The sequence below is a fragment of the Halorubrum salinum genome (assembly GCF_024494575.1).
Lineage (GTDB): Archaea > Halobacteriota > Halobacteria > Halobacteriales > Haloferacaceae > Halorubrum > Halorubrum salinum.
Window position 1 is genome coordinate 1 of sequence record NZ_JANHDO010000004.1, and the last position, 57,671, is coordinate 57,671.

A 57,671-nucleotide genomic window follows, 5' to 3' on the forward strand; every position below is an offset into this window, starting at 1 on the left:
TCCTCGATTACGTGCCCAACCTGCCGATCGGGAAGGCGTTCTCGGTGATGGACCAGATCATCGCCGAGACCGTGAAGGGGATCTCGGAGACGATCACCCAGCCCTCGCTCATCAACCTCGACTACGCTGATGTATCTACGATCATGAACCAGGGTGGCATCGCCGTGATGTTAGTCGGCGAGACACAGGGCAAAAACAAGACCCAAGAGGTGGTCAACGACGCGATGAACCACCCGCTCTTGGACGTCGACTACCGCGGCGCGAGCGGCGGGCTCATCCACATCACGGGCGGCCCAGACCTGACGCTGAAGGAGACAGAGGGAATCGCGAATAATATCACCGAGCGGCTAGAGGCGGACGCCAACGTCATCTGGGGCGCGCGTATCCGGGACGAGTATAAGGGGAAGGTCCGTGTCATGGCGATCATGACGGGCGTTCAGAGCGCGCAGGTGCTCGGCCCCTCCACGCAGAAGCAGGCCGACAAATCACGAGCAGCAACAAAGAGAGAAACAGATGTTGAAACTCGGATGGATACAGCGGTAGATGGCGGAGAAGACGATGATAGTGATGACGGAGTTGACGTAGTTTGATAAGCTATTCAGGATACTATTTATCAAACCAAATCACATACATAATTAAAACCACATAATTATTTGGTTGAGAGTGAAAAAACAAGTAATTATTTAGACTAATTAAACTGAATCTCAGGGATATATCAGAGGACAACTGTTTTGTAACGTGTCAAGAAAGACATTGAGTATGGGTGAGGATGCGGCTGAGGATCCGGATGTTCATTTTGGCGCGACTGATGATCATCCAGCTGAGGTTGACCAACTTGGATTTCAGCCATATGTGACTGCGGTCAAATATTTCCTCACAAATGATGAAACGGAACCACCACTTACACTTTCTGTAGAGGGCGAATGGGGGAGTGGAAAATCATCTTTCATGAGTCAACTTCGACGAGAGTTGGAAGAAGAGGGAGAAACAACTATTGAATTCAACCCATGGAAGCATGAGCAGCAAGAGGCACTATGGGCATCTTTTGCACTAACATTTGTAGAGTCTCTCAAAAGTAGTGTTCCATGGTACAAGAGACCAGGGAAGTTTGCGATGATCAGTTGGCGCCGGCTTCTCTCTGAAACTAGCAACGGAGCACTAGCGAAGTTCGCAGCCATTCTTGCAATTTCAGTCGTTGTGGTTCTGAGTGGGCTTTGGTTTTGGTTAAACATCGGTATCGAATGGGTTAGCGCGAGTTCGGCAACGACAGGGTTAAACCTGCGATTCTGGCTAGGAACTAGTGGCGTTGTCGTCAGTATTCTTGCAACTGTAGATCTCAGCCGACGTGCGTACGGGGTATGGGCAACGTCTATAAATAGATCTTTTAAAAAACATTTAAACGACCCTTCCTATCGGGAACGGACGGAGTTTCTACAAGCGTTTCAGTCCGATCTTGAACGCATACTGGACACATATGCTGGTAATGATCCAGTTTACGTTTTTATGGACGATGTAGATCGATGTACCGTTCCAAAGGCAGCTGATTTGATGCGATCGATTAATCTAATGGTATCAAGCAATTCAGATCTCATCTTTATTATTGGATTAGATCGAGAGCGTGTTGCCGCCGGAATTGCTGCAAAGCACGAAACATTACTTAATCATATTAATGATGAGACAGAAGATGAGGCGATCGATTTCGGGTATCAGTATCTTGAAAAATTTATCCAAATACCATTTGTAGTCCCGGAGCCAAAAAAAGAAGACATCCAGAAACTTGTGCGGAGAGATGTGCTTAATAAGGAAATAACAAAGCACAATACAGGTGGAGATAATATCGAGTCAATCTGGCAAACAGAACTCTCACCGAGGTTTAAATCATCACTTGATGACGTGGTAAAGATGGCGGCACCGGCTCTTGAAAATAATCCGCGACAAATAAAAAGATTCATTAATTTATATCGTCTTAGGGCGGTTCTTGCGGAATCAGAGGGACTACTTGCAGGAAAAAATGAAGAACCAGCAGGGGATATGATAACACTCTTTCAACTTGCGAAGTTTGTCGTAATAAGTATTCAATATCCTACGTTTGTAACCGTCGTGGCAAACGATCAAACTGCTCTTAAACGGATGTCTAAGTTTGCTAATGACAACGAAGGAGATGTTTCTGAACATGAAGTACTGCAAGATTGGGGGAGTGTAGACCCACTTCTTGACCTACTGACGTACGGGGAAGGTGATCAATATCGAATGGATCAAGTTTCAGTTGTAGATCTCCAAAAGATCTCACCACGTGTTGATCGACCAATAGATACTGATCAGGAAGAGTCAGAGAAAACTGTCCAGATTGCATTCTTTGATAGCGCAGAATATGATCCTGATAAAATTCAATCGCAATTGCGGTCCGTCTCAGAAACGTTAGAGTTGGATCTACAACTAACTGTTTTTGAAAATGCGAAAGAGAAGCCGATTGCAGAGGTTGACGAGCTCTATTATTGTTTTATATGGATTGTTGATCCATCGCTTCTTGCAAAAACTTGGTTCCAGCGTCTTCGTGAAAATGCGCCAGAACAACTACAGGTTATCTCTCTAAGCCCTAACACGGAATTTATTGATTCACCGACCCCTCAAGATTTCTGGTCTGTTGATGGGCTTGACGAATTAACAGATGTTCTCAAACAGCGATTACAAACAATTGACGCTACTGATATGAGTGGGGGTTCCCGTTGGGAAGAATGGCAACGTTCCCTTTCGGGTCTTCAGAGTACTGACGACACTGAAATTATCGAATAAAAACCTCTATTGAGTTACTCGGAGAATTACAAATCGGGCTTTCGATCTAACATCTTGACAGGAAGACGTAATAGCACGATGGCGAGAAGCAGGCCCTTCTCGCCCCACTGGCGAGTAGACCTCATTTTTAATAGAACTAGGTGTGCCGGCGTCGATATGGGAAGCTCAACTGCCACCAATAGTATCGGACAGGACACTTTACGGCGGTAGCCTTTTCTCTCTTGTTTGTTCAGTCGTATAACAAATGAGCGGAGATAATCAACAAGAGAATGATGATCGTGAGAAGGGCTCAGTATCTGAAGAGGCGCTAAGACTAGAGTACGAAAACGCCAAACAGCGCCTAAGTACTCAGAAAGAGAGTATCAAGTCCTTTTCTAAGGAGGGAACGCGCTATTTTCAACTCGTTTTGATTCTTGTTGGAGTACCTGTTACATTACTGAGCGCCTTTGAGCCGACATCTCTTACCAGACTTGGAAGTTTGGTTCTGTCAGACAGATGTATATTTGATAGCGGGGGTTGTATTCCAATAAGATACCTTACAATAAGTGGATTCACATGCTTACTGATAACTGGTCTCGTTAATATAGGAGCAGGCGGGTATGAGGCATACAATACGCGTAGTATTTCCAACCCAAGCGACATACATGACCTAACTTCATTTGAAGATTCAACTCAAGAATATCTAAAGTCTCGACTTGAGGATTATAGAGATCGAATCGAACACAACGATCGACTAATCTTCTCTCTGGATCGGTGGCTAATGATTGGCAAGTTAGGACTTACTCTTTCAATGATGATCCTATCGGTGGTGGCATATACTCTCGCAGCAGGAGATACGGCCTCACCAATTGAGTTATTGGGTATCTTCTTTGGCATTGGAATGGTGTACCGGTTGTTGCTTCTTATTTTGCCTGAGAGCGTTTCTAACAGGGGCTCTATGCTAAGATTTGATCCGCCATACAGCCTTGAGTACATGAAAGAAATAGAGAAAAGAGATAAGGACACATCCAACAGTTCAGCAGTAGACGAAGAGGGTGAGTAGATATATCGCAACAACGCGATCCAATAGAATAATATTGGTTATCCATCATCAAGCACTAACTCCTACAAATGGCCGAGGTAACATCCGCGGGAAAGATTTTACTCATCACCGCTTTTGCGGCGGGGGCGAGCATCGTACCGGCCTTCGCGATTATGAACCGCTTCATACGCGAAAAAGAATCCAACTGGAGTACAAACCGTGGAATCGGTGTCATGATCATTGCCGGTCTACTATTCTCTGGAATGCTCACGGTCAATGGAATTGCTAATACATCGTACGCTCTTCTATCAACTGAAGCATTAGTTAGCCTCCTGATGATGCTCGTCGGCTCGTTCATCGGAATGGTAGTGATCGGAGCGTTCCTTGCGTACCCGCTCCATTGGTTCTTACAGTGGCAGGAACCGCCCGATGTGGTCAAAGAGTTTCAGCCATAATCACGCTGTATTCAAGAGAAGTGCTGAATCGCGCCGACAGGTGAGTGGTTCATCAGTACCTGTCCGGGAACTGGGAGAAGATCGGACGGCGTAGTTCGACATCAGGTGCGGATGAACTACTCTTTCAAATCCTCTGCCCAAAGCTCACTCAGACTAGCCTTCGGTGCTTCCTCGATGAGTCTCCGTTTCGCATCAACTGCGTTCGATATTGCGTTCAGCCGGTCAACATCAAGTTGTTCGTGCTCCTCATCGAATTCACCAGTCGCTATTCTCGCAGCCATCTCATTTATCGCTTTGTCGAGTGACTGGATCGTCTCTTCAATATTCAGATCATCTTTCACCGCTATGTCTGGATCTGCCATATTCTCTCAGATCATATCAAACGAATTAATATTTTGTGGCACGTCGATCATCAACAGCTGGACTCAGACATGGCGAGAAGCAGGTTCCTACCGCCCAAACAGCTCCCCCAAAATATTATACTGATAGTGAGGCAAACAAACAGCTATGAACGTCTCACTGACCGGTGCCAACTGCGGCTCCTGCGATGAACAGGGAACACTAGTTCCTGTGAATATTAGTGATCTAAGTAATGATGCGAACAGTGAAGACTGGGTTATTTCATGGAAATGTTCTTCCTGTGGTTCTGAAACCTCGTAGAGTTTTATGCGAAGTGTCTGAGCTTGATGTCCGACAATACGGAGAGAGTCGGACAGTTACAGGTCTGATACGGAACAACACCTCCGGATATTTTCAGACAGCAAGGGGGCTCAAGAGAGCTGTCGAATCAAGATCATCATCTGCTCAACTGTTTTGAGACATGTGGTGTGGAGTGTATCTGAGACTGATATGCCACTACAGGAGGGTTTCATACGCCTGCTGGACCTCCTCAAATTCTTCTCGTGTCCCACCTTGATCTGGGTGTACATCTGTCATGAGACTGCGATAGGCATCTTTAATTTCCGCATCGGACGCTCCAGGCGACAGGTCAAGTACATCTAATGCGTCTGCGCGGTCATATTCATTCACGCCAGTCGCTTCGTTGATGAGCTGCTTACACCGTGGACAACACTGAACTGTCTCTCCAGTAGGTGTTTCGACGGTCTCTAACTCAACTTGGAAGTACTGTTCACACACCATGCAGTAGGAGCCCGTGTGGTGGTTGTGAGAAGACGAACTGGTTCCGTTTGATTGCGAGTGAGACCTTCCACGCTGAGTTCGCTGGTTCCGCTGGCTCGAACGCGCACCAGTCTGGGACTGAATTGGAGGCGCTAGCCGAGAGTGAGAGAGCATTTCACGAAGCGTCTGGCCGTCGATCAACTCCATCTGATCGCCGTAATCCTGACTTGCATCGCGAGCGGTCCCAGTGAAGTTACTCGAAGTAACAACGACAGCTTTGTCAGCACCGAATTGGTCTCGGACTCCTGCTGTCTGCTGAATTGTCGGGCGTCCGATCTTGTTACCTGGAGAGTACTGCTTGACCTGAATGATGAGTTTCTCGCCATCATCAGTAGCAACGACGTCGATCCCACCGTCGCTTCCTTCCTCTGTCACCTCCGTCGAGTAGCCTAGATCCGAATACAGATCAGCAATCAAATGCTCAAACTCGTACGGAGAGTACGCGTGTAGGTGTTCGGCTTTCCACACGCCGCGTTTGAGATTTTGAAGATTCGTTGCGATTGCCTGCATCTCATTGACATCGATAGTCGCGAGAGCCTGCCTGATTGAGGCAGTGACCTCATCTGCAGTAAATCCGGTGTGAGAATAGTCGATATCGGTACGCGCCTGCTCTGCCTCCGTGGCTGCCGTGAGGAGTGAATCGAGCGTTTCGAATAATGGGACTCCAGAATCTGTCTTCATCGGGTCTGACTGAAGTGCTTGATTCAGTTGATCTCGGATTGGCGAGAGGTCATATGTCTCTAAGTGACGGCGTGAATTCGCATAGGTGGTTAGAGACTCCAGCCCAGCCTGCACATAGGCATCGACAGTGGCCGGCGTTTCAGCCGTCGATTGAACAGTAGTTATTGAAGAGTCGAAGCGGCTGAGATCGATTTTGCCCATTGGAAGTGCATCTTTGACCTCTGTGTACTGTTGTGTTCTTGAAATGGCCTGTCGACAGCGCGTAAGTGTATTCTCTTCGACTGTACCATCGGTAGTCAGTTGTTCTTCAAACTCTTTCCGCCACTGTTGTGTGTTGAGTTCGCCGGCAACCGACTCGAGTTCCGACGAGATCGTCTTCAAGTCAGTATGGACGTTATGAAGGCTTTCAAGCGTCTGTATGAGCGAACTATAGTCATCCTGCTGTGTTGCAAGCATTCGGAGTGCAGGGCCGAAGCGTGACTGCTGGATACTCTCCTCGGCAACCTGTGCCTGATCGAGAACTGCGTTCGGTGAAAGGCCTGCAAGCGCGCCTGATTCAATGGGATACTCATCTTGGAGCTGATCGAGTGCTGACTCTAATCGGCGGGCTTGCACTCTCTTGCCAGTTGTCCGAGCGCCACCGTACACGGCACCACCCGTTAGGAGTGTTGCTGTGGCTTCAACAGCCCCCTTGCGTTGATTCGCACTGTCAACGGCTGTCATCGCCTCCTGATAACGATTGTTCTCAATAGCGGTCTCTGCCCGCGAAAGGGCATTTTTTCTCCCGAGTAGGTTTGCGACTGCTGCTGTAGCAGTTCCTAGGCCATCGGTGTCTCGGGCGCGTCCTAATGCTGTCAGTGCCTTCCCTCGTTGTCCGGTATATCTAGAGACCCAATTATGAGAGAACAAATACAGATCTTCGTCGCTATATCGGATGAAACCATCACCATGCGGATGAGAATCTTCCCAGACAATCTCACCTGTTCCCGGATCGAGCGCGTAAAAATTTCCACCGTACGCGCCGATGAACACGAGGCCACCTGTATGTGATATATCGTATGGTCGGATGGTGGTATTCGTCCACGCTACCTCGCCAGTGGCGTACTCGATCGCTTGGATCTGGTCACCCGTTCCTACGAAAAGATGTGTCGGTCCAGCGTCATAATCTTCTACCTTCGGACCGACGTTTACCGTCCATTCTTCCTCTCCAGTATTCGCGTTGATCCCTCGGATTGCGTCGTCTCGAGTGTGCGCTACAACGAGATCGAACGGTGTTGAACGGATATTCCACACCTTGATATCTGGTGTTTTCCATTCGACATTTCCAGTCTCGATATCTCGAGATACTACCCGTCCGCTGGTGACAGTATAGTCACCTCCCTCACGGTACTCACTCCCCGCAATGTGGATGATTGAATCACCTTCCACATACGGTGATCGAAAGGATTCACCATTGACAGCCCACTGCTGGTTCCCGTCTGAGTCTAATAGTGTGAGCCGTCCATCCTCATAGGTATAGTCGCTCGGTCCGCTATCTCGGGAGGTCGCATTATATTCGTGGATTAAGAACCCATCTCGAGCCCATGCTGGGTCGCCAACGATATCCATGTCTGTGGTGTACTCCCACAGTGTCTCTGTCGCCATTTCAGCTGCTGGGTAGGCCTTGATATCAGAGAGTACTGAGACAACGAGTGTATCGTCAGTGACGACTGGTGGGGAAACGTAATTCCTTGCTGTCAACTCCCAGCGCTTAGAGCGGTCTTTTATATCATACGCGACAATCTTCGCTGGGTCAAACTCGGTTTCTTCCAACTTGAGGTAGTACGTATCACCGACTTGTGATCCGGGGGAAACTCTCGGACCACCAACCGCCTGAGAATCAGCGAACCCAAAGGTCCACTGCTGTTCTAGTGGGAGTCCGATCTCGTATTCTGAAGCGGAGTCGTCAGACTGCGCGGTAGCTGTCGTCACATTACCGCCTGTAGCTGTGAGCGCAGCGGTAGCAGTCAATACGTCCCGGCGAGTTGGAGAAAAAAAGACAGCACCATCGTCGTCATTCATATGATATGTAGCGATTACGAATTGATTTAATCGTAACGTATTTTCTAAGCCATGAACAGCTTTGCTGATTAACTAGTGTCCGAGAGTGAGACGAGAGTCGGACGCGATCGTGCTCGAACCCGCCCCGATCACGCCGGGAACCCACCTCGACCCGCACCTTTATGTCCGGTTGACGCACCAGCCGGACGCGATGAACCTACGACCTCACGACGAGCAGGACGGGAAGAAGGTGTGGCTCTCCGAGAGCGAGGTCTCGAAACTCGAAGCCATCGCGAGCGACACCGAGCAGACGATCGCGTTCGGCCTCGGCGCGCGCTCCGGCTTGCGCTCGAAGGAAATCCTCGACGTCGCCCCGCAGGATGTCGTCGAGACGGACGCCGGCTGGGTGGTCCGGGTCTGGGAGGGGAAGGGCGACAAGTTCCGCGAGACGCCGATCCCGAGCGACCTCGCGATGCGGATCGAAACGATCGGCGACATGCGCGACGCCGCAGGCGACGAGCCGGTGCTCTCGATCTCGTCGACGCGCTCGCTCCGGCGCTGGCTCCAGGACGCCCGCGAGCAGCTCGCCGACCAGGAGGACGAACGCGGATGGCTGTTCCTCAGTACGCACGACCTCCGGCGAACGTGGGCGAGTGCGCTCGCGGATGCGGAGGTGGACCCGCTGCTCGTTCTCGACTGGGGCGGCTGGGAGGACCTAGAGACGTTTCTAGATCACTACAACGGGACCTATAGCCCGGCGGCACAGCGCCGAGCGCGGGAGAAGGTGGAATGGCTCTGATGGTGGCAAATTCTTTAATACGATACCGGTTCTATTCAGAATCGCCTACGGGTGGAGACGCCGGTTAAGGGCGTACTCCACTACCTCAACATCTCGACCAGCTTTGCTGCTGTTCTCATCGTTTCCAGCACGAGTTTTGCTTCTCGTACTCGGTCGAGATGGGTTTGTTCCTCGTCGTCTTTATCGGAGTCTTCCTCCGATTCGTTAGCGTTGTCACTCATTGGGAGCGAACGCGCAAAACCCGCCGATACCCTGCCTACGGGTGGAGACGCCGGGTTTCTACGCATCAACGCCTTCGACGCTATCACCTAAAAAGGCTCGTGCAAGGGGTGCAAAGGCAAAGTCTTGCTCAGTCCGCCTGCGGTACGAACCGCCTCGCATCGAGATCGAGGGCGCGCTGCGCGGCCAGCCGTTCGACGAAGTCACACCGGGTCAGCTCGGGAAGCGTGCCGTCATCTTCAGGGATACGAACCACGTATGTCCGGCGACCCATCCGTTCGACATCGAGGTGCTGTTCGTCCGGAATCTCGCCGTCGTCGAGAACGTCGTCTTTCTGGAGTTCGTCGCGCGGGAGGGTGACAACACCCGATCCACCGTGGTCTTGGAGCTTCTGCATGGGCTGGCCGACCTGTCTGGGTTACTTAAATCTATGCCTGACATGGCTTCGAGGTTACTCTGTTCCATTTCAGCGGTGGGTTAAACACGGGGGGACAGGTCGCGCGTCTATCGGCCGCTCCGGCCGATAGACAGAGATGACCGACAGAGACCGGGTGAAAGAGACCCCCGATCCCTCCGGTAACGCGGAGGCCGACCGCAGCGAAGTACAGCACTTCCGAGACTGGCGACACGTCAACACCACCGATGCCTGACGGCGAGGTCGCCGTCCGGCAGAACGGCCACGAACACGCAGTCGACGCGCCGGACCTCGACGGTCAGGTGCTCGTCTGCCTCGACCACGGCCACGTCGAGGTTCCGGCAGGGCTCGACGTTCGGTACCAGGAGGACGCCGATGACGATCTCGAAACGGATGGCGGGGTGACCGCCGACAGAACGTCCGTCGAGATGCGCGGTGCTGGTATCGGTGGCGAACTGGCGATGTGGGCGCTCGTCGCGTCTGGGCTTCTGCTTATTTCGTCTGGTTACCTCTTCGGTGTCGACTCCACTGGGTCCGGACTGATCGCTGGAGCCGGCGGGATACTGCTCGCGTTCATCGCGGGTCCGGGATACTGGAGTGATCTCTCGTGAGCCCGCGAGCCGACCCGGACGGCATCCACCTGAGCGACGCCGCTCTCGATTACCTGACCGCGTTTCGGCTTCGGTTCCCACGAGATAACGCTGAAAACCACGGACTGGCCGCCGGAAACGGCCGTTTTCAACCGACGATGACAGACACGATCGACACTGACAGCGACGCACAGACCTATCAAGACGCGCACCTCGAAGCCGCCTCCTATGCAGCACCAGACGCGTTCCAGTGGCAATACGAGGCAAGCGATGCCACCGTCCCCCGGAACGTCGGTCGGCGGGCGTTCATGGCTGGTGTCGGTGCCGCGGCAGTGGCCAGTGTGGCCGGCACCGCGGCCGCCCAGAGCGGCGGCGGTCAGCTCAACTTCGGCTACGACCTCGTCCACGACCCGTGGATCACCGCGGACGTGACCGTCGAGACGCACGAGCCGGACTTCGACCAGTTCAACTACATCGCTGACGACGAGTCGGTGCAGTCGCTCCCGGGCGCGACGCTCGCCGACCGCGAAGACGACACGACTCCGCACAACCCCGTCCGTATCCGGGGGGACCTGATCGACATCGACGACTACCGCCGGTTCCCCGCGGAACTGACCACGACGAACGCGGACGGCGATGACGTCGACGCGTCCGCGCTCGACTCGGAGTTCTGGACGACAGACGCGTCCGGGAGTACGGGCTCGATCTCCGTCACCGAGGAGGACGACGCGCTCAACATCGCCGCAACCGGGCAGGCGGCCGGCGACGTGGTGACCGCGTCGTTCACCGACTTCACGATCGACGACGGTGAGCAGCGGCGTGTCCTGCAGTTGGTCGCTGACGTGAACACGCTGGCGGCCGACGCGGTCGTCACCGTCAAAGTCGTCGACGCAGCGAGCAACACGGTCTCGGCCGTCATCGACGCGTCGGCCGACGGTGCCGCGGACAGCACCATCGCGACGACGCAGGGTTCGGGGATCATCTACCAGCAGCAGCTCGGTGAGCTGACCGGGGGCGAGAACCTCGATACGATCGAGGAGGTCGTCGTCGAGGTCACCGAGGCCGACGCGGACGTGACGCTGCACGGCCTGAACCTCGAAAGCGCCTCTCGGTGGCAGTTCGGACAGCGCGAGCAGACGAACACCGACGACGAACTCGTCACCAAAACGGTGTACGAACAGACTGGCTGGTTCGGCATCACCTCGTTGGAGACGCTGTACGACAGCGACCGGATGTCGAACGCCGTGCTCGAACAGGTCAAGTACGACGCGGCGTTCCGCGTCTCCGAGCTGCCGAGCGACTACGTGGAGTATACGTTCGAGGACTCCGGTCGGTCGGACTTCGACCGCCGGATGCGGTTCGTCTACAACTACGAGTTCCCGACCGCGTACGCGCTGGATATCACGCTCAACACGTGGTACGACGAGGTGGTGTTCCAGTACCCGGGCGACCGCTACATGGCGATGGAGATCGCGACCGGCCTCGACGAACAGGTCACCCTCGAAGAGGCTCGGGACGACGAGAGCACCATCTCGTGGACCTCACGCACGTCGACGTACACGAGCGCGAGCGAGGGTGACGAAATCGAACTGTCGGGCACGCCGACGTCGGACGCGGTGCTCGCGCTCCAAGGCGACGTGCTCTACCGGAGCGGCGAAGAGAACGAGGCGACGGCGGTGGCCGCAATGGGGCCGACCGGACGCGCCGGCGGCGGCATCCTCTCGACGCTCTCCGGGAAGATCGGTGCGATCCTCTCGGCGGTCGGGCTCGCTGGCGTCGCCAACTACATCTGGGGGTCGTAGATGTCCAGTTCAGGCAGCGACTGGGTCGGACGCGCAAAGGGAACCAGTATCGACGAGGGACTGATGCGGGCGATCGTCGCGCCGATCCTCGCGCTCGGCTCCGGCGTCGCCCTCCTGATCGAGAACGGGCTCGCGTCCCTGTCGGGACTGTTCGCCGTCTTCGGCGACGTCCGCCGGTTCATCGGTGCGCTGTTCACCGAACCGATCACGGCGCTCGAACTCGCCTCGCAAGCGACCGGCGTCTCCTCACAGCAGTTTGGCGTTCTCGCAGCACCGGTCGTGATGGCCTCCATCGCGCTCGGGCTGGTCTTGGTCGACCTGATCTGGGGCGGCGAGATTCCGATCGTGAGCGCGCTCAACCCGTTCAGCTAACCATGACGGGAACGCCGCAGACCGTCGCGTCGGCGGCGGACGCGAGTGACGACGCTCTGAGACTCGCCGGGGGTAACCGATGAGCGGGACGAGAGCGACGACAGACGATTTCATCGGCGAGAATGGCGTCCAGTGGCGAACGCTCGCCCGTACGCTGGTCGTGAGCTTCTGGCTTCGACTCGGCGCGCTGGTGGCCGGGGTCCTAGAACTGACGTTCGGTCTGCTCGGATCTGCTGTTGACGCGGTCTACAGCGCATACGCGGCGTTCCTCGGTCTCCCGTTCAACGGGTGGCCCGAACTGCTCGACGCGGCGTGGCTGGCAGCCGGTCGGTCACTCGCCGAGAGCTTCGGACTCACCGCGTGGGTCGTCGGGATCGCTGTCGTCGCGGCGTTCTTCTGGGTACTCCGGCGAGCGCTGCGAACGCTCATTGAGGGGGTGACGCCGTGAGTTTCGTTCTCCCTGACTGGGTGAGCGATCTTCGTCCGCTCGCGGATTTCGCCCACACGCTCACCAACTTCGCCAGAGACCCGAGTGGGTTCGTCATCTCGATCATCGAGGAGTACCTCGTTTCGGGAATCCTCGCCGGCTGGCGGTGGTTCCTCGCGAACGTGGTAACCGCGGTGTTCGAGGCGATAGAACTCGGGCTCGTCGACGGTATCGCGATTCCGCTCCGAGACGGCTTCACCATGGCGGGTGGGTCGCTCTACGACGCGCTCGTACAGCTCCGGCTGTGGGCCGAGAGCGGCCTGGTGGAGTTCGGCGTCGCCGCACCGTTCGCGCTCGCCGTCTCGTGGCTATTCCTCGCCGTGATCGTCGCGGGTATCACCCAGTTGCTCTGGGGGTTCATCGAGACGTACCTCCCGGTCAGTTCGGTCACGGGCGCCGTGGATGCGATCCGAACCGCACTCGCGGGTGATGAGTCGTGAGCGACCTGAAAGAGGCGTTCACCGGCGGTGGTGCCGGCGTGGTGTTCCTCGACGCGATGTTCAACAGCGCGGACTTGCTGTTCGCGTTCGCCGACGTGGCCTACGTCCCGCTGTCGGTCGCGTTCGGGACGCTCGCGCCGAACGTCGAGTGGCTCTCGCAGGACGCGCTCCAGCCAGTGGTAGTGTTCGTCGCGATGCTGTACATCGCGAACGTAGCGATCCAGCGGATACAGCGGTTCAGAAGCGGTGATTCGGATGAATGAGACACGTATACAGAGACGATACTGGAGTATAGACGACGGACAAGGGGGTGAGACGCGTGTTCGCTAGTCGCAACCTCTCGCTGTGGGCTCCCCAAGTGCTCCTCGGGGCGCTACTGCTCGCGTACGGGCAGGACTACGTCGCGATCGACGTGCTCGGCATGGTGCCGGGACTCGATCGGAGCCTGACGATCGCCGGCTACACGATCGGGGCTGCCACGCTGCTCGGGCTCTTCGCGATCGCGTTCGCGGTGGTCGTGGTCGCGAGCGAGTCGGGGTCGGACGAGGAGGGCGGCGGCGAGGCGCTGTTGAGCGTCGCGGCCGCGATTCGCGCGGGTGCGTTCGCCGGCATCGTCGGCATTGGCGTGTACTTCTACCGGCAGACGTACGCGTCGCCGCGCGAACTAGTCTTCAGCCTCTGGTGGGTGCCGCTGTTGCTCCTCGTCGGGTGGTTCATGTTCGTCTACCTCCAGAACCGCCGGAAGGTGGCGTCGGGGACGACCGCGCTCAACCGCTCGCAGCGTGACGTGCGACGAGCGATCGAGAGCTGGTCAGAACTCGGGACGGCCGCGATCGCGTTGGCCGTCACTGCGGTGTTCGCCGCGATTAGCGGGTTCTTCACGGGTGCTGCGACTCTCGCCGAGCCGCTTCTCGAATTCGCCGGCCACGGCGTGTACCTGCTGACGGTCGTGATCGGATACACGAATCTGGGCGGTGAGTGGCGCTACGGGTGGGTTATCCCGGAGTTGTCACCGCTCCAGTTCGTCGCAATCACGCTGTTTCTCGGAGCGGTCGCAATCGTGGTGCATGACCGATGATCGGGAATCCTCTTTCACTTCCGGACTCTGAGCGCGACGCGTCGGGACTCACAGATCGAGCGTATCTTGATGTGCTAGGGTTGTGCGTCTCGACGGCGCTCGTCACGTGGCTGCTCTACGAACTCACGCTGGCGCTTGACCCGGAGTCCACGGCTGCACTCATCGCGCTGGTCGCGACGCTCGGGTCGCTGTTCTACCTCGTGTCGTGGCTCGAAGAACTGGGTCGCCAGACGCTGATCTACGTCGGCACGTGGCGCTACGGAGGGCCGATCTGATGTTCGTGAAGATCGACGGCCCGGTCGTCGCGCTCGGCGTGGTTCTCGTGCTGGTCGCGCTTGCACTGCTGTTCCCGAGCCGAGCGGGTGAACTCGTCGAGAGCGCACGACTCACGCTCGTTCGGCTGCTGACGCCGGGCGTCCTCGTTCCGGGGGTGAGCGGGTAGATGGTCCGGCGATGGGTACTCGCCGTGGTCGTCGCGCTCGCCGTCGTCGCGAGCGCCGGGGTCGCAGTGACCGCGCAGCAGTCCTCGGGAGAGCAGAGTGCGGACTACACACTCTCGGAGCTGCGGCAAGACGGCACGTCCTACTCGAACTCGCCGGACTCGGTGCGGCTGTCGGGCAGCGAGATGTACTGGATGGTTCACTGGCCGGCGGGCCTGTCTGGTAATCCGGGAGACCCGAGCGACCAGTATTGGGAGTACCTGTCGCCCGACACCGTCGTCGACCGGAACTCGGTGTATATCCGGTCGATCAACACCGAGTCCGCCAAGGAGCTGACCGTGACCGTCGCGACGTACGACGTTGCAACGCGAGAGGTCACGAACCGCCGGACGAACACGACGACGATCGAGCAGTACGCGACCAACGTCACGACGCAACAGCGTGAGGTGGCTATCTCGCGCGGCTGGGCGATAGCAGAGATCCCGCTTGGCCAGTCCGACGGTCGCGAGCATGTGACCGTCTGGGTCAACGAGAACGGCCAGCCGAGCGACGAACTTCGATGGACGTTCGAGCACGAGTCGGTCGCGACGACCCAAGAACTCCCGTTCAGATCGTGGGGCGGCGCGCTCCAGTGGCTGATGCTCATCTTCGTCGTCCCGACCGGCGTCGGCGGCGTGATCTCGCTCGCCGGCTCGAAGAAGTTGATCAACAAGGCCGGGAAGGGAATCGGCTGGGGTTACGGTGTCTGGACAGCTATCTTTGGCCTCATCGGAACGATGCTCGTCGTGATGTTCTGGGGGAACATCACCGGATTGCTGGTTCAGTACCCGTGGGTGATGGTCCTGTATGTCATCGCGTTCCTGTTCGTGCTGATGATCGAAACGTTCGAGCAGCATACGAAGACGGTCCGGTTCGAGCAGGACGAACTCGCGACCTCAACCACGCCCGCCGACGATGTTGGCGTCGACGTGCTCGGCTCTCGCGAAAAGACATTGACCGTGATCGACCGGCCGGACGAACCGATGATGGTCGCCTCTGACGGCCTCATGGCGTTCCTCTCACGGCTCGCGACCGGGAGCGCTGCAAAGCTCCGCACGGTCGACCCCGGTCACGACGACGCCGACATGCACGGCGAGACGGACACGTGGAAAGACCCGCTCCGCTGTCAGGCGGAGGTCAAGGAGGGCGACGTGGATATGCGCGCGTACGTCCATCCGCTTTCCTCGAATATCGTGGACTACCAGCCGGAGGGTTGGAAGTTCTCGTTGCCTGCCCTCACCGATCGCGACGACTACACCAACCTCGTGATCCGGATCGGCGTCACACTCGTCGGAGCGTTCCTCGCCCATCAGATACTGCCTGCTGTCGGCGCAGCGGTCGTGTTCGCTCTCGGCGTCGGTTGGATAGGGTTGCGTCCGAAAGAGGCGTACGCCCGCGTGTGGCCGGCTCCTGCACACTACAGGAGCGCACGCGCCACCGCGCTCCATCTCGCAGAGGAGACGGACAACGCCGAGACGATCGAACAGGAGCGCGAGAAGCGCATCCTCTCGGAAGTCTCGACCGAGCAGGAGATCATGGATGCGGTCGACAACCGCGACCGCACGCTCATCGACGGGATGTTCGGCATCGGCGAGGATGAAGACGACCTCGACGGGACCGGCTCTGATACTGGAGGTGTTGCCAGTGGCGACGACTGACTCACCCGCAGCTAGCCAGTTCGACCCGACAGACGACGATATCCCCGAAGGGTCGTACCGACCGGCGCTGGTGAAGCTCGTCGAGGACGTTCGCGACAGCGAGCGGCAACTCCTCAACGGGTTCACTTCCCGCCGTGAGATTCTGCTGTGGACGCAGGAACTCGCGGTCAGGACGCTCGGCGAGATGCCGCAAGACTGGTTCCATCAGATGGCTCGGCAGTTTCGTGGCGTACCTGCGAGCGCTCACGAGCGGACGCTGGTGACTGCGTTACTCCGGCCAAAGTACCGGACGCGGTCGCTTGCGGAACCACAGGCCCGCGAGTTCCGCCGTCAGATGTCGGCGCAGACGATTCGGCCGGCGGCACACCGCGCGTTCAGAGAACTACGGTCGGATGCTGGCGAGTACGTCGATGACGGCGATGACGACCAGCACGCGCCGGGCAAACAGCAGTTCGTGGCGATGCGGCCGGCGGTCGATGAACTGTATCGTAAACAGAAGTCGGCGCTGGAGTCGCTTCTCGACGGGTTCGAGAACCGCGAGGCGATTCTCGACTGGGGTCACGACCTCGAACTCGCCACACACGGCGAGATGGACGAGACGTTCGTCACCCAGTGCTACGGCGAACGTTCGACTCGCCAGCTGCTGACGAGCTCCGACGGGAGTGATCGGCGCGGTCGCGAACTGTTCGCGGCGCACTACATCATCCCGGTGTACAACCGCGGCGTGCGCGACCTCGCGGGTCGCGCGAAGGAACAGGCCGGAGAAGAGCGGGAAGAATCAGAGGCTGCGAAATTATGAGTTCAAAACATCAGATACGGACAGCAGACAAGACCACGAAGCGGGCGGTTCTCGACGAGTTTCGCGAGCCCATCTCGCTCACTCGCTGGACCGATGCGCGGTCGATGCGCGAGGAGTTCGGCATGGGTGCGTGGGACCGCAGTGTGTTCAAATTCGACGGGGTCATCCCGAACTGCATCGAACACAGCTGGGACTCGCCGGTCGATGAGAACGACGGCGGCACGGACTGGTTGGCACGTGGCAAACCGGGGACGGGGAAGTCGACGCTCGCGAACTACCTCGTGGTTCGGCTGCTGGAAGTCAACGACGAGAAGGTCATCTGGCGCGGGTCGAGTAGCCGCTCAGAGTGGCTGCCGCTCGCGCCGTGGACCACGCTGTACCTTCCGAAGGGAGTGGAGATGTCGGTGCGACTAGAGCCGAAGAACCCGACGAACGAGCCGGTCGACCTCGACGTCGACGAACTGACCGAGATCGTCCGAGAGGTGCGATACTACTCGGACCCGCGAGAGTTGAATCGGACGCTCGACGAGGGGAGCCTGCACGTCGTGTATCCGGACCCGCGGATGCGCGGGTGTCAGGAGGTGTACGCGCAAAGTCCGGAGAAACAGTACGACACGCCGCCGAAGCGCGATTCGCTGTTCTCTCCGGAAGACCCGGCGAGCCACTGGTGGTTCGCGTGGCTGCTCGCTCGGGTCGAGCACGGTCCGCATCACTGGACCTCGCTCATCTTCGACGAGATCGGCGACGTGTGCCCGCAGTCGGCGAAGAAGGATTCGTACGGGACGTACCAAAAGGTGGAGCTGCTGAAGGACACGTGGGTCGACATGCGGAAGTTCGGCGTTTCGGTGTTCGCGTTCGCACACTCGGAGACGGACGTTCACCAGATGATTCGCCGAAAGCTGCGCTGGCGCGTCCAGATGCCGGGCACGGCGAATCCGACGAGAGCGAGCGACGTGGTCGGCTTCGAGAGCATCCGGATGGACCGCGACCGGACGTCGAAGTGGGATGTCGGTCACGCGCTGATGTACACCGAGTCGAACTTCGAGGACTTCGAGTGGGACCCGATGCCCAGCCCGAGCTCGTACAAACTCAAAATCGCTCCGGAGACGCGTCTATGATTTTTCAAAAAGAAACCAAGATAACGACGATCGAAGCAGGGGGTCGCGAAGTTCAGACACCGCCTCGCGGCCGGCTCCGCCGGTCCGGAGTTCGCCAGATACGCGCGCGCGTATCAGATGGGATCGTAGGGGTCCCCCCGGGTGCGCGAGCGCAGACGGAGGTGCACGGATGAGACGCGCGACTGCACTCGCGATCACGATCGTCGTGGTCGTGTCGACGCTCGCGATGCCGCTCGGCGCAACAGTTGCGACCGCACAGAGCGGACCGAGCGGGATGGTCGCACTCGGTCCGGACCAAGTCGATGAGGACCTGCCGGACAACCCGGACGTGCCCATCCGCGCGAGCGACCTCGAAGGCAACGTGTACGCAAGCGACCACGCAGGCTCGCTACAGGTGACGATCACGACGCCCGAGCGCGCGAGCGACCACTTGGGGCCGAACGCGAACGTGATCGCGGACGACGACATCGCGATCGTTCTTCGCGACGATGAGGTCCACGAGGGTCGCGACGTGGCCGTTGACGTCGGCGTCCTCGAAGCGGGCGTCGGCTACGTCCCCGAAGTCGCATACGGTGTCCACGACAGCGGTGAAGAGTGGCAGTCGCCGGTCGAGCGTGATGGGACGGTCGGCGTCTTCCACGTGCCAGAGTTCTCCTCGAACTCGGTCACGTTCTCAGGCGGTATCGAACTGTCCGGAAACGCTGCCGGCGACGGGACGAACTACGAGTACGAACTGGGATCGATCGATGGTATTGACCAGTACGCGATCAATTTGACGGGTGTCGCGAACAGCGGTCCGGTCACCGAGAGCGGATCGTCGACGGGAACAAAGTCGATCGACGTGATCGGGACACAAGAGCCAACGGGTCCGGCAAACGGAGAGCCACAGTTTAGCGCATCGATCCCGGACACCTCTACGACAATGATCGATCCGGATAGTGACTCCTACACGATGCAAAAAACGCCGTCGGGGGATACTCAAGTCAAAGTCGATCCTGAGGCGGATAGCGGCGAAGTAACAACGACCGTGTATGTGAACGGTGATCAGGTCGCTCAGGGGACTTACCAATACTACACTATCCCTACTTATGACATTAGTGTCTCTGAGGGAGACACGATCACCGTTAGCTCATCAAATTCCAAGCCTGTCGAGATTTACGAAATTTATTATGACGAAACATATTCGGGGACGACGACGGTTGAGGTCGGTGGACAATCAAAAACGATTGAGGACTCGGGATCTGTGCCGCTCGATCTGTCGACCGGGGCACAAGACCTCTCAATCTCTCACACCGGGGACGGGCTCACATCTTGGTCACTTGACTACGACGCGACCGTCGAAACGACCGATCCCGTCGTGGAAGTTAACGGATACGAGACTGAATATAACGGTGTCCTGAGCGAGGGTGAGACGACCTCGCTCGCGACGAACGAGGCGTGGCTCCGGGAAGGGACGAACAACGTGACCATCCGGACGAACACGCCCTCGAACGGTCCCGAGTCGCTCGTGGACATGGAGTACAGCCACGATGCTGCCGGGGTGACGAAGAGCGTCGACGTCGAGGCGACCTCGTGGACCGAGCAGTTCAACGTGAGCCACACGTTCCCGGCGGAGGTGAACGACGCCGACGCCACGCTCACCTTCGATGAGCAGGTCGCCGAAATCGAGAACATCGAGTACCGCACCGACGGCGGGAGCTGGCAGCCGCCGCCCTCGTACGAGCTGAACGAGACGGACCTCAACGTCCAACTCGGAGACATGCCGGCGGACACGACCGTCGACGTGCGTGCGACCGGCCACAAGGTCCGCAGCTACGACGGCGATATCAAGGTAACAGAGCCCACCGTGGAGGGTGACGCGCTCGCGACCGAGGTAGAGATCACCGACATCAATCCCGACGGCAGGTTCGGTATCCGCGTCGACGACACCGCGACCGGCAACCGCCTCCACTACGCGAGTGAGGAGTCGTGGACCGGCGAGTCGGCGTTCGTCGACCTCGCTTCGAGCGGGACGCAGATCCTTCGCGCGCCGGACGCGAACGTCGGCTCCACGATGACGATCTCCACCGCCCCCATCTCGGTGACGCCGCAGAGCGGAGCGATCGAAGCCGAGGTCGAGGACGCATCGACCCCGACCATCTCGGTCCGGAAGGGCAACACGACCGGCTCGGACCGGCTAGATGTGACCTACTACGACACGGTGACCGGGAACCGCTACGTCCTCTGGTCCGAGACGCGAGAGGTCGAGGTTGACGCCGACCGCGCCGAGTCGCCCGTCTCGTTCGTCACAGACGGCGCCACAGAGACTTATTCCATCCTCCAGCGCGACGAAGGGGCCGGCACCGATCCCCCCGGCCCCGGACCGATCGAGACGCAGGATACGCTACCGCTCATCCTCGTGTTCGGCGGTGTCGGCGGCGTACTCGTGGGCACGAAGCTGTTCGGTCGTCGGTTCGGCATCGGCGGCTGGCTGCTTCCGGCGACAGCCGCGTCGGTGACGCTCATCGCGATCCACGTGCTCGCGCCGACGTCTCCCGTGACGCGCGTTGCCGAGCTGGCCTACCAGTCCAACATCGTCACGGTCGGAGCGGTGGGCCTCCTGCTGGTTGGTATGTGGCAACTCGACGAGCGGACGTCGGGTTCGGTCCCGTGGTACGTCCGCGGCGTCGTCGGCCTGCTCTCGGTGATCTGGGCGCTCGAAACGCTCTCGCCGGGTGTCATCCTCGGTGGACTCCGCTCAGGCGTCGAGTCGATGGGACCGCTCATCGTGATCGTCATCGTGGGTGGCGGCGCATACCTCATCCGCGAGTGGATTCAAGCGCGGCGAGCCCCGGACACGGTCGTCCGGTTCTCGGGAGGGAACGAGTAGACCGATGTTCGCCGCCACTGAGTTCTTGGCCTCGCTCGGCTTCGGCTCGCAGATCGTCGTGGCGGCCTCGCTCGTGATGGTCGCGCTGTACGTGTACCGTGCGGTCGGCGTCGCACGGATCGTTGCCGGCGTCGGCGGGATGATAGCCAGCCACGCGCTCGTGCTTTTGGTCACATTCGCGGCCGTGATCGCACTCGGGTGGGTCGCCCCTAACGCGGGCACGATGGTCGACCACACGCAGATCGCGTGGCGGTTCGCGACCGATCAGGGCGTCGAACTCGCCCGCAAAGGTTGGAAAATACTTTCGAGTTTTGGCAGGTAGCTAAAATCAGCCTAAAGAACTGCTTTTACGCGTTCTCTCGGTAGCGGTGCGACGCTGGCACGGGTACGGATACGATCGGGCGCACACACACGTGTATGGTGCCGGGCGCGTACACTGGCGAGCGCTTCTGCGGACGCGTAGCGCGTACAGCGGCGCGTTTCGCGCTGCGGCGCGAGCCTAGACGCCCGCCCGCGACAAGTGGCCGCGCGCTCGCTGGCGCTTGATGTAGGTTACGAAGTCTTTCATACTTTGGCAGAAGATTTAAATAGTAACGACCAGTACCTGAAACTGCGATGGGAGACCTGAACCACTTCGACGATCGCACAATCCAGCGGGTTCGTGACCGCTTCACCGACGGAGAGATCGGTTCGGGAGACGACCCCATCGCGACCCACACGAAGATGATCCAAGATCACTACTTGGAGAATCTTGAGAAGCTCGCGAGCCGCGCGGAGAACCGCGCGTATGAGACCGGTGACGGACTCCAAGGCGAGGTCGACACTCACGCGGAGATCGATCCGACTCTCTCGTACGAGGAAAACGTCGCGCTCCTGAAAGACGACCTCAACGTTGAATTTCGGACGGAAGCGAAACAATCGGAACGCGACGCGAGAGCCGACGAAACCCACAAACAGCGGCGCTATGCGGCGCAGTCACTTCGAGAGAACTTCGATGCGATCGAAGCGGGCGAAAAACCGCAGCTCGTCGAGGACATTTCCGCGGAGATCTCTGAAGGGTTCGTGAACGACGTGCTCGCGGTCGAACGAGCCGAGCGGGCGAGTGACACCGGCTCGCTGCCAGAACCCGAGCCGGAACCGACGCCAGAACCGGAACCGACCGTCGAGGCGACTCCGGAGTCGGCGACACCCGAACCGACCGCAGAACCGACGCCCGAGCCGGCGACAGAACCGACTGTCGAAGCGGAGCCGACCGTCGACGCCGAGCCGGAACTGGCGGTCGAACCGGCGACAGCGGATTACTCGGGCGTGCTCGGCTCGCTCCGGCTCATTATGAGCTACATCGCCGCGTGTTTCGCGACCGGAACCCAGCCGACCGAATCGGGCGACAACCAGCAGCAGGCGACCTTAGACCACTACTAAACCCATGAGCAGTAACACCAGCGGCCAGGCGACGTTTGGCGACGAGGGAAGTATTGACCAGCCAGAGACGTTCGACAGCGATCTTACCGCGTTCGGCGTCGAACCCGGCCAAGAGCGCGAAAGCCGTCGCGACGAACCCGAAGCGACCGAGTTCGGCGTCGACGATCGGCCGACCGACGACAGTATGCCGGACGCCGGGCGACAGGACCAGCTCGCGACCGACGCGGCACAGACGACGATCGAAGCCGAGACCGACGCCAAACCGAAACTCGGCGACGTGTACGGTGCGACGAAGCACACGCCGATTCCAGACGCCGAGCGGAACGATGTCGGAACCGGCCGAGTGTCGGTCGATTCACGCGAACTCGCGAGAACCCCGCTCGAACCGCACGACTTCGCTCGACGCGGCGTCGAGGTCGAACTCGGCCACGACCGCGCCGATCTCGAATCGCGCCACGATCTCGGCGCGACGCCCGAAGATCAAGAACACTACGTCGAAACCGACGAGGTGCGTGTCTCTCCCGAAACGGTGGATCCGTCCGAATACCCCGGCGAACAGGAGCAGGACATCCAGACGCAGACGGCGACCGACGAGTACGACAACGAACACGTGATCCACTACGATCGAAACTCGGAGATGTGCGGAACCGTCCGCAAACACCTCGCAGAAAACGAGGAGCACTGCCCATACTGCGAGGACGCCGCCGAGGACCTCGTCACGGACGGGGGACAGATCGCGGATGTCGAGGCTGTCGCAGGCGATACTGTCCGGCTCATCACGGGGATCACCGGTCTGATGCACTCTCCCGAAGTCATCGAAGGTGAAGCGTCGTCGTCCGGAAAGACGATCGCGGTCGAACACCACGACAAGAGCCACCGATTGGACACCGAGACGATACTCGACGGTGACGGCGAATTCCGCGACTCCCGGTACTTCGAAATCTACACGCCCGAGCGGCTTCGGAACAAGCAGCGATCGAATCACGCACCCGGTCCGCAGGCAGGAGCGAACGGTATCTCCGACACGAGCGACCTACCCGAACCGACGCATCGACCAGCAGACGAACCAGCAGAGACTCCCGACGAGACCTCACCGAATCCGGAGGAAGAGACATCCGAATCAGCGGCGGACAAATGGGATCTCTCGCAGTACGGGCGTGGAAGCGTCCTCATCCTCGAAAAGTACGCGGGCGAGTTCCTCGTTGTCGGGGATAAGCGGACGCAGTTCGGCGACGTGCTCGCGCTTCACGTGATCGATTCGGATGGCGAACCCCTCCGACTGAGAAAGACGGACGTGGGCGGCGACGGCTACATGTTCGACGTTCGAGCCTGCGAGATGCGCGGCGGCCAAATCAAGCCAGTCCGGACGCAGGCATTCCGGAACGTCGACGATATCGACGACGTTCGCGAGTTCGAGAAGATAGGCGAAGATACCGAGCGCCTCAGAGAGTGGATCCGGTCGAGGTACCACGGCGAGTGAGAGGGACAACAGAAAGAGACGGTCGTCCGAACCGCTTACGAACCTACCACGAGACACGAAACTATGCCAAATACGACAGACGAGACAACAGAGGAGATCGGAACGGACCGACTGAACGACCTCGCCGAAGAACACGGGCTCGACGTCGAGGCGGTGCGCGAGCTGGTCGAGACTGCAGACTCAGAGTGTTGGGAGTGCGGGCGGAGCACGGACGAGATAGAACCGATCGAATCGTATCCAGTCGGAGACGGTGACACAGCGCGGCTGTGCCACGAGTGCTACGGCGAGTACCTCGACAACGTGACGACGCTCTCGCCGCTCCAAGCAAACGTGTGGGCGCTGTATGAGACCGGGATGGAACCGGCCGAGATAGACCGAAAGCTCGAGAAGAACTCGGGACAGAGCCAGACGGCTATTCGTCGCGCACAGTCGAAAGCGCTCGACGCACGAGAGGAAATCAAACAGCTCCGTGCGACGGTCGAGCTAATCGGGGGTGGTGACGATGCGGAGTGACGACCGAAGCCGCCTCGACAGGGTGTTGGATGGGCTCGAAGAAGCGGCCGAAAAGGCGCGAAAAGACACGCAAAAGCGGCTCAACGACCGATATCTAGTCGAATACCGAGACGAACCTGGTGCACCGAATCTGAAAGACTATTCGGAAGACGAGATCGACGAGTACCTGTTCGACCTCCACGAGTGGGCACGCGAGCAGTACGCCGAGCGCGTCGACGAACTGCGCGAAGCAGCGGACATCGATGCATCGGAGTACCCGGAACTCGGCGGGGATCGACGTGCAGATCGGAACAAGCGGGCCGATCAGAGCAAAGAGATCGTCGGCGTCGGAAAAAAACTGGCTCGCGTCGACGAGGCGCGTGGTTGGCTCGACCAGATCGAAGACGAGTGGCGCGAGCGGTAGCCGCATGTGAGAAGGGTCCCAGACCACTCTCACGCGAATCGAATTACCTACGAGGAGAGTTTTGAGGAAGCTCCGACTCCTACTGTAGATCAACCTCGATGCCGCCGACAACACCGGCGAGTAGGTTGTAGACGAGGCCGGTAATTGCTATTGAAAGGCCGAACGAGATCGCGGTTCCGAGGATGATCGCGATTGCGCCGACGAAGCCGAAGCCACTCTCAGCAACGATACTGATGATCGCGACGGGGACGCCAAGAAGTGCACCGTAGATGGCTCCGACGAGGCCACCGAGACGAATGAGTGATCCAATTCCGATCGACTTGATCTCTTGTGTAGCCACGACTTCAACTCAAGAAAGATATGTATAATATCTACGATTCATAAAAATCTGTCTCGCTGTGCAGAATGAGTCCTTTCTCGCGCACATCATACCCCTGTTTCGAGTGCTTCATGTGGAACATTTGCTGTGCGGGTGCGGAGTATTTCCCCCGTAGGGGGTGCCCTTAGGCACACTCCCTAAGGGGTCCGTCCCAACCGCTGGGATCGAAACCTGCTCCGCCGCAGCGCTGGCGGCGCACTCGACATCGATCGACACCACGATCACGGCGAAAACGAGGTCAGATACCGGCTAAACACTCAGAAGACGAACAAGAAAGAGGTGTCTGGATAGTGTTGCCACTAGACTGTCGTGTTCAGGGTCGGAGCACGCTACCCCGGTGATTGATCGGCCGCTGACCGGTCTTCCGACCGTCACCTCTCTCCGTCCAGGAGAACTCCGCACTGATGAATCGGCGGTAGACCATTTTCCCCGACCCACGCGCGGCGTCGACGCCGGCGCGGAGCAGTTTCATCAGTTCGAGGCGAGTGAGTGGCCGCCCGCCGAGATCGACGAGCATGCCGTCCGCACTCTCAGTGATAGACACACCGTGGCGGCGAGCCCACCGAGCGAGCGCGGAGTCCTGGTCGAGCATCGTCGTCTCGTCCGAAGCGAGCTTACGGACACCGCCGACGACCCAGTCCGTGACATCCTCGAACGTGTTCAGCAGGTCCTGGAACTTCTCGCGGATCAGGCCGTCCTCGAACGACATCTTCGCGTTCGCGACCTCGACGAGATCGTCGAACTTGTCCGCCGCTCGGTACACGGTCGAGCGGGAGGTATCCGACAGCTCGGCGAGGCGCTCGACGTCTGCACCATCGCCACCGTCAGTCAGCGCCGCGAGCACGGAGCGCTCGCCCTCCGTCGCGTCTCCTCTCGCGAAGTGCGCGACCGCCTGCTGTTCCTCTCCCTCTTTGACGCTCGGCATTCGGTTCTCGACGAGGTCGAGATCGCGCTCGGACTCCGTAGCGTCGAAGTAGTGATCCGAGGTGTAGATGCGCGGATCGGCGCGCGTCGGGAGACCGGCCCACGACAAGACGTTCACGAGTGACTCGTCGAGTTCCTGGAGCAACGAGTCGACATCGAACGCGTCATCGTCATCCCACGGTACCGACGAGATATCCGAGTAGTCTTTCGACCACTGGAGTTCGAGCTTCGGATCAGAGAGCGGGTCATCATCCGACGAAGTTGACTCTGACCGGGCGAACTCTGGATGATAATACTTCACGAGCTTCCCGATCCCGTTCGGCTTCTCTGTGAGCTTCTTCCAGGTGGACTTGTCGAGTGCGACCGCGTTCCGATGGCCGATCACCTTCTCGTTGTCCCACTTGTACTCACCCCGGCCGCGGTTGTTCGATCCGAACAGCGCGAGCTGGTCGAGGACGCCTCCGCGACCAGCCACGTGCTCCTCTCCGGCGCTCCGGTCGAGGCGCAGATACATCTCCATCTGGTATGCGCTCGAATGCTCGTGGACGCAGTCGGGAGCGAAGTAGTGACCGCTGATGCCCATCTCTTCGGCGAGACGGCGAATCAGTGGGATCATCTCGTCAGGGTGGAGGTTGCTGGAGTTCGCCTGGACGCGCAGGCCGTACGGGAGATCTTCCGGCATCGAACCGATCCGCTCTCCGTCGGCAGTTCGTGCCTCGGGGATCGACGGGCGGAACTGGAGCGTGGCTTTCCGCTCGCCGAGACCATCCTGCGCTCGCACGGCGATCTGGTACTCGTTGAACGTCTCGTACGGTCGCCCTGGAGCCGCGATACCGCCGGACCAGTACCGCGTCTTATCTGGGTTTATTTCCCATAGTTCGCCGTCGAAGGTGAAGGAGCCGATATCCTCGGCGATCGTCGGCTCGTACTCCGAGACGATCGCGTCGTACGGCGATAACGAGCCCGGATGGCCCTGCTCGCTCACGTCGGGCTGAGAGAACAACAGGTGAGCACCGAACGCGTGAACGCGCGGCTGGACACACGGGATCGGTCCCTCTGTGTCGAATGTCTGGTACTCGGTCGCCTCCGGGCTCTTCGGGTGGACCTGTCGGGACGCCCCGTCGGCAGCGCTGCGAAGTTCGCGCGCTTCGTCGGAGTTGATTGTCGCCTCGATCGAGTCCTCGTCGCCGCCGGTGACCGGCTGAGCCTCGTCGAGGAGGTCGTCGAGATTTCCCTGCGGTCCGGGTTCGAGGTAGTCGTCGCTCAAACCTCCACCTCTCTACAGGGAACGACGACAGCGCCGCGCTCGCCAACCGTGAAGACGGCGACGAGCGGGACCCACGATTCGGTGACGTCGAGCGGTGGGTCGCCGGGGTCACGACGACCGGGATCGAACACATCGACAGAGGCGTGTTCCGGCGCGATCGCGAGGACGTAGCGGCCGTCTTTCCAGCCGCGAACCGGGATGGCCTCAGACTGGACGTCATTGATGTGCTTGCCGGCGATGCGCCGACGCGGGATGAGCGCGGTCCCCAGCGGCTCACTGACGGGCTCCTTAGTGAATGGGTTCGCCGGGACACGATCGCCGTCAACCCACCGGATGATCGGCCGGCAGAGGCGGACACGATCGAGCCGCATCACTCCACCTCCGCGGGGTCGAAGACGTTGCTCCAGGTGAGCTGAGCCTTCCGACCGCGCCCGTCGAGTTCGTCACGCCAGCTCGCGTTCGAGTCGACGAGCCCGCCGGCGCTGCGAGCGGGGATGATCTTCATCGCGATGGACGTCCGCTCCGGATACGGCTCGCAGACCACGAAGAGGTAGACACCGCTCTTCTCGACCAGTGTCTCGTGTTGGGTTCGACGGAGTTTGAACCGGCCGCGGCGCTGGTCGGCGGTCTGGACCACCATCGTGCTCTTGATCTCGACGGGGAGACCGGCCTCGACGACGCAGAGCCCGTGGAAGGGCAACTCGTCAGAGGGCCAGACGGCGGTCTCGGCGATCGCGTCCCAGTGCTCTTCGCCGGAGGTGGGTTCGAGCGCGTCGACAGCGTCAAGGACGTGGTGCTCGGCGTTGTGGCCGGCCCGCTTCGCGGCAGCGAGACGCTCGCTGCTCATCGGTCTAACCTCCGTCGGCGCGGACAGCTGCTCCGACGCGCTGGCCGCGGTTCCGGTTCGGTTGATCTGCGGGGTCAACAAGATCGACATCGACGCCCGCGGCGCTGCCGCGAGATATCCGTCGGAAGCAGTCACACGCGGGGCAGCGGTGAACGCGGCTGTTCTCGTCTCCGTGGACACGGGCGAAGTCCTTGGTGACGTGTCCGCCGCAGTTGCGACACTCTCGCTCGGTGTGGGAGCTGCGGTCGAGGCGGATCACGGCCGACACCTCCCGTCATCGAGTGCGGGACACTGCTCGCGCTCTCCCTCATCGATCGGAAGTCCACAGAACTCGCAGCAGACCGGGTCGAGAACCGTTTTCTCGGACGCGGTCATCGACTCTCACCCCTTAGAGAATCGCACGACCGCGGTGACCCGCCTTCGGACCCCGAAGCAAATCCATTCTCTGGGGGGAGGGTCCCGCATCGGGATTTTGCCGTTACTACGAGGTAGAAGGATTCTTCTACGCGTTTAGGAACAATCGGTACGGCGGAGGAATCGGAATGGACTCGCGGGGATTTGAACCCCGGGCCTTCCCCGTGCCAGGGGGATGATCTACCACTGATCTACGAGCCCTCGTACGCACTCGTTCGTTCCCCGGTGAATATATTAAGGCCTTCGACTCGGTGTTGCGGTTCGCAGCCGTCGAGGAAGCGACGCCCCGGATCAGATGCGTTCGGAGTCCACGTACACGTCGAGGTCGACGTCGCGGGTCGATCCCTCCAAGTCCCGAACGGCGCGCTCGACGACCCGCTCGGCCTCACCGCGGATGAGCGGGATCGCCTTCGTCAGCACCCAGTCGAACGAGACGAGCCGCGGGAGGTCGAGCGCGTCCGGGCTGGTAGAGTCGGGGTCGAACTCGACTTCGAGGGCGACCTCACAGGAGTCGTCGTGCGGCGTGACCCGCCAGCACCCGCCGGCGTCGATGTCCTTCGTGATCTGCCAGTCGATCCGCTCCGGCGGATCGACGCCGGTCACCTCCGAGTGGGCGGTGTACGTGAGCTTCCACCACGCGAACGTCAGCGCGTAACGAGTGCCGGGACCTCCGTCGCCCGCCGCGGTCCGCACGTCGCGGAGATACTCCGTGTAGCGGGCGTACCGCGGGAAGTCGAGCAAGAACTCGTACACCTCTTCCGGGTCGGCGTACACGGTCGTTCGCACGACGAGTTCGTCCACACCAGCGGATCGGGTTGCAAGCGGTTAAATCCGCCTGTCACGGGTACCTGAACGGGGAACCACTAATAGTTAGGTGTGCCTAAAAATCGACGGTGTTTTATCTTTTTAGGGTGGCCTAAACAGTATGTCCTCCGATCGCATATCGAGACGCGACGTACTGACGACCGGCGCGGGAGCCCTGACGGCGTCGATCGCGGGTTGTGCCACCGGAAGCGGGAACCGCGGCGGGGGCGACGGCGCCGACGGGGGGTCGAGCGAGGTCACACATGCGGTCTCCATGGAGCCCGTCGGCGAGGTCGCGTTCCGCGGCGTCCCCGAGCGCTGGCTCACCTACTTCCCGGGCTACGCAGATATGGGCGTCGCGCTCGGTCACGGCGACGGGCTCGTCGCCGTCGGCAACGTTCCGCGGTACCACGTCGACGCGTACGACGAGCTGCCGGGCGTCTCCGTCGACACCGACGACCTCACGCAGGTGCTCGGCGAGGGGGGCATCGACACGGAGATCTACTACGAACTGGACGCAGACGTTCACCTCACCGATCCGCAGTGGCTGATCAACAACTCGGCGTTCGGGCTGGAGGCGGACGCCGTCGACGAGATCGCATCGAACGTGGGGCCCTTCCTCGGCAACACCGTTTTCAGGCGGACCGACGGGTGGCACAAGTACCGCTACTACACGCTGTACGAGGCCTTCGAGACGGTCGCCGAGGTCTTTCAGGAGCGGGAACGCTACGAGGAATTTCGAGCGTTCCACGACGACGTCATCGCCGGCGTACGGGCCGACCTCCCTCCCGCGGATCGACGGCCGAACGCCCTCCTCACGTTCGGTAACGGTGACGAGCCCGAACGGTTCTCTCCGTACCGCCTCTCCGATGGGGGCACGAACAAAAAGCAGTTCCGCGATCTCGGACTCACAGACGCCCTCGCGGACACCGGAATCAGCGGTCTCTCCACGACCGACCGTGGGCGGATAGATTACGAGACCATGCTGGAGGTCAACCCCGACGTGATACTCGTGCGGGGCCACGAGGACAAGACCGCAGACGAGTTCGCCGACACCGTCTTCGCGTTTATGCGGGACCACGACGTGGCGAGCGAACTGAGTGCCGTCCGGAACGGCCGGGTGTTCCGCGGTGGCCCCATCTATCAGGGCCCCGTCCAGCACCTGTTCTCTCTCGAACGCGCCGCCACCGAGATATTCCCCGATACGTTCTCCGGTGAACTGTTCGACCGCGACGAACTGGCGGCGATCGTCACGGAGGAGTCGTGAGCGACGACCCGTCCGAGCCGACGCCGACGCGCCGACGCCTGCTTGCGACGGGCACGGCCGTGGTCGGCGCGACCGGCCCGATTGCCGGGTGCGCCGGCGAGACCAGCGACGGTGTGGCGGGCGGCTCACGGGATTCGGCCGACGAGGTCGGCGGCTCGTCCGCCGAGGGTCCGACAGATATCGACGACGGAGACGGCAGCGGTGAGGAAGATACCACGTGGACCGCGTCGCTCGCCCCGGTCGGCGAGGTGACCTTCGAGTCGATTCCAGAGCGCGTCGCCGTCTACGACCTGCTCTCGGCCGACCTCGCGGTCGCGTACGGCCACGCAGACGCGATCACCTCCCTCGGATTCGACGCCGCGGTCGGCGGCGAGACGCTCTCGGCCTACTACGAGCGGCTCGACGGCGTCGACCCGGAGTGGGACGGGATCGCACAGCTCAACGCGGGGAACACCGGGGTCAGCGTCGACGCCGAGCTGTTGTACGAGATCGACTCGGACCTGCACCTGATCGATCCGGCGCTCGTCACCTCCTTCGACGGGTGGACGCGCGACGACGTTGCGGAGATCGCTGACGCCGTCGGGCCGTGGTTCGGTAACAGTTTCAGCCGTAGACACGGCGACCCGCCGGCCGCGTGGACCGACGCGTACGCCTACTACACCGTCTGGGAGGTCGCGGAACGCGTGGCTCCGGTCTTCCGCGCCGACGCGCGGTACGAGGCACTCGCCGCCGTCTACGACGAGATGCTGGCGGCGATCGAAGCCGACCTCCCGCCTGCAGAAGACCGGCCGACGGTCGCAGTGACGCTTCTCGTAGACGGGACGTTCTATCCGACCGCGGCGAACGCTCCGGGGTACGCGACGGCTCACGTCCGGCCGTTCGGCGTCGTCGACGCCTTCGCGGGCGAGGACGTCTCCTTCGAGACCACCTACGGCTACGAGGCGATGTTGGCGTTCGACCCCGACGTGATCTTGCACCCGTACGGGCTCGCCTCTCACTACTCGGTCCCGGACGTGCGCGACAGGCTCGCAGAGCACCCGATCGGCTCTGCGATTACGGCGGTCGCCGAGGGTCGCGTCTACGCTTCCGGCGTCCCGATGCAGGGACCGATAGTGACCCTGTTTCAGACCGAGATGACCGCGAAACAGCTGTTCCCCGAGCGGTTCGGCGAGTGGCCCGACTACGCGGGCGGACCGTACCCGGAGATACCGGCAGACGAGCGGCTGTTCGACCGCGAGCGCGTCGCGGAGGTGGTCCGCGGTGATGTCTGAGTCGCCGTCTGAGGCGTCCGGAAGTTCGTCCGACGCGTCGGGCGGACCGCGAGCGAGCCCGGACGCGACCGCCCCGACCGATCCGGCCGGAGGCTCGGGGACGGCGGCTCGCGACCGGCTGGCATCGCTTACCGCGCGGATCGACGGGACGCTCGCGTCGGTCGTCTTCGCGAGCCTCGCCGTCGTCGGCGTCGGCGGCCTGATCCAGGTGAGCTTCGGGACGTACTCGATGACCGTCTTCGAGGCGTGGCGCGCTGTCGTCGACCCGGCGGTGTGGAGTCACCCGGGGCTGCTCGGGGAGTTCTTCCTCGGCGAGACGCTCGGCGGGCTCCTCGCGGCGCAGTTCGGCTGGGCGACCGAGGTGGAGCTCGCGCATCCGACGCTCATCGTCTGGACCGTTCGGCTGCCGCGGGTGCTCGTCGCGGTTCTCGTCGGGGCCAACCTCGCGATCTCGGGGGCGATCTTCCAAGCGGTGACGCGAAACGAACTCGCGAGCCCGTACATCCTCGGCGTCTCCTCGGGTGCGGGGCTCGCGATCCTGCTCACGCTCGTGGTCTTTTCGGGCATGAGCGCGTTCCTCCCGATCTTCGCCGCGCTCGGCGGCACCGTCGCGTTCCTGATCGTGTACGCCATCGCGTGGAAGGGCGGTACCTCGCCCGTGCGGCTGGTCCTCGCCGGCGTCATCGTCGGCACCGTCTTTCAGTCGCTGCAGACGGGGCTGTTCTTCTTCGCCGACGACCTCGGCGTCGTCCAGTCGGCCATCGCGTGGACGACCGGCTCGCTCACCGGTACCGACTGGGAGCAGGTCCGGCTGGCGCTCCCGTGGACCGTCATCGCACTCGGGTTCGCGCTCGCCGGATCGCGACAGCTCAACGTGCTCCTGCTCGGCGAGCGCACCGCGCGGTCGCTCGGCATGTCGGTCGAGCGCGTCCGCTTCGCGCTCTCGGGCGTCGCCATCCTCGCGGCCGCGGCCGCCATCGCCGTCGCCGGGATCGTCGGGTTCGTCGGGCTCATCGTCCCGCACGTGGTGCGGACGCTCGTCGGGTCCGACTACCGCCGGCTGGTCGTCGGCTGCGCGTTCGTCGGCCCGGCGCTCCTCGTCGGTGCCGACGTGGGGGCGCGGCTCGCGATGGATCCGGTCCAGATCCCCGTCGGTATCGTCACCGGACTGGTCGGCGGCCCGTACTTCCTGTACCTGATGCGTCGACAGGACGATCTGGGTGACCTGTGAATATGTCCGGAACGCACTCCGACGCAGATACGGACGAGGCGAACGGCGCGTCCGCCGACGCGAACGGCGCGACCGACGGCGACGCGGACGCCCTCCACGCCGAGGACCTCGCGCTCGGCTACCCCTCGACTGACGAGCCGGTCGTCGAGACCGATCGCGTCGACGTGCCCGCGGGCGAGGTGACCGCGCTCGTCGGCCCGAACGGTTCCGGGAAGTCGACGCTGTTGAAGGCGATGGCGAAGCAGTTGGACCCGGACGCGGGGCGAGTGGTCCTCGACGGCGAAAACGTCGCGAACTACGGGACGAAGGAGTTCGCCCGCGAGGTCGGCCTGCTCTCACAGGAGAACGACGCTCCGGGCTCCGCCACGGTCGAAGACCTGGTCTACCACGGGCGGTACCCCCACCGCAGCTTCTTCGGCGCGGTGACCGGGGCCGACGATGCGGCGGTCGATCGGGCGATCGATCTCGCGGGGATCGACCACCTGCGCGACGCGCCCGTGAGCGACCTCTCGGGCGGACAGAAACAGCTCGCGTGGATCGCGATGACGCTCGCACAGGACACCGACGTGCTCCTCTTGGACGAGCCGACCACGTACCTCGATTTACACCACCAACTCCGCGTGATGGAGGTCGTTCGCGAACTGAACGAGGAGGCGGACGTGACCGTCGCCGTCGTGCTCCACGACATCGCACAGGCCGCTCGCTTCGCGGACAACATCATCGCGATGCGAGACGGCGAGGTGTACGACTGGGGACCGCCGAGAACGGTGGTCACAGAGGCGCTGCTTGCGGACGTCTTCGACGTGGTCGCGAGCGTCGACGCCGACGCCCCCGACGGACCGACCGTTCACCCGCATCACCCGGTTCGGTGAGTGACTTCGCTCGTCGGACCGTCTTGGCCGGCGAATCGACCGAGCCGGCGCGGAGCCGGCCGATCAGTCGTCGCTCGACGCCTGCCCGGTCGCGTCGGTCGCCGATCCGGGCACGGTCTCAGCCGGCTCCGGCGGCTCCTCGCGCACGTCCTCGCCTTTCCCCTCCGCGATGACGTCCGCGTAGGCGTCCGGGAACACGCGAACGAAGTCGTCGAGAGCCGCGCTCCAGTCGTCGAGCAGCTCGGCCGCGCGGTCGCTTCCGGTGTACGCGCGGTGGTTCTCCACGAGCCGTCGGAGCATCCCCTCGTCCGACTCATCGAGCGTCCGCGAGACGGAGATCATGTCCCTGTTCACGCGGTCGGCGAACCGGTCGTCGGGGTCGTACACGTACGCGACGCCGCCGGACATCCCGGCCGCGAAGTTCCGTCCGGTGTCGCCGAGCACGGCGACGACGCCCCCGGTCATGTACTCGCAGCCGTGGTCACCGACGCCCTCGACGACGGCTTTGACGCCGGAGTTACGGACGCCGAACCGCTCGCCGGCGACGCCGTTGACGTACACTTCGCCGGAGGTGGCCCCGTACAGACAGACGTTCCCGGCGACGACGTTCTCGGTCGGGTCGTACCCCGCCTTCTCGGGCGTGTTGATCACGAGACGGCCGCCGGAGAGCCCCTTGCCGACGTAGTCGTTCGCGGCACCGGTCAGCTCCAGCGTGATGCCCGGCGCGAGGAACGCGCCGAAGCTCTGCCCAGCGTAGCCGTCGAATCGGCAGGAAATCGTGTCGTCCGGGAGGCCGTCACCGCCGTGTGCGGAGACGACGCGGTTCGAGAGGGTCGCCCCGATCGCCCGGTCGACGTTCTCGACGTCGCGGGTGAGCGCGACGGGCGCGCCGTCCTCGATGGCCGGCGCGGCCTCGTCGATGAGGTCCCAATCGAGCAGGGCGTCGATCTCGCCGTCGGTCTGTTCGCGGGTCTTCGTGCGCGCGTCGCCCGCGGGATCGGCGATGACCGCAGACAGATCGAGGTGTTTCGCCTTCTCGTGGTCCGTCTCGCGCTGGGTCAGCAGGTCCGGTCGGCCGATGAACTCCTCAACCTCGGTGTATCCGAGGTCGGCCATGATCTCGCGGAGCTCCTGTGCGATGAACGTCATGTAGTTGATGACGTGGTCCGGCTGTCCGGGGAATCGCTGCCGGAGGTCCTCACGCTGCGTCGCGACGCCGACCGGACAGGTGTTCTCGTGACACTGCCGAGCCATCACGCAGCCCGCGGTGACGAGCGAGGCCGTGCCGAACACGTACTCCTCGGCACCGAGCGCGGCCGCGACGGCGACGTCTCGGCCGGTCTTGAGCCCGCCGTCCGCCGTCACGCGGATGCGGTCTCGGAGCCCGGTGGCGCGGAGCATCTGGTTCGCCTCGGCGAGCCCGAGCTCCCACGGGAGCCCCGCGTTCTTGATCGACGTCTTCGGCGAGGCACCGGTCCCGCCGTCGTGGCCCGAGATGTGGACCACGTCGGCGTTCGCCTTCGCGACGCCGGCGGCGATGGTGCCGATTCCCGCCTCCGAAACGAGCTTCACGTTGACGTCGGCCTCGGGATTCGCGGCCTTCAGGTCGAAGATGAGCTGCTTGAGGTCCTCGATCGAGTAGATGTCGTGTTGCGGCGGCGGCGAGATGAGCCCGACGCCCGGCGTGGAACACCGGACGTGTGCGATCATCTCGTTGACCTTCTCGCCCGGGAGGTGACCACCCTCGCCGGGCTTCGACCCCTGTGCCATCTTGATCTGCAACTCGTCGGCGTTCGCGAGATACTCGGAGGTGACGCCGAAACGGCCCGAGGCGACCTGCTTGACGTTACACTCTTTTTCGGTGCCGAAGCGCTCCGGCGGCTCGCCGCCCTCGCCCGTGTTCGACTTCGCGCCGAGCCGGTTCATCGCCATGGCGTTGTTCTCGTGCGCCTCCGGCGAGATACTCCCGAGGCTCATCGCGGCCGTCGAGAAACGCTCGACGATCGACTCGACCGCCTCGACCTTCTCGACCGGCACCGGATCGCGGTCGGACTCGAACTCGAGGAGCCCGCGGAGCGACTGCAGCTTCTCGCTCTGGTCGTTCACCAGCTCCGCGAACTCCTGATACTGCTCGTAGTCGCCCCCGCGGACCGCCTGCTGAAGGGTGCCGACCGTCTGCGGGTTCCAGCCGTGTTTCACGCCCGACGAGCGGTGTTCGTACTCGCCGATGGTCTCCAGTTCCGGGTCGGCACCGAACGCCATCGCGTGACGGGTCCGGAGATCGTCTTCGATCTGTTCGATACCGATGCCCTCGGTGCGGATCTCGGTCCCCTCGAAGTACTCGGCGACGAACGCCGAGTCGAGCCCGACCGCCTCGAATATCTGGGCACCCTGGTACGACTCCATCGTCGAGATTCCCATCTTCGCCATCGTCTTCAGGAGGCCGTCTTCCAACGCGCCGCGGTAGGCGGCTAGCGCCTCCTCTTCGTCCGCACCGTCCGGTCCGGCGACGACGTCGGCGATGGACTCGTACGCGAGGTACGGGTCGATCGCGTCCGCGCCGTAGCCGACGAGCGTCGCGATGTGGTGGACCTCGTGCGGCTCGCCGGACTCGACGACGAGGCCGGCCCGGTTCCGAAGGCCCTTCCGGACGAGGTGGTGGTGTACCGCGCCGGTCGCGAGCAGGCTCGGCACCGCGAGTCGGTCGGGGCCGACGGCGCGGTCGGAGAGGACGACGACGTCTGCGCCCGCGCGGATCGCCGATGCGGCGTCCTCGCGGATCCGACTCACGGCGTCGACGAGGGAGTCTCCGCGTTCGTACGTCGCGTCGACTACCTCCGAGGTGAACGCGGGACCGTCGCTCTCCACGGGCTCGCCGGAGAGGTTCTTCAGCGCCGCCGTCTCGCCGTCAGTGAGTATCGGGGAATTGGAGACGATCTGTTGGGCGTGCTCGGGCGTCTCGTCGAGCAGGTTTCGCTGGTTGCCCATCCGCGTCTCCAACGACGTGACGAGCTCCTCGCGGATGTAGTCTATCGGCGGGTTCGACACCTGCGCGAACAGCTGTTTGAAGTAGGTAAAAAGCGGCCTATCGACGTCGGTGAGCACCGATAGCGGCGTGTCGTCTCCCATCGATCCGACGGGGTCTTTCCCCTTCTCCGCCATCGGCTCGACCAAGTGGTTCAGCGAGTCGGTCGTGTAGCCGAACGCCGCCTGATGGGCGCGGACGGTGGGTTCCGGGTCGGCCTCGCCGCTGCCGTCGTCGGCGTGAGCCACGCCGGATTCTTCGCCGTCCTCGGTGTCGACGGAGACGGCCACGTCGTCGAGGTCGACCTGTTTCTCGTCGACCCACTCGCCGTACTTCTCGTCTGTGAGTTCGTCGAACACCTCGTCGTCGGGAACGATCCGACCCTCTTCGGGGTCGGCGACGAAGATCTCGCCGGGCTGAAGCCGTCCGCGTCGGGTCACCTCGGAGGGGTCGGTCGGGAGCGCTCCGACCTCGCTTCCGACGATCAACCGCTCGTCGTCGGTGACTTCGTACCGGCAGGGCCGAAGTCCGTTGCGATCGAGGACGCCGGCGACGCGGTCGCCGTCGAACCCGATGACCAGGGCGGGACCGTCCCAGGGTTCGACGAGCGAGGCGTGGTAGTCGTAGAAATCCGCGCGGGCGGCGTCCATCAGCTCGTCGTCGCGGAACGCCTCGGGAATGAGCATCCGGAGGGTATGCGGCAGATCGCGGCCGGCCTGTAAGAGGAGCTCGACCGCGTTGTCGACGCTCGCGGTGTCGGACTGGTTCGGATCGTCGATCACCGGCTTGATCGTGTCGAGTTCCGCGCCGAACGCCGGGTGGTCGAGGTCGTTCTCGCGGGCGCGCATCCAGTTGACGTTCCCGCGGATCGTGTTGAACTCGCCGTTGTGGACGATGTTACGGTACGGGTGCGCGAGGTGCCACGCGCCGAGCGTGTTCGTCGAGAACCGCGCGTGGACCAAGGCGACGTGGCTCGCGAAGCGATCGTCTGTGAGATCGGGATAGTAGTCGGCGAGCTGGGAGCCCTTCAACAGGCCCTTGTAGACGACGCGCTGCCGGTCGAGCGAACAGACGTAGAAGCGTCCGGCACCGTCCACGTCGTCGACGGCGTTTTCGATCTCCCGACGGGCGGCGTACAACGCGCGGTCGAATCCGAGTATCTCGGGGTTGCCGTCCTGGTCCGATTCGTCCGTAAATCGCTCCGCGAGCCCCGCGCCTTCAACCGGCGCGGCGAACAGCTGTGCGACCTCCGGCTCGGAGTCGAGCGCCGTCTCACCGAGGTCCGCGTTGTCGGTCGGGACCGAGCGCCACGCGAGCACCTCCAGCCCGTAGACGGAGAACACTTCGGCGATGACGTCGTGAATTTCCGCCTGTACGCTCGGCTCGGTCGGCATGAACACGGATCCGACCGCGTACTCGTCGGGGAGATCCGCGTCGACGACGTCACGGAAGAACGCGTCCGGGCGGGCGACCATGATGCCTGCACCGTCCCCAGTGTTCTCTTCTGCACCGGTCGTTCCGCGGTGTTCGAGGTTCTCCAGCAACTGGACCGCATCGGTGACGGTGCCGTGGCTCGGCGAACCGTCCAAGTCGACGATGCCGCCGATACCGCAGTTCGATCGCTCGTCTGATACTTCCGCAAGTCCCCCAGCGTGGCCCGAAGAGTCCGCGTCAGATACCCCCCGGGTGTTACTACGTGGCTCAGTCATGCCCCATACTCACAGGGTGGTGTTTAAAGATATGACCCTGATAGGGGTGGTAATCATTGTACACACATTAGGGAATATAATGTAATAATCCATCAGGGGTATGTACCCAACGCATTACAAGACGATCGGCGAAAAGCGGCCAGCAGAACTGAACTGTGCCAGTATAACTCACTCACTACCGAATAATTCGTCAGGAAACACCGGCGATCGGTTCCGGAACAACATCTGAGTATGTAGACGGGGCGGAACGACTGCGCCGACACCAGTCTATATCTCGGAGAGTCACTCGCGGCGGGAGTCTACCGACCGCGATCACAGCGATTCCGACTCTTCGATCGGCGTGAACGATCCGTTGATGTCCCACTCGTGGATGCAATACACGTCGCCGGGCTCATCTGCAATCTGCCAGCCGTCGCGATCGTCGTCCCACCGCTCCGTGCGACCGCACAGCTCGCACTCACGCTCTCGCGGCGGCGTGATAGTGACGCTCATGGTACGAGAAAGGCACCGATACAGCAAAAGGATACCGCTGTCCGCGCTCGTCTTCCCGAGACAGTCACGGTTCGAGCGCCCGTCGACGGATCGCGACCCACCCGAAGAGGATGACGGAAAGGAGCGTAGCGAGCGGACCGAAACCCGCGACGTCCTCTGCGGTCGCCCGAATCGGTGCGTTCTCGTACGTCGGGGTCGCGACGCGTCTCGTCGGGTCTGTAGTCGTATCCGGGTTCGTAGCGACGTCACGCGCCGTCGCGGTACCACCGTCGATCCCGAGGCCGCGGCCCGCACCGCTCCCCGCGGCGCGATCGGACACGATCATCGCCGCGACGACCGACATCGATAGAGATCGCGTCTCTGACACGTCTCGAACGTCCGCCGCCGGTCGAGTGCCGAAGCGCTCCCCGTTCTGGGAGGGTAACTGCCACCTCGCGGTGTCCTCTGACGACCACAGGCGACTGTATCCACCCGAGCGGGTACCACCACCGCCACCCGAACCGGATCCCCCTCCGACGCTTCCACCTCCTCCGCTGCCGCCACCACCAGTGACGCTACCGCCACTGCCGCCACCGCCCCCGGCGACAGCACCGCCACCGCCACCCGCGGCACCGCCACCACCAGCCGAAGCACCGCCTCCACCGGTGACGCTATCGGGTTCGCCGCTTCCGTCCGCTTCGTCCGGGTTGCGTACGGTGTCTACCGCCTCGAACGTCACCGTCGTCGAGACGGTGTGATCGGCGTCCGGATCGGACGTAGCGTCCCGCAAAGTGTCGTCCGTGACGCGGAACGTGGCGGTGAACGACTCGCCGTCGTCCGGCGTGTCGTCCGTCGCCAGTGCTCCGTCACCCTCCGCGACGACAAACAGCCCCTGACCGTCGAGGTACACGGACGAGTTGTCGGGCACGCTCCCGACGTCGTCCGTCTGAACCGCCGTACCCATTGACCCGGTCGGGGCGATGCCGAACTGAACGCCGTCGAGTCGAGCGAGGTCACGACCCGTGGCGAGAGAGACGTTTCTCGCGGCGGGCAGTCCGGTGAGTCCCGACGCGTTCACCGCGTACACGACGGTGTCGTCCGGCCGGATCGTCGACGATGACGCAACCGTTCCGACAGCGATCGCATCCCTAACCGCGGCGGCGGAATCGAACTCCGAAGCGTCGACCTGGTCCGTCGTGTACGACGTCACGCCCTCCGTCGACCGATCTCCGAGAGTTACGAACGTCCTATCGGCCGTCGTGACCGCTCCGTATTCGGATCGAACTGCGATCTCGTAGGTTCCCGGTGAGAAGGCCCCATCGTCCGTCGATACGGTCACCGATTCAACGGTTGCTCCCGGCCCCGCTGTGACCAGTTCGTCGCTCAGGGAGGCGTTTCTCGCGGCGTACGTGTTGAATCGGATCGGCGTTGTGCCTTGAGTAGGAGTCGAAAGTTCGACAGTTGCAACGTTCTGAGTATCCCTCTCTACTTCTACGGTTGATTCGTCATATGTCCCAGACAATTCAAGCAAAAAATTTGATCCGATCTCAGTTTTGTTTTGCATATCCGGCACATTAATGGCTAGATCCTGATGTTCAATCACGTCGAGTCTTTGAGATATAGTTTGATTCGAGTCAACATCGGTTATATTTAACTCATATGTGCCGGGGATAGGTGGTGAGATTACTTGTTTAAGCTGTGTCTTATTATTTATATCAAATTCTCTTTTGTGGACAGATGATGAATTTATTTCAGAATACGTCAAAGTGATATGTCTACCTACCGAATCAGAATTGAAGTGTATTATTTGCTCTGCAGTTGTCACAGTGCTTGAAGCCTCAGGATCAAAAGAAGTGTTTGTTAAACTAAGTATGTTTTCACCAAAGAGCGAACTACTATTAATTATGTAATCTCCCTCTCTAGTTTGAGAACTATTAAACACGGAAACATTTTGTGAGGTATATGCCGGAAAAACATGCGCATTACCGCGAACAAGCTCAAGATCTCCTAGATTATTTGCTTCCGAATAAAATCCGAAATTTATATTATTTGGAACTGATGTATTTTTTGGGATATCAATTAGATGGCTGATTCTGATTGGGACATAATTACTTTTGGAAATGAACGGACCTCCTGTATTTGATGTGACATTCTCTATAGAAACAGCGCTAATGTGTGGTTGCTCAGGATCAGAAGTTTCTGCTGTGTATAAGAACAGCTTTAGCTTATTCTCATATACCTCATACTCACCAAAACTTTCTGATATTTGGATTGTTGAGGGTGGATGATCAAAATACTCTACCGTTATATTTCCGTTATTGCCGCTTAGATTTGTATTAAACTCGAATAGTAGTGTATTCTGTGGCTGAGAGTCTTCACTAGGAGCAGTCTGGTAGTATATGGGTTCTTGTACGAGCTCAATCGGAATTGGCGCTGTTATTGTGGCGGTGGCCATCGCATGTATTGTCTGCTTATCAGGTCCATAGTTATCGGGATGAGCGGTGACTGCGATCTCTGTTGTCCCTTCAATTAGACTATCATCTATTGTAATCGCCGTTTTTTCACCCTGAACCTGTCCAAGAGGTGTATCCAAGTTCCCTTTAGAAGACAAGTTCCACACTAGAATGTAGTCAGATGTTTTGTTAGTTAAATGAACATTTTCTATGGTAACTGATCCATTATTTCGGTCGTATAATCGAGGACCAGTCGTGATTTCAGCGGAAGAGTGGATTTTGAATGAAATGTCCTCTTTTTGTTCATCCTGCTCAACTACATATCTGATCTCATCATCAATCTCGGTGGTATCAGCCCTATATTTTGAGATGGATGTGCTATCGATATCAGTTATTACCACGTCAAATTTATCTAGGCTAGTGATTGCAGAGCTTTTGACAATTATTGTAGCATCCGAGCTACTCGGATTTTTTATAAATACTTCCTCAGCTTTGGTCGACTCACCATTAATTAACTTATACGATGAAGGGTCTTGAGAAAGTATTGCACCCCGTTGAGCTAATTCACCAACATTGATCTTAACGTCGTGGGACGTGCTGTAAATATTAATTCCGCTAATCGTTTGTTCTTCGTTTGATGAGACTGTGATGTCATTAACTCCGTCTACGCTCCACAAAAACCCGGATGCAGGTGTAGTAATAATACCAATCAGACCAATAACCACAACCAGAATCAGTGTAACGGTCACGAAGATCGGCACGTACCGAGATAAATTTGTCAGGTCCATATTGTTCGTGTAGTGCGACCGGACCTACAGCTAAGGGACCCTAACGCCGGAATTGTTGCGTCACGAGTCAATCACGTAACCGAAGTCTCACGTCGCGGATGGTTGAACTCGGTTGGATGATTTATATATCAGTTGCGAATGATGATGTTTCGCTCGTCAAAAACGATCGGCAGGATAGGTGTGGGCAGCGTTATCGTATCTAAGTCCTCGAAGCGGCCGAAGGCACAAAGTTCACGGTGTCCCGTGCGCGAGGTGGTGCAAATGGAACGCCGAGGACAAACCGGGCTGGTGGAAGCGCTCCTCCTTGACGTGGTCCGGCTCCACGAGACGTGGATGGAGGTCGTCTTCCCGAGGCAACTGGACCCGAGCACGGTGTTGGGGAAATGGAAACCGGAGACGACCGTACAGACCATCGGGTACAACCTCTGGGCCGTGCTCGGTGCACCGCTCGTGGCCATCGCGTATCCGCTCCTCCTCGTCGGGTTCGCCACGCGATACTACGCCGCAAAACTCGACTCGGCAGTCGCGCGGTTCGGCGTCGCCGGCGCGGTCCTCGTCGCGACGGTCGTCTGGGGCTCTCTCACGCTCATCGCGCACCTCCAACTCCCGACCGACGTGATGCTCGGAATTGGGGGTGCCAGCATCGTTGCAGTCGTCTCGGCCGGTCTCGCAGCCGGGTTCTCGAAAATCGGTGGACGGTACGTGAGCGTCCTCCTCGCGTATCCGTTCGCGATGACCGCGATCTTCCTTCCACCGGTCGTTGCAGCGCTTCTCACGCCGTCGATTTCGGACATCGTGCTCGATCCGAGCTACGAACTCGCACGGTGGATCCTCGACACGTTCCTCGCGGTAGGCGGAATCAACGAGACGCTCCGTGGAGCGTTCGATCTGGAGACGTTCGGCGCACAGTGGGGCATCCCCGGACTGGGATACGTTCTGATGTGGGTCGGAATCTCGATCCCGTTGGGATGGTTCCTCGGGCTTCTCGTCTCGTTCGCGAACCTCATCCGCCCGAAACCAGACGCTTAGCGGCGTCTCAGGCCGTCTGACACCTCTGATCTAGGTCCTGTCCTCCGGGATTCCGTTCAGCCGTCCGATTCGTCTCGCCGGTCGGCTCGATCGCGGCGCTGACTCGCCGTCTCGAACGGTGACTCCGAGCGGGTCTTGCGACGCCGCCCCTCCCGCTCCGCGATCGCCTCGGGGTCAGGGCTCGCGTCGTCGTCGATCCGTGCGAACGAGCGGTGAACTTTCGTGTGACACCAGCGACAGAGCGCGACGGTGATCTCGTGAGGGCCGGCGTCGACGTCGCCAGTCTCACCGCTGTCGCCCGCCGATCTGCCCTCCGTGTGTCCGTGCTCGGCCTGCGTGCGTCCGTACGACAGGTGGTGTTCCTCGACCAGCGGGCGAGCGTCGTCGTGTGCTAACCGGACCTCGGATACTCCGCACCGCAGACATTCGCGCCCGTCGGTCGTCGATCGGTAGTGCGGACAGGCCTTCCACCTCCGGTCCGATCCGACGTAGCAAGCGTATCCGTTCGCGCGCCTGTCCGCGGCGAACTCGGGATCGTCTCCGGTCCGCTCCAACGCGAAGCGGCAGCGACCGTCGTCGGTGAGGTGATCGCAGACCCCGGCGGCCGCGTACGGATCGTCGACGCCGACGGGAGTGCCGTCCGGCGTGTATTCCATGTTATCGCAATCGCCCGCGGGTTACTTCAACCCTCGCGGTCGGTGGGGAACGAGTCGTTCGAGCGGGTACACGATGTCCGCGGCCGGGGACCTAAACGAGGCTCGCGCCGTCGAGGTCGGTCCGACCGTACTCGACGTCGAGGAGCCTGAGGAGGGTGGGTGCGACGTCGAGTAAGTCCGCGTCTTCGACCTTCGCGTCCGGGTGGTCGACGAACAGTCCGGCGTCTTCGAAAGTGTGCATTCCCGTCCGCGGGCCGTCGGAGTCGAACACGCGGTCGTGCGGGCGGAAGCCGGACTTGAGGTCGAACCCCTCGTTCGGGATGACGACGAGGTCGGGAGCGATCTCGTCGTGGTCGCCGCGGAACACCGTCTCGCGCTCGACGACGCGTTTCGCGACGGGCCTCCCGTTCGGGCCTTCCCACGACCTGAGGTCTTCTTGGAGTTCGGCACGGACGGCTTCGTACTCGGAGGCGGGAACGGCTCCCGTTGGCTCGCGGTCCTCCAAGTTGAGGTAAAACCGGCCGGGGACGAGCGAGTACGCCCGAGTGTCGTCGTCGATGTCGGAGAGCGTGTCGTGGTCGTCGTCGCCATACGAGAGCCACCCCTCTCGTTCGAGCCACTCGTTGCAGTACACGTCGTGTCGGAGTCGCGTGAATCCGTGCGTGGACCCGACGACGAGAACGACGTCGTCCGGAAGGCGTCCGCGAATCGCTCCGATGTGATCGTCGAGGGCGGCGTAAAACGAGAGGAAGTCGTCGCGGTACGTTCCGTCGTCAGTGTAGTCTCCCCACAAGAAATGGTTCACCCGATCCGGTGCAGTGAACACGCCGAAAAACAGGTCCCAGTCGTCCTCGGCGAGGTAGTGCGAGAAGGCGTCGTAACGGGCGTCGAGCGTTTCCCGGGCGTGCTCGATGAAGTCGGACTTGTCGGGTCTGTGCCCGAGCTTCGCGTTGACCGAGAGTCGATAGTCGCTCTCGGCGAGGCGTTCGCGAAGCTCGTCGGGGTGGGCGGCCGCGTCGATGTCCGGCGAGAGATAGCCGGAGACCATCCGCTGGACGGTCCGCTGTGGCGGGAAGGTGACCGGGACGTTCATCACCGTCGCGTCGAGTCCCGCCTCCGTCGCGCGGTCCCACACGCGGGTCGCTTGCACGTCGCGACCCATCGGAACGTACGTGTCATAGGATCCGATCTCGCGGTCTTGAAACCCGTATACGCCGGTTTCGCCGGGGTTGACTCCACTCGCGAGCACCGGCCAGCACGCGCTCGAATCCGGCGGGACTGTGCTGTCGATCTGTCCCCCGTCGCCCTCGTCGGCGATCGCCGACAGCGTCGGGAACGTGTCCGGGTTGTCGACGACGAGACCGTGCGGGAGGCCGTCGACCCCGAGGAACGCCACTCGCGGAGTGTCGTTCCCTCGCAGCCGGTCAAAGAGACCCATACCACCCCATCTGCCGTTGAGGCCAAAAGGGTTCACATCGGACGCCGGTACGAGAACGTGCCGGGACGTCGGCGAATCCGTCCTCGGGAGTCTTTTGCGTCCGGCCGCAGAGGTGCACCCATGGAGACGCGACGCGCGCTGCTCGTCGACGCATTCACTGACGAACCGCTGGAGGGGAACGTCGCCGGGGTCGTCCCCGGCGCAGCGGGGATGAGCGACGACCGGATGGCACGGATCGCCGCAGAACTCGGTGCGTCCGAGACCGCGTTCCTCGTCGGGTCGGGCGACCGAGGGGGCGATGAAAACGGCCGAAAAGACGACGACAGCGACGCGACCGACACGGCCAACGAGCGGGTCCGGTATTTCACTCCCACGACGGAGGTGGACCTGTGCGGCCACGCGACCATCGCGAGCTACGGAGCGCTGTACGCGGACGGGGCGATCGACGCGGGAGAGCGAACGCTCCGGACGAACGTCGGCGACCTCGAGATCCGGATCGACGACGACGGGACCGTCTGGATGGGCCAAGATTCACCGACCGTCGACGTGGTCGGGGCAGAGGCGCTCGGCGCGGACCGGCTCGGAGACGCGCTCGGCGTCGACCCGGCGGCGCTCGCCGACATCGGTGCAGACCTCCCGGTCGCCGTCGCGTCGACCGGGCTCCCGTGGCTCGTCGTGCCCGTGAACTTCCTCCAACGCCTCGGTGAAGCCGATCCGGACTCGGCCGCGATCGAGAGGATATCGGAGGAGTTCGACGTCGCAGGCGTGTACGCGTTCACGTTCGACACGCTTGAGGCCGAATCGACCGTGCACGGGCGGGCGTTCGCACCGGCCCTCGGAGTCGAGGAAGACCCCGTCACCGGAACGGCGAGCGGGGCCGTCGCAGGCTACCTCCGCGCCGCGGAGGCCTTCGACGGCGAGTTCCCCGAGGAACTGCGGTTCGAACAGGGTCACTTCCTCGACCGGCCGGGGCACGTCAGAGCCCGCGTCGACGGCGACGAGGTCCGCGTCGGTGGGACCGCGGTGACTGCCGCGGAGGTCGATCTCAGGCTGCCAGCAGACGACGGGGACGGCTCCGACGAGATACTCGAGGCGTGACCGCCTCGGTCGCTCGTCGGCCGAACTCTTAGGGTCACGGAAGCCGTATCACGCGTATGGACTTCGACTTGCCACGTGCGGCCGCGTTGCTGCTACTGATCGTCGCGATCGGAGCCGGCGGTCTGATCGGAGCCGGGATGATGCCGCTCCAGACGACGCTGATGATGGTCGTCCCCTCGATGCTCGTATTCGGAGCCGTGGCGTTCGCCATCGGCGTGAAACACGGGCAGTTCCGCTCGACGCGGGTCTGAGACCGTTCGGTCCCGGTACAACCGCGCCCGAGTCCGGCCGCAGGGTGGAGCCGGAACCGCGACGCTTTTTGAACGTCGTCGAGAACCGGGAGCCGTGCCTCTCGGCCCGCCACTAACCGAACTCCTGTTGCTCGCCGGCGGTGCCGCGCTCCTGTACCTCGGCGCCGAGCTGCTCGTTCAGGGTGCGAGCGACCTGGCGCTTGCGATCGGGCTGAAGGCGTCGACCGTCGGCGTCACCGTCGTCGCGTTCGCGACCACCACGCCCGAGCTGTTCGTCTCGCTTCTGGGCGCGATCACGGTGTCGACGGACACCGGGCTGGGCGCGATCGTGGGATCGAACGTCGCGAACATCGGTCTGGTGCTCGGCGTCTCCGCTATGATCCGGCCGCTCGATATCTCAGAGACGGTGTTGCGGCGACACGTCCCGTTCATGGTGCTCGCCGCGCTGCTTCTCGTCGGACTCGGCTGGGACGGACGCATCGGGGCGCTAGACGGCATCGTCCTCCTCGCCACGCTCGTCGGGTTCACCGTCGTTATCATGCGACGGATCCGACAGACGCAGTCGGCGATCACGGACGCGGAGCGACAGGGGATGCCCGACGCGAAGCTGCGAGACGTCGCCGCGGTCGGAGGCGGGCTCGTCGCGTTGGTCCTCGGCTCGCGCTGGCTCATCGACGGCGGACAGTCGCTCCTAGCGGCCGCCGGGTTCTCCGATTTGTTCATCGGACTCACGGTGCTCGCGCTCGGCACCTCGCTGCCAGAACTGGCCGCCAGCGTCGTCGCCGCCGTTCGCGGCGAGGCCGAGTTCAGCGTCGGCAACGTCGTCGGGTCCAACATCTACAACGTCCTCGCGGTCATCGGGATCGTCGCGCTCGTCACCCCGATCAGCGTGAGCCCGGGCGTGCGCGGGTTCGAGTTCCCTGCACTCCTCGCGTTCACCGCGCTGGTCGTCGGGTTGATGTACCGCCACGAGCGCGTCTCTCGGGCGGACGGAAGTATCCTCACCGGCGGTTATCTCCTCTTCGTCTACCTGCTGTTGCCGTGAGGCGAGGTCACTTCCGTGCGACGATCCGGAGGACGTCCTCGTCGGCGAGCTCGTGGCCTTTCCCGACCTGCTGGTCGTCGTGTTTCGCGCTCGGCCCGGAGACGCGGGCGAACTTGAACCGTTCGTCGAACTCGCCGCCGATCTTCTCGCAGGCGTCGCCGACGGTGTCGCCCTCGAAGAGGACGAGCGGCTCCTCGTAGTCGACGCCGCGGCCGGGCTTGTCCATGTAGATCCGGATGAGCCCGAGCTCCTCCCAGAGCCGCTCTTTGAGCCCGTCGAGTCCGAGCTCCTCCTCCGCGGAGATGAAGATGACGTCGTCGGGGTCGAGGTCCCGGTCGCGAAGCTCGGATTTGACCGTCGGGAGGTACTCCTTGTCGATGAGGTCGGCTTTGTTCACCGTGACCATCGACGGGAGGTACTCCCGGTTGTCCATCACGGCGTCGACGAGCTCGTCGATCGTGAGGTCGTGGGGGATGGTCACCTTCGCGTTGACGTAGCCGTACTCGCGGAGCACCTGCTTTACCGTGTCCTCGTCGAGGCTCACCTCGTCGCTCATCGTCACCCCGATGCCGTCCTTGTGCGTCTTCCGGATGTTGATGTTCGGGGGGTCCGTGTCGAGCCGGATGTTCGTGTTGTACAGCTCCTCACTGAGGCGGTCGTACTGTTCGATCTCGAAGACGGAGAGGACGTACACGACCAGGTCGGCGGTGCGGACGACGGAGAGCACTTCCTTGCCGCCTCCGCGTCCGCCCGCCGCACCCTCGATCAGTCCGGGCACGTCGAGGATCTGGATGTTGGCACCGCGGTACATCAGCATCCCCGGATTGACGTCGAGCGTCGTGAACTCGTAGGAGCCGACCTCGCTGTCGGCGTTAGTGAGGGCGTTGATGAGCGTCGACTTGCCCACGCTCGGGAACCCGACGAGCGCGACCGTGGCGTCGCCGTGCTTCTCGACGGCGTACCCGTGACCGCCGCCGGCGGAGGACTGGTTCTCCAGCTTCTCCTTTTTTTCCGCGAGCTTCGCCTTCAGCCGCCCGATGTGTGCCTCGGTGGACTTGTTGTAGGGCGTCTCGGCGATCTCCTCGCGGAGGTCCTCGATCTCTTCCTCCAGTCCCATTGGCGAACAGTCGGCCGTTCGGCTCGTTAAAGGTGTTCTTTCTGCCCGCCGGATCGGTTCCCGGCTGGCGGTGAGGCTCCCGGCCGACCGCGTCCATCGGTGACGGCCGTCGTGTCGATGTTTCGACACGGTTATATTCGGCCCGTCGGATCACCCTGCACGCCGAATGCCCGACCCGTCGAGCCTCCGTGACAGCACGCAGATCGTCCTCCCGCGTCGCGCGCTCGACGGTCTCCGTGACCGGCTCTGCGAGCGGTTCACCGTGACAGTCGTCGAGTCGGACGAGTGCTCCCGCATCATCGGGAGTCCGGTCGAGATCAAAGCGGCGAGCGACTACCTCGCGCGAAGGGGCGTGGCCGTCGCGTGAGTTGACCACAGAAGAGAGCCGCAGTTGGATGTGTCGCCGTCGGATGCTGCTACGGCCGCGATGCCTGCAGAATTTCGGTGAGACGGTGGTCCGGCGTCAGCCGATGATACCGACGAGGAGCTGGACCACGATGACGACGAGGAACACCAGACCGGTCGCGAACGATCCGGCCGCGACGCCGTGGGCGTTTCCGAGCCCGCGTCCACGTGCGGAAAAGTACGCGCCGAGGAAGACGAATCCGACGAGGAGCAGTCCGACGGCCGCATAGACGAGCGAGAGGAGCGTCCCGGCGAGCGCCTCGGGAATCCCGAAGCTGCCGACGGCGAGAAGCGTCACCGCGCCCACGCCCACGGTTATCGCGAGGAATCCGACCGCCCAGACGATCGGCGTTCCGGCGACCTCTTTCAGCGCTTCGGTGACCGCGGCGTACCGATCCTGTTCGCCCGCGCCGGGAGCCGTTCGTTGCGCGCCGATCCGCGCCACAGCGAGGAACGTAGCGACGACGAGCAGCCCCATCAGTGCCGTGCTCAAGAGGGTGAGTGAGACCATGGTGAGTTCGTTGTTGTCCCGTCCGTTCGCGCGTACAAATAGCCTTCGACACGTTCGGTTTCAGGCCGGGGAGCGTCACACACCGACCTGCTACACAAGAGCTAAGTGTGCCATCGCCAAGGAGGGTACAAGAGCAGACAGACGAACATGATAGATACAGTGATACTGCAACAGGGAACCGGCTGGCGGGCACAGGCGGAGGTCTTCGATGAGATCTTCTTCGTCTTCCTCGCGCTGGGCACCCTCATCGGTACGATCGTCGTCTCGTACACGCTGTGGAACGTGTACAAATACCGCGACGACGGCGGAGAGCCGAAAGACGACTTCGACGCACCGGTCGTCGGCGAGCTCCCGACGGGACAGGGCGGTCCAAAAGCGAAGAAACTCTTCCTCTCGTTCGGGCTGAGCGCCATCGTCGTCATCAGCCTCGTCGTGTACGCGTACGGGATCCTCCTCTACGTCGAAGAGGGGCCCGACACGGGCGATGAAGGCGACATCGAGATTCTCGTCGAAGGGTATCAGTTCGGCTGGGAGTACGAGTACCCGAACGGTCACACGGAGACCGGCGAGATGATCGTTCCGGCCGACCAGCGGATCGACATCGAGGTGACGTCGAGAGACGTGTGGCACAACTTCGGCTCCTCGGAGTTGCGGATAAAATCGGACGCTATCCCCGGAGAGACCAACAGCAACTGGTTCTCTGTGAGTTCCGAGGAGGTCGAAGCACAGGGCGGCGAAGCGACGTACATGGTCGAGTGCTTCGAGCTCTGCGGCTCGGGGCACTCGGCGATGAAGGGACAGATAACCGTGATTCCACAGGATGAATGGGAAGAATGGTACGCCGGGACCGGCGAAGAGAACGCTAACGGCGAGAACGCCACCAGTATCGACGGCACGACTGCCGGGGGTGTTCCCGCATGAGTGAGCTTCCGCCGACGACCTCGGTGAAGCGCTGGCTCGTCACGACGAACCACAAGGACATCGGTATCTTGTACACGATCACCGCGTTGTTCTTCCTGCTTTTCGGCGGGGTCCTCGCGCTGCTCATCCGGGTACAGCTGTGGGACCCGGCGAATCAGGTCCTCTCCGGGCTCGCGTACAACGAGGCCGTCACCGCTCACGGGCTGATAATGGTGTTCTGGTTCCTCTCGCCGTTCGGGTTCGGGTTCGCGAACTACTTCGTGCCCCTGCAGATCGGTGCTGACGACCTCGCGTTCCCGCGGCTGAACGCGCTCTCGTACTGGATGTACCTGTTCTCGGGCGTCCTCCTCGGGATCAGCTTCTTCCAGGGCGGCACGCTGAACGCGGGGTGGACGATGTACGCGCCCCTCAACGTTCCGATGTACACGCCGAGCATCGGGTCGACGGGGGCAGTGCTCGCGCTCGCGATGTTCGTCATCGGCGTCACCGCGTCGACGGTGAACTTCCTCACGTCGATCCACCACTCCCGGGCCGAGGGAATGGGGATCATGGACATGCCGATGTTCACGTGGTCGATGCTCGCGACGGTGTGGATGATGCTGTTCGCGTTCGCGGCGCTTCTCGCCGTCGGCCTCATCCTCGCGTCTGACCGCGTGCTCGGGAGCGTCTACTTCTCCGCGACGGAGGGAGGGTCGCTCCTGTGGGGCCACCTGTTCTGGTTCTTCGGTCACCCGGAAGTGTACATCGTGTTCTTCCCGGCGCTCGGCGCGATGTTGGAGCTGTTCCAGACGTTCTCCGGACGTCGGCTCGTCGGCCGGAAGTGGGTCATCATCTCCATCTGTCTGATCTCGGTCCAGTCGTTCCTCGTGTGGATGCACCACATGTTCCTGACGACGATCAACCTCGAGATCAAGACGCTGATGATGGCGACTACTATCGGGATATCGCTCCCGTTCGACCTGGTCGTCTTCTCGCTCATCTACACGCTGATCAAGGGGCGGATACAGTTCACGACGCCGTTCCTCTTCGCGTTCGGTGCGCTGCTCCTGTTCATCCTCGGCGGCATCACCGGCGTCTTCCTCGGCGCTATCGTGCTTGACTACGAGTTCCGCGGCACCTACTGGGTGGTCGCGCACTTCCACTACGTGATGTTCGGGGGCGCGACGGCGCTGTTCGGCGCGGCGTACTACTGGTTCCCGAAGATGACGGGGAAGATGTACGACGAGCTGCTCGGTAAGATCCACTTCGTCATCTTCTTCATCGGGTTCAACGCGGTGTACTTCTCGATGTTCCTCGGCTGGGAGACCCCGCGCCGCGTCTTCGAGTACAACCCCGCGTTCCAGATCTACCACCAGATCGGGACGATCGGGGCGTTCATGCTCGGGTTCTCCTTCTTCATCATGTTCTACAACTTCGCGAAGTCGTACGTCTCCGGCCCGGACGCCGGCGCGAACCCGTGGGACTACTCACGGACCGCGGAGTGGGCGGTGCCGTCGCCTCCGCCGCTCGAAAACTGGTCGAACCGGCCCTCGTACGCGTCCGGGAAGCTGGAGTTCGTGAAAGACTACGTGCCGGACGGCGGTCCCGCGGTGAAGACCGACGATAACGGCGACGTCGCCACCGACGGCGGCGACAGCCACTCGGCGCACATCAAGGAGTACCCGTACTGGGACAAACACCCGAGCCACGCGAGCATATGGCCGCTCGCGCTCTCGTTCGCGCTCGGCGTGCTGTTCCTCGGGCTCTCCGGGTTCCACGACAACGTCGTCTTCGAGCTCGGTGAGTCGCTGGCGTCGACGACCGTGACGATATCGAACCCGGTCTACCCGATCCTCACCGTCGTGGGACTGGTGGGGCTCGTCGCGAGCGGCGTGAAGTGGGGGCTCGAAGACTTCTACGCGCCGCCGACCGAGTTCGCGGAACGCTGGCCGTTCAACGGCGTCGAGAAGGTCAAGCTGGGAATGTGGTTCTTCCTCGCCTCTGACGTGATCGTCTTCGGCGCGTTCCTGTCCGCGGCCATCTTCGTCCGTTACAACGCCGGCTGGCGCACGTGGTCGCCGCTGACCGAGTCGCTGCCGGGGCTCATCAACACGTTCGTGCTCCTCACGTCGTCGTTCACCGTCATCCTCGCGCTCGTGGCCGCCCACCGGAAGAGCCGGCAGGGAGTGCTCGCGTCGCTCGGGGCGACCATCGCGCTCGGGTTCACGTTCCTCGCGATCAAGCTGTGGGAGTGGCACCACGAGATATACGACGTGGGCGTCACCATCGCACAGAACTCCCACGGTGACCCGATCCAGGCGTCGATCTACTACGTGACGACGGGGCTCCACGGGATCCACGTCGTCGGCGGTCTCCTGATCGCAATCTTCCTGTTCGTCAGGGCGTATCAGGGACACTACATGGAAGACGAGCGCCCGATCGAGTACTTCGGGCTCTACTGGCACTTCGTCGACATCGTCTGGGTGTTCATCTTCCCGCTGTTCTACCTCTTCTGAGGGGATCGCCCCCTCTCGCCGCGCTGCGTCGGGTGTCGGGACGTGACTCGTTGTTTTCGTCGTCGAATACGGTTCCCCGAGTGACTCACACGGCGGGAGGGCTGTGCCGTGCTCGGTGCGTTTATGTGGCGCAAACGCCGAGAGGGCGTATGTTCGGAGTGCCGACAGGCGAGTTTCTGTGGGGTGCCGCGTTCGCGGTGCTCGGGGTCGGATCGTGGGGGCTCGGGCTGGCGATCGCGTATCTACTGTACCGCCGGTGGCGCGGAGACGGCCCACGTAGCGACGACTGAGGAACGGACCGATACTGCGAATCGATGAAGAATTAATGTCACGCAGACAGCACTCTGACGCCCGACAGACGCATCGAACGACGGTGTGACGGTCAGTACGCGGCGTCCCACCGAGACGGCTTGCGGCGGTTCCCGCAGCCCGCACACTCCATTCGGTCCATGGTGTCGATGGCGATGTTGGTCCCCTCGCAGTTGCCACAGAAGTAGCCGTATCGTTGGTCCCTGTCGGGGTCGGCGTACGCGACGTAAAACGGTGCGAGCGATCCCCGCTCGCTCTCGTCGAAGGCGACGTAGATGCGCTCGCCGTCGTCGGTCTCGACGACGCCGTCGGAGATGCCGGTCAGCCGGCTGAGCTGTTTCCTGTACCCTCGCTCGTCGAACGTCTCTTGCCCGATCTCGACCGCGCGCTCGTCCACCAGTTCGTACCCTTCAGACTCGTAAAACACCGTTCCGGCCTCGTTGGTCGCGAGGACGCGAGCCTCGATGCGGTCGACGTCGGCGTCTTTCAGCTCCGATTCCACGAGCGCCAACAGCGCGGAGCCGATCCCCGACCCGCGGTGGTCCGGGTGGACGTGAAGCCAGTCGATCTCGCCGACGCGTTCACGGCGGCCGATCACGTAGCTCTCGGCGAACCCGACGACCTCGTCGTCGACGACGGCGACGGGACACACCGTCTCGTCGTCGTCGATGTCGTCGTCGAGGTCGGCCGGGTCGTACCACTCGTCCACCGCCTCTTCGAGGAGGGCTCGGTCGACTGCATGTTCGTAAGAAGCGAAGAGCGACTCGCGGGCGACTCGTCGGATCGCGTCGATGTCGTCGGTCGTGGCGGCTCGCAGTTCCATACCGCGATGTTCGACCGCGACTACAAAAAACACGCCCGAACGTGTCAAATCTCTCGGTCGAAGCGCCGGGAGCTCGACGGCGCGAGCGCGCGCCGATTACGAGATGGAGTACGTCGCGGCGGCCATAAGCAGCATGGTGAGCGCGAGCGCGAGCGCCATCACGTAGGTCAGAGAGCGGTTCTCCCAGCGGAGGTGCTGGAAGTACGCGACGATGAGCAGCGTCTTGACGGTCGCGATCACCAGCGTTCCGCCGAGCGCTTGCGCGTACGTGAACGCGAGGAAGTCGGCTTCGAAGAGAACGAAGTTGAGCGCGGCCGCGATCAGGAGCGCGACGTATATCGCCGAGTACAGTTTGAGCGAATCGGACGACATTGCTTGCTATCCCCTTCGTTCGTGTGCTTAAAGAATTAACCATCCGGGACCCGGCTCGCGGGCGTTCACCGACACCGAACCGTCAGCCGTCCGACGGTCCCCGAAACGCATATTGGCGCGACGCACAGACCACACGTCGGTCGCAGACGACGACCGGACCACACCGTGGACGCGCTCGAACCGACGGACGATCTGCTCGAATCGCTGTACGTCGTCAACAAGACCGCAAAGCGGCTCGCCGACGAGGCGACCGACGCGTACGACCGCGGCGACGTCACCGAGAGCAACGTCCGTTCCGCGCGCAAAGACGCCTTATACCGAACGAAGACGGCCGTCATCGCTCGCGTGGTCGCACACGACTCCTCTCACGTCACCGGGGAGTACCACTCCATTCACGGCGACGTCTGGCTCTTCTTGCGGATCGGCGACTGGCGGTTCCACCAGCCGCCACACGCCATCGGGTCCGACCTCGCGGACGAGATCGAGACGGCGAACGACCGATCGGAGCCGATCGACGCTCCGTACGTCCGCGATTCGTCGATCGCTCGGTCCGACCGGACGCTTGAGGAAGCTCTCTCACGGTTGGCAGAGGCGGGTGTCAACGCCAACGACCACCTCGCGCGCCCGACCGTCACGAGCGAGCACGACCGGATCGTCGACGTCCGGTGGTCGCACCTTCCCTGACCCCGCCGTCCGCGCGCCGAGAGGCGTCGTTGCCGACCCGCCGTCGGCTCATCCCTCGACGACGTCGATACCGCCGAGCATCCCGCTCGTCTGGTGAGGAAGGCAGTAGTACAGTTGGATTCCGGCGCTGTCGAACGTCTGCTCGAAGGTCGTCCCCTCCTCCGTGACCGCGCTGCCGCTGTTGAACTCGGACGCGGAGTCCTCCGCGGACTGGACGTTGTGTGCGCCGCCCTGTCCGGTCCACTCCCAGACGACGGTCGTCCCCGCGTCGACGCGGATCGCTGGGGGATCGAACGCGAACCCGACGTCGCCCGCTCCGACGCGGACAGTCACTTCGTCTTCTCCGGTGTAATCGAGGATGGACCCGTCGTAGAGCCGTGCGTCGGAGAGGTACTCGTCGAGGGCGCTCGGAACGTCGTCGAGCGCCTCGGCCTCCGAGCCCCCGCCGGAGTCGTCTCCGCCGCCGTTCCCGCCGCTGCCGCCGTCGCCTCCACCCGAGCACCCGGCGAGCGTGCCGAGCGCGAGTGCGGCTCCGGTTCCGGCGACGTACCGTCGTCTAGATAGTCTCTCGGACATCGGTTATCTGTACGGGGCGGACCCATACAAACCCCTTGACTGTCGCCCGAATTCGGGAGCGCGCCGTCGCGTTACAACGGCGCGTTTATTCACCGTCGGCGCGCTCGTTCGCCCATGCGGGAAGACGAACTGGCGACGCGGGTCGTCGATCACTACGCGGCCGTCCACGACGACCCCGTGGTCCGGGTCGAAGAGCCGTACGACGCGGACGGTCGTCGCGGGGTCGTCGACGTGTACGTTCGTCTCCGCGCGCCGGAGCGCGTCGACCACGTCCTCGAGCTCAAAAGCGACGCGGCGGTGAGACGCGCGACCGGCGCGAACGAAGTTCTCAGACAGTACCGGCGGATGGAGCGGTACTTCCACGCGGACGACGCGCACGCGATCAGCCCGAAGCTTCGCCGAACCGGGCCGGGTGCGCGCTTTCTTTTATGTTTCGCGCCCACGCCGACCTGCGTGTATCACGTCGCCACGCACCGGACGCTGTACGCGTCGGTCGAGGCCACCGACCGCGTCGGCGACGTCCCCGCGGTTCGGACCGTCGCGTTCCTCACGGGGCTCGACGGGGACCCGACGGACCTCGGATTCGTCTCGATAAACGCCGACGCGCCGTTCGGGTCCGACGCGTTCTTCGAGGCCGTCCCTCCCGGCTCGCGGCTCGCAGACAGTCTGGACCGCGTCGACGACGAGGTGGTCGCTCGCGGCGGTCCGGACTGAACGGAGTTCGCCGTCTCGGCCTCGCCGGCCGACCGCTGTCGCTTTATGCCTCTCCCTCCGTGTTCGCCCATGAGCGACTGGGTGAGCCTCTTTTCGGGCGGCAAAGACTCCTCGTGGGCGCTGTACCGCGCGCTCCAGCAAGACCTCGACGTCTCCCGACTCCTCACGATCCATCCCGCGGGCGACTCGTACATGTATCACACGCCGGCGACCGAACTCGCGGGCCTCGCGGCCGAGAGCATCGGCATCGACCTCGTCGAGGTCGCGCCGGACGACTTCGGCGCGGACGACGTCGAGGACGCGAGCGCACAGGGTGACGCGGAGTTGGAACCGATGGAGGCGACGCTCCGGGAGCTTGCAGCTGACGGCGATCTCGACCTCGTCGGCGTCACC

At 61.8% G+C, this 57,671-nt stretch carries 56 protein-coding genes, 1 tRNA gene and 1 pseudogene (1 of these 58 running past the window's edge); 38 read left to right on the forward strand and 20 right to left on the reverse strand.

The genetic code is table 11. From position 1 onward, the window contains the following. The 4 genes and pseudogenes from NO930_RS10765 to NO930_RS10780 form a co-directional block, all read left to right on the forward strand. Positions 1-590 (forward strand): annotated as a pseudogene (locus NO930_RS10765) (cell division protein FtsZ); the annotation flags it as partial. 169 nt (positions 591-759) lie between these two features. Next, positions 760-2,793 (forward strand): KAP family P-loop NTPase fold protein, encoded by a 2,034-nt coding sequence (locus NO930_RS10770; protein WP_256403464.1) that lies wholly within the window; start codon positions 760-762, stop codon positions 2,791-2,793. Between the two features lie 244 nt (positions 2,794-3,037). Continuing rightward, positions 3,038-3,835, forward strand: coding sequence for a hypothetical protein (locus NO930_RS10775; protein WP_256403465.1), 798 nt, complete (start codon positions 3,038-3,040; stop codon positions 3,833-3,835). A gap of 68 nt (positions 3,836-3,903) precedes the next feature. Then, positions 3,904-4,269 carry a hypothetical protein gene (locus NO930_RS10780; protein WP_256403466.1) on the forward strand — a complete coding sequence of 122 codons (366 nt, stop codon included), beginning with the start codon at positions 3,904-3,906 and terminating at the stop codon, positions 4,267-4,269. A 116-nt stretch (positions 4,270-4,385) separates the two neighbouring features. On the opposite strand, the gene NO930_RS10785 is transcribed toward NO930_RS10780, so the two are convergent. Continuing rightward, positions 4,386-4,631, reverse strand: a complete 246-nt coding sequence (locus tag NO930_RS10785) for a hypothetical protein (RefSeq protein ID WP_256403467.1) — start codon at positions 4,629-4,631, stop codon at positions 4,386-4,388. A gap of 493 nt (positions 4,632-5,124) precedes the next feature. Beyond that, on the reverse strand, positions 5,125-8,190 hold the full coding sequence (locus tag NO930_RS10790) for a restriction endonuclease (protein WP_256403468.1): 3,066 nt from the start codon (positions 8,188-8,190) through the stop codon (positions 5,125-5,127). A gap of 190 nt (positions 8,191-8,380) precedes the next feature. Between NO930_RS10790 and NO930_RS10795 the strand changes: the two genes are divergently transcribed. Beyond that, a complete protein-coding gene (locus NO930_RS10795) occupies positions 8,381-8,968 on the forward strand; it encodes a site-specific integrase (protein WP_256403469.1) in 588 nt (195 codons plus the stop codon). A gap of 349 nt (positions 8,969-9,317) precedes the next feature. Here NO930_RS10795 and NO930_RS10800 read toward each other — a convergent pair whose 3' ends face one another. Next, a complete protein-coding gene (locus NO930_RS10800; protein WP_256403470.1) occupies positions 9,318-9,584 on the reverse strand; it encodes a DUF8053 family protein in 267 nt (88 codons plus the stop codon). A gap of 245 nt (positions 9,585-9,829) precedes the next feature. Here NO930_RS10800 and NO930_RS10805 point away from each other — a divergent pair, with 245 nt between their 5' ends. The 18 genes from NO930_RS10805 (at position 9,830) to NO930_RS10890 (ending at position 25,112) form a co-directional block, all read left to right on the forward strand. Then, entirely contained in the window at positions 9,830-10,213 is a 384-nt protein-coding gene (locus NO930_RS10805) for a hypothetical protein (protein ID WP_256403471.1), read from the forward strand. 137 nt (positions 10,214-10,350) lie between these two features. Continuing rightward, positions 10,351-11,994, forward strand: coding sequence for a hypothetical protein (locus NO930_RS10810; RefSeq protein ID WP_256403472.1), 1,644 nt, complete (start codon positions 10,351-10,353; stop codon positions 11,992-11,994). After that, entirely contained in the window at positions 11,995-12,366 is a 372-nt protein-coding gene (locus NO930_RS10815; protein ID WP_256403473.1) for a hypothetical protein, read from the forward strand. Between the two features lie 79 nt (positions 12,367-12,445). After that, positions 12,446-12,814: a hypothetical protein gene (locus NO930_RS10820; RefSeq protein ID WP_256403474.1), complete on the forward strand. Its 369-nt coding sequence runs from the start codon at positions 12,446-12,448 to the stop codon at positions 12,812-12,814. Further along, positions 12,811-13,293: a hypothetical protein gene (locus NO930_RS10825; RefSeq protein WP_256403475.1), complete on the forward strand. Its 483-nt coding sequence runs from the start codon at positions 12,811-12,813 to the stop codon at positions 13,291-13,293. The genes NO930_RS10820 and NO930_RS10825 overlap by 4 nt, the downstream gene beginning before the upstream one ends. Then, the gene (locus NO930_RS10830) at positions 13,290-13,556 is read left to right on the forward strand and encodes a hypothetical protein (RefSeq protein WP_256403476.1); all 267 of its coding nucleotides are present in this window, start codon (positions 13,290-13,292) and stop codon (positions 13,554-13,556) included. Before NO930_RS10825 ends, NO930_RS10830 begins: the two co-directional genes overlap by 4 nt. 56 nt (positions 13,557-13,612) lie before the next feature. After that, complete coding sequence (locus NO930_RS10835; RefSeq protein ID WP_256403477.1) at positions 13,613-14,371, forward strand: hypothetical protein; 759 nt, start codon at positions 13,613-13,615, stop codon at positions 14,369-14,371. Between the two features lie 71 nt (positions 14,372-14,442). Further along, positions 14,443-14,646 carry a hypothetical protein gene (locus tag NO930_RS10840; RefSeq protein WP_256403478.1) on the forward strand — a complete coding sequence of 68 codons (204 nt, stop codon included), beginning with the start codon at positions 14,443-14,445 and terminating at the stop codon, positions 14,644-14,646. After that, positions 14,646-14,813 (forward strand): hypothetical protein, encoded by a 168-nt coding sequence (locus NO930_RS10845; protein ID WP_256403479.1) that lies wholly within the window; start codon positions 14,646-14,648, stop codon positions 14,811-14,813. Before NO930_RS10840 ends, NO930_RS10845 begins: the two co-directional genes overlap by 1 nt. Next, on the forward strand, positions 14,814-16,508 hold the full coding sequence (locus tag NO930_RS10850) for a hypothetical protein (protein WP_256403480.1): 1,695 nt from the start codon (positions 14,814-14,816) through the stop codon (positions 16,506-16,508). Next, complete coding sequence (locus NO930_RS10855) at positions 16,495-17,307, forward strand: hypothetical protein (RefSeq protein ID WP_256403481.1); 813 nt, start codon at positions 16,495-16,497, stop codon at positions 17,305-17,307. The genes NO930_RS10850 and NO930_RS10855 overlap by 14 nt, the downstream gene beginning before the upstream one ends. After that, positions 17,304-18,425, forward strand: coding sequence for an RNA helicase domain-containing protein (locus tag NO930_RS10860; protein ID WP_256403482.1), 1,122 nt, complete (start codon positions 17,304-17,306; stop codon positions 18,423-18,425). Before NO930_RS10855 ends, NO930_RS10860 begins: the two co-directional genes overlap by 4 nt. A 169-nt stretch (positions 18,426-18,594) precedes the next feature. Beyond that, on the forward strand, positions 18,595-21,294 hold the full coding sequence (locus NO930_RS10865) for a hypothetical protein (protein ID WP_256403483.1): 2,700 nt from the start codon (positions 18,595-18,597) through the stop codon (positions 21,292-21,294). 4 nt (positions 21,295-21,298) lie between these two features. Continuing rightward, entirely contained in the window at positions 21,299-21,616 is a 318-nt protein-coding gene (locus tag NO930_RS10870; protein ID WP_256403484.1) for a hypothetical protein, read from the forward strand. A gap of 293 nt (positions 21,617-21,909) precedes the next feature. Beyond that, positions 21,910-22,716: a hypothetical protein gene (locus NO930_RS10875; protein WP_256403485.1), complete on the forward strand. Its 807-nt coding sequence runs from the start codon at positions 21,910-21,912 to the stop codon at positions 22,714-22,716. Between the two features lie 4 nt (positions 22,717-22,720). Further along, on the forward strand, positions 22,721-24,196 hold the full coding sequence (locus tag NO930_RS10880; protein ID WP_256403486.1) for a hypothetical protein: 1,476 nt from the start codon (positions 22,721-22,723) through the stop codon (positions 24,194-24,196). A gap of 63 nt (positions 24,197-24,259) precedes the next feature. Then, positions 24,260-24,709 carry a hypothetical protein gene (locus NO930_RS10885; RefSeq protein ID WP_256403487.1) on the forward strand — a complete coding sequence of 150 codons (450 nt, stop codon included), beginning with the start codon at positions 24,260-24,262 and terminating at the stop codon, positions 24,707-24,709. Continuing rightward, on the forward strand, positions 24,699-25,112 hold the full coding sequence (locus tag NO930_RS10890) for a hypothetical protein (RefSeq protein WP_256403488.1): 414 nt from the start codon (positions 24,699-24,701) through the stop codon (positions 25,110-25,112). Before NO930_RS10885 ends, NO930_RS10890 begins: the two co-directional genes overlap by 11 nt. A 79-nt stretch (positions 25,113-25,191) precedes the next feature. Here NO930_RS10890 and NO930_RS10895 read toward each other — a convergent pair whose 3' ends face one another. From NO930_RS10895 to NO930_RS10925, 7 genes are all read right to left on the reverse strand, one after another. Next, positions 25,192-25,452: a hypothetical protein gene (locus NO930_RS10895; RefSeq protein ID WP_256403489.1), complete on the reverse strand. Its 261-nt coding sequence runs from the start codon at positions 25,450-25,452 to the stop codon at positions 25,192-25,194. 352 nt (positions 25,453-25,804) lie between these two features. Further along, positions 25,805-27,682, reverse strand: coding sequence for a DUF7845 domain-containing protein (locus NO930_RS10900; protein ID WP_256403490.1), 1,878 nt, complete (start codon positions 27,680-27,682; stop codon positions 25,805-25,807). After that, positions 27,679-28,053, reverse strand: a complete 375-nt coding sequence (locus NO930_RS10905) for a hypothetical protein (protein WP_256403491.1) — start codon at positions 28,051-28,053, stop codon at positions 27,679-27,681. The genes NO930_RS10900 and NO930_RS10905 overlap by 4 nt, the downstream gene beginning before the upstream one ends. Continuing rightward, positions 28,053-28,529, reverse strand: a complete 477-nt coding sequence (locus tag NO930_RS10910; protein ID WP_256403492.1) for a PD-(D/E)XK family putative nuclease — start codon at positions 28,527-28,529, stop codon at positions 28,053-28,055. Before NO930_RS10910 ends, NO930_RS10905 begins: the two co-directional genes overlap by 1 nt. Before the next feature lie 4 nt (positions 28,530-28,533). Next, the gene (locus NO930_RS14115) at positions 28,534-28,797 is read right to left on the reverse strand and encodes a DUF7563 family protein (protein ID WP_425601447.1); all 264 of its coding nucleotides are present in this window, start codon (positions 28,795-28,797) and stop codon (positions 28,534-28,536) included. 275 nt (positions 28,798-29,072) lie between these two features. Next, positions 29,073-29,144, reverse strand: a tRNA-Ala gene (locus tag NO930_RS10920). A gap of 90 nt (positions 29,145-29,234) precedes the next feature. Then, positions 29,235-29,744 (reverse strand): type II toxin-antitoxin system RatA family toxin, encoded by a 510-nt coding sequence (locus tag NO930_RS10925; protein WP_256403494.1) that lies wholly within the window; start codon positions 29,742-29,744, stop codon positions 29,235-29,237. Positions 29,745-29,868: 124 nt separating this feature from the next. On the opposite strand from NO930_RS10925, the gene NO930_RS10930 reads away from it, so the two are divergent. From NO930_RS10930 to NO930_RS10945, 4 genes are read left to right on the forward strand one after another with little or no spacing between them, the layout of a single operon-like run. After that, positions 29,869-31,014, forward strand: a complete 1,146-nt coding sequence (locus tag NO930_RS10930) for an ABC transporter substrate-binding protein (RefSeq protein WP_256403495.1) — start codon at positions 29,869-29,871, stop codon at positions 31,012-31,014. Continuing rightward, on the forward strand, positions 31,011-32,285 hold the full coding sequence (locus NO930_RS10935) for an ABC transporter substrate-binding protein (RefSeq protein WP_256403496.1): 1,275 nt from the start codon (positions 31,011-31,013) through the stop codon (positions 32,283-32,285). Before NO930_RS10930 ends, NO930_RS10935 begins: the two co-directional genes overlap by 4 nt. Further along, on the forward strand, positions 32,278-33,516 hold the full coding sequence (locus NO930_RS10940) for a FecCD family ABC transporter permease (RefSeq protein WP_256403497.1): 1,239 nt from the start codon (positions 32,278-32,280) through the stop codon (positions 33,514-33,516). The genes NO930_RS10935 and NO930_RS10940 overlap by 8 nt, the downstream gene beginning before the upstream one ends. Before the next feature lie 2 nt (positions 33,517-33,518). Beyond that, positions 33,519-34,388, forward strand: a complete 870-nt coding sequence (locus NO930_RS10945) for an ABC transporter ATP-binding protein (RefSeq protein ID WP_256403498.1) — start codon at positions 33,519-33,521, stop codon at positions 34,386-34,388. Between the two features lie 63 nt (positions 34,389-34,451). Here the strand turns inward: NO930_RS10945 and gltB are convergent, their stop codons facing one another. The 3 genes from gltB to NO930_RS10960 form a co-directional block, all read right to left on the reverse strand. Continuing rightward, positions 34,452-39,122, reverse strand: coding sequence for a glutamate synthase large subunit (gene gltB, locus NO930_RS10950; protein WP_256403499.1), 4,671 nt, complete (start codon positions 39,120-39,122; stop codon positions 34,452-34,454). A 312-nt stretch (positions 39,123-39,434) separates the two neighbouring features. Then, entirely contained in the window at positions 39,435-39,614 is a 180-nt protein-coding gene (locus NO930_RS10955) for an HEWD family protein (RefSeq protein ID WP_137783818.1), read from the reverse strand. Positions 39,615-39,678: 64 nt separating this feature from the next. Beyond that, a complete protein-coding gene (locus NO930_RS10960) occupies positions 39,679-42,807 on the reverse strand; it encodes a hypothetical protein (RefSeq protein ID WP_256403500.1) in 3,129 nt (1,042 codons plus the stop codon). Positions 42,808-43,122: 315 nt separating this feature from the next. Here NO930_RS10960 and NO930_RS10965 point away from each other — a divergent pair, with 315 nt between their 5' ends. Then, positions 43,123-43,863, forward strand: a complete 741-nt coding sequence (locus NO930_RS10965; protein ID WP_137783505.1) for a hypothetical protein — start codon at positions 43,123-43,125, stop codon at positions 43,861-43,863. 56 nt (positions 43,864-43,919) lie between these two features. Here the strand turns inward: NO930_RS10965 and NO930_RS10970 are convergent, their stop codons facing one another. Next, positions 43,920-44,519 carry a DUF7097 family protein gene (locus tag NO930_RS10970; RefSeq protein WP_256403501.1) on the reverse strand — a complete coding sequence of 200 codons (600 nt, stop codon included), beginning with the start codon at positions 44,517-44,519 and terminating at the stop codon, positions 43,920-43,922. Positions 44,520-44,610: 91 nt separating this feature from the next. After that, complete coding sequence (locus NO930_RS10975) at positions 44,611-45,957, reverse strand: alkaline phosphatase family protein (RefSeq protein ID WP_256403502.1); 1,347 nt, start codon at positions 45,955-45,957, stop codon at positions 44,611-44,613. Positions 45,958-46,077: 120 nt separating this feature from the next. Here NO930_RS10975 and NO930_RS10980 point away from each other — a divergent pair, with 120 nt between their 5' ends. From NO930_RS10980 to NO930_RS10990, 3 genes are all read left to right on the forward strand, one after another. Further along, positions 46,078-47,055 carry a PhzF family phenazine biosynthesis protein gene (locus tag NO930_RS10980; protein WP_256403503.1) on the forward strand — a complete coding sequence of 326 codons (978 nt, stop codon included), beginning with the start codon at positions 46,078-46,080 and terminating at the stop codon, positions 47,053-47,055. Positions 47,056-47,111: 56 nt separating this feature from the next. Next, positions 47,112-47,306, forward strand: a complete 195-nt coding sequence (locus NO930_RS10985) for a DUF7333 family protein (RefSeq protein ID WP_137784576.1) — start codon at positions 47,112-47,114, stop codon at positions 47,304-47,306. Between the two features lie 94 nt (positions 47,307-47,400). Further along, entirely contained in the window at positions 47,401-48,351 is a 951-nt protein-coding gene (locus NO930_RS10990) for a calcium/sodium antiporter (RefSeq protein ID WP_256403504.1), read from the forward strand. A 7-nt stretch (positions 48,352-48,358) separates the two neighbouring features. Here NO930_RS10990 and NO930_RS10995 read toward each other — a convergent pair whose 3' ends face one another. Then, a complete protein-coding gene (locus NO930_RS10995) occupies positions 48,359-49,468 on the reverse strand; it encodes an OBG GTPase family GTP-binding protein (protein WP_256403505.1) in 1,110 nt (369 codons plus the stop codon). Positions 49,469-49,634: 166 nt separating this feature from the next. On the opposite strand from NO930_RS10995, the gene NO930_RS11000 reads away from it, so the two are divergent. After that, positions 49,635-49,835, forward strand: a complete 201-nt coding sequence (locus tag NO930_RS11000) for a VNG_1110C family protein (RefSeq protein ID WP_137784345.1) — start codon at positions 49,635-49,637, stop codon at positions 49,833-49,835. Positions 49,836-49,931: 96 nt separating this feature from the next. Here the strand turns inward: NO930_RS11000 and NO930_RS11005 are convergent, their stop codons facing one another. Next, a complete protein-coding gene (locus tag NO930_RS11005) occupies positions 49,932-50,384 on the reverse strand; it encodes a hypothetical protein (protein WP_256403506.1) in 453 nt (150 codons plus the stop codon). A gap of 147 nt (positions 50,385-50,531) precedes the next feature. On the opposite strand from NO930_RS11005, the gene coxB reads away from it, so the two are divergent. From coxB to NO930_RS11020, 3 genes are all read left to right on the forward strand, one after another. Continuing rightward, entirely contained in the window at positions 50,532-51,305 is a 774-nt protein-coding gene (coxB, locus tag NO930_RS11010; RefSeq protein ID WP_137784474.1) for a cytochrome c oxidase subunit II, read from the forward strand. Further along, a complete protein-coding gene (locus NO930_RS11015) occupies positions 51,302-53,800 on the forward strand; it encodes a cbb3-type cytochrome c oxidase subunit I (protein WP_256403507.1) in 2,499 nt (832 codons plus the stop codon). Before coxB ends, NO930_RS11015 begins: the two co-directional genes overlap by 4 nt. Before the next feature lie 149 nt (positions 53,801-53,949). Continuing rightward, positions 53,950-54,090 carry a hypothetical protein gene (locus NO930_RS11020; protein WP_256403508.1) on the forward strand — a complete coding sequence of 47 codons (141 nt, stop codon included), beginning with the start codon at positions 53,950-53,952 and terminating at the stop codon, positions 54,088-54,090. A 92-nt stretch (positions 54,091-54,182) separates the two neighbouring features. On the opposite strand, the gene NO930_RS11025 is transcribed toward NO930_RS11020, so the two are convergent. After that, entirely contained in the window at positions 54,183-54,932 is a 750-nt protein-coding gene (locus tag NO930_RS11025; RefSeq protein ID WP_137784660.1) for a GNAT family N-acetyltransferase, read from the reverse strand. Between the two features lie 96 nt (positions 54,933-55,028). Further along, the gene (locus tag NO930_RS11030) at positions 55,029-55,304 is read right to left on the reverse strand and encodes a cytochrome C oxidase subunit IV family protein (RefSeq protein WP_256403509.1); all 276 of its coding nucleotides are present in this window, start codon (positions 55,302-55,304) and stop codon (positions 55,029-55,031) included. A 165-nt stretch (positions 55,305-55,469) separates the two neighbouring features. On the opposite strand from NO930_RS11030, the gene NO930_RS11035 reads away from it, so the two are divergent. Then, positions 55,470-55,988 (forward strand): hypothetical protein, encoded by a 519-nt coding sequence (locus NO930_RS11035; RefSeq protein WP_256403510.1) that lies wholly within the window; start codon positions 55,470-55,472, stop codon positions 55,986-55,988. A 48-nt stretch (positions 55,989-56,036) separates the two neighbouring features. On the opposite strand, the gene NO930_RS11040 is transcribed toward NO930_RS11035, so the two are convergent. Continuing rightward, the gene (locus NO930_RS11040) at positions 56,037-56,564 is read right to left on the reverse strand and encodes a halocyanin domain-containing protein (RefSeq protein WP_256403511.1); all 528 of its coding nucleotides are present in this window, start codon (positions 56,562-56,564) and stop codon (positions 56,037-56,039) included. 114 nt (positions 56,565-56,678) lie between these two features. On the opposite strand from NO930_RS11040, the gene NO930_RS11045 reads away from it, so the two are divergent. After that, positions 56,679-57,278, forward strand: coding sequence for a hypothetical protein (locus NO930_RS11045; RefSeq protein ID WP_256403512.1), 600 nt, complete (start codon positions 56,679-56,681; stop codon positions 57,276-57,278). 69 nt (positions 57,279-57,347) lie between these two features. Next, positions 57,348-57,671 carry the 5' end (the start) of a diphthine--ammonia ligase gene (locus NO930_RS11050; RefSeq protein WP_256403513.1) on the forward strand. It continues 390 nt past the right edge of the window, so 324 of the gene's 714 nt are visible here — the first part of the coding sequence; its start codon is at positions 57,348-57,350; its stop codon lies beyond the right edge, outside the window.

What these genes read in the sequence shown, in the direction of transcription:
- NO930_RS10770 (WP_256403464.1), top strand. Translation starts at nt 760, where the DNA reads ATGGGTGAGGATGCGGCTGAGGATCCGGATGTTCATTTTGGCGCGACT.
- NO930_RS10775 (WP_256403465.1), top strand. Translation starts at nt 3,038, where the DNA reads ATGAGCGGAGATAATCAACAAGAGAATGATGATCGTGAGAAGGGCTCA.
- NO930_RS10780 (WP_256403466.1), top strand. Translation starts at nt 3,904, where the DNA reads ATGGCCGAGGTAACATCCGCGGGAAAGATTTTACTCATCACCGCTTTT.
- NO930_RS10785 (WP_256403467.1), bottom strand. Translation starts at nt 4,631, where the DNA reads ATGGCAGATCCAGACATAGCGGTGAAAGATGATCTGAATATTGAAGAG.
- NO930_RS10790 (WP_256403468.1), bottom strand. Translation starts at nt 8,190, where the DNA reads ATGAATGACGACGATGGTGCTGTCTTTTTTTCTCCAACTCGCCGGGAC.
- NO930_RS10795 (WP_256403469.1), top strand. Translation starts at nt 8,381, where the DNA reads ATGAACCTACGACCTCACGACGAGCAGGACGGGAAGAAGGTGTGGCTC.
- NO930_RS10800 (WP_256403470.1), bottom strand. Translation starts at nt 9,584, where the DNA reads ATGCAGAAGCTCCAAGACCACGGTGGATCGGGTGTTGTCACCCTCCCG.
- NO930_RS10805 (WP_256403471.1), top strand. Translation starts at nt 9,830, where the DNA reads ATGCCTGACGGCGAGGTCGCCGTCCGGCAGAACGGCCACGAACACGCA.
- NO930_RS10810 (WP_256403472.1), top strand. Translation starts at nt 10,351, where the DNA reads ATGACAGACACGATCGACACTGACAGCGACGCACAGACCTATCAAGAC.
- NO930_RS10815 (WP_256403473.1), top strand. Translation starts at nt 11,995, where the DNA reads ATGTCCAGTTCAGGCAGCGACTGGGTCGGACGCGCAAAGGGAACCAGT.
- NO930_RS10820 (WP_256403474.1), top strand. Translation starts at nt 12,446, where the DNA reads ATGAGCGGGACGAGAGCGACGACAGACGATTTCATCGGCGAGAATGGC.
- NO930_RS10845 (WP_256403479.1), top strand. Translation starts at nt 14,646, where the DNA reads ATGTTCGTGAAGATCGACGGCCCGGTCGTCGCGCTCGGCGTGGTTCTC.
- NO930_RS10850 (WP_256403480.1), top strand. Translation starts at nt 14,814, where the DNA reads ATGGTCCGGCGATGGGTACTCGCCGTGGTCGTCGCGCTCGCCGTCGTC.
- NO930_RS10860 (WP_256403482.1), top strand. Translation starts at nt 17,304, where the DNA reads ATGAGTTCAAAACATCAGATACGGACAGCAGACAAGACCACGAAGCGG.
- NO930_RS10865 (WP_256403483.1), top strand. Translation starts at nt 18,595, where the DNA reads ATGAGACGCGCGACTGCACTCGCGATCACGATCGTCGTGGTCGTGTCG.
- NO930_RS10870 (WP_256403484.1), top strand. Translation starts at nt 21,299, where the DNA reads ATGTTCGCCGCCACTGAGTTCTTGGCCTCGCTCGGCTTCGGCTCGCAG.
- NO930_RS10875 (WP_256403485.1), top strand. Translation starts at nt 21,910, where the DNA reads ATGGGAGACCTGAACCACTTCGACGATCGCACAATCCAGCGGGTTCGT.
- NO930_RS10880 (WP_256403486.1), top strand. Translation starts at nt 22,721, where the DNA reads ATGAGCAGTAACACCAGCGGCCAGGCGACGTTTGGCGACGAGGGAAGT.
- NO930_RS10885 (WP_256403487.1), top strand. Translation starts at nt 24,260, where the DNA reads ATGCCAAATACGACAGACGAGACAACAGAGGAGATCGGAACGGACCGA.
- NO930_RS10890 (WP_256403488.1), top strand. Translation starts at nt 24,699, where the DNA reads ATGCGGAGTGACGACCGAAGCCGCCTCGACAGGGTGTTGGATGGGCTC.
- NO930_RS10905 (WP_256403491.1), bottom strand. Translation starts at nt 28,053, where the DNA reads ATGCGGCTCGATCGTGTCCGCCTCTGCCGGCCGATCATCCGGTGGGTT.
- NO930_RS10910 (WP_256403492.1), bottom strand. Translation starts at nt 28,529, where the DNA reads ATGAGCAGCGAGCGTCTCGCTGCCGCGAAGCGGGCCGGCCACAACGCC.
- NO930_RS10930 (WP_256403495.1), top strand. Translation starts at nt 29,869, where the DNA reads ATGTCCTCCGATCGCATATCGAGACGCGACGTACTGACGACCGGCGCG.
- NO930_RS10940 (WP_256403497.1), top strand. Translation starts at nt 32,278, where the DNA reads ATGTCTGAGTCGCCGTCTGAGGCGTCCGGAAGTTCGTCCGACGCGTCG.
- NO930_RS10945 (WP_256403498.1), top strand. Translation starts at nt 33,519, where the DNA reads ATGTCCGGAACGCACTCCGACGCAGATACGGACGAGGCGAACGGCGCG.
- gltB (WP_256403499.1), bottom strand. Translation starts at nt 39,122, where the DNA reads ATGACTGAGCCACGTAGTAACACCCGGGGGGTATCTGACGCGGACTCT.
- NO930_RS10955 (WP_137783818.1), bottom strand. Translation starts at nt 39,614, where the DNA reads ATGAGCGTCACTATCACGCCGCCGCGAGAGCGTGAGTGCGAGCTGTGC.
- NO930_RS10970 (WP_256403501.1), bottom strand. Translation starts at nt 44,519, where the DNA reads ATGGAATACACGCCGGACGGCACTCCCGTCGGCGTCGACGATCCGTAC.
- NO930_RS10975 (WP_256403502.1), bottom strand. Translation starts at nt 45,957, where the DNA reads ATGGGTCTCTTTGACCGGCTGCGAGGGAACGACACTCCGCGAGTGGCG.
- NO930_RS10980 (WP_256403503.1), top strand. Translation starts at nt 46,078, where the DNA reads ATGGAGACGCGACGCGCGCTGCTCGTCGACGCATTCACTGACGAACCG.
- NO930_RS10985 (WP_137784576.1), top strand. Translation starts at nt 47,112, where the DNA reads ATGGACTTCGACTTGCCACGTGCGGCCGCGTTGCTGCTACTGATCGTC.
- NO930_RS10995 (WP_256403505.1), bottom strand. Translation starts at nt 49,468, where the DNA reads ATGGGACTGGAGGAAGAGATCGAGGACCTCCGCGAGGAGATCGCCGAG.
- NO930_RS11000 (WP_137784345.1), top strand. Translation starts at nt 49,635, where the DNA reads ATGCCCGACCCGTCGAGCCTCCGTGACAGCACGCAGATCGTCCTCCCG.
- NO930_RS11005 (WP_256403506.1), bottom strand. Translation starts at nt 50,384, where the DNA reads ATGGTCTCACTCACCCTCTTGAGCACGGCACTGATGGGGCTGCTCGTC.
- coxB (WP_137784474.1), top strand. Translation starts at nt 50,532, where the DNA reads ATGATAGATACAGTGATACTGCAACAGGGAACCGGCTGGCGGGCACAG.
- NO930_RS11015 (WP_256403507.1), top strand. Translation starts at nt 51,302, where the DNA reads ATGAGTGAGCTTCCGCCGACGACCTCGGTGAAGCGCTGGCTCGTCACG.
- NO930_RS11020 (WP_256403508.1), top strand. Translation starts at nt 53,950, where the DNA reads ATGTTCGGAGTGCCGACAGGCGAGTTTCTGTGGGGTGCCGCGTTCGCG.
- NO930_RS11025 (WP_137784660.1), bottom strand. Translation starts at nt 54,932, where the DNA reads ATGGAACTGCGAGCCGCCACGACCGACGACATCGACGCGATCCGACGA.
- NO930_RS11030 (WP_256403509.1), bottom strand. Translation starts at nt 55,304, where the DNA reads ATGTCGTCCGATTCGCTCAAACTGTACTCGGCGATATACGTCGCGCTC.
- NO930_RS11040 (WP_256403511.1), bottom strand. Translation starts at nt 56,564, where the DNA reads ATGTCCGAGAGACTATCTAGACGACGGTACGTCGCCGGAACCGGAGCC.
- NO930_RS11045 (WP_256403512.1), top strand. Translation starts at nt 56,679, where the DNA reads ATGCGGGAAGACGAACTGGCGACGCGGGTCGTCGATCACTACGCGGCC.